Origin of the sequence: Victivallis lenta (assembly GCF_009695545.1) — a bacterium.
Lineage (GTDB): Bacteria > Verrucomicrobiota > Lentisphaeria > Victivallales > Victivallaceae > Victivallis > Victivallis lenta.
This window is the reverse complement of the sequence record NZ_VUNS01000031.1, coordinates 1-57,671: the sequence shown is the minus strand read 5'-3', so window position 1 is coordinate 57,671 and position 57,671 is coordinate 1. Positions and strand designations below refer to the sequence as shown.

The window sequence follows — 57,671 nt, the reverse complement described above, 5'->3', positions numbered from 1 at the left end:
CTTTTTGGTTGCGCAGTTTATTCATCAAGTCGTTTTTGATTACATATTCGATATCGCTATTAGGACCGTATTTCAAATATTCCACAATTGCGGCACGATCTTTTGCGGAAAGTGTATCCGGCAACGCATGTACCAGTCGCAATCGTATTGCGGTCGTTTTATCATCTTCTGGATTCACAATTTGAAAAACATCCTTGCTTTCTGCTTCAATTATCCGCATCCCATATGAAGATGTAATTTGGGGAAATCCGGCGGCAACCGGTCTTTCCGGTTCTGAAATGCGGACTTCTTTTTCTTGTTTCTTCGATTTCTCGTCTGGAACACGAAAACAGATGATTCCAAAAGCCAAGACTATTCCGATGCCTGTAATACTTCCCAATATCAAGAGCCGTCTGTTCATCGCGGTCTCACTCCTATATATTCACCATTCTGATAAGCTGACATGTGATGGCAAACCGAGGTATTCACTTCCGTTGATCGAATAAAACGTACTTTGGCAATTCCGACGTCATTGAAGTCTGAAACATCTAATACTTTGCTCACTGTACCATCATCAAAGACTACCCCGGCTACAAAAATATTCAACCGCAATTCCACATCTGCCCGTACCGGAGAACAGACCACAGTCATCTCATGAAGTTGCGAACCATCCTCATAAGTTTCCAGCATACGCATTCCTGTCTGGTAGGATGAATAAATACCCATACCGGAAATTTGCTGAACCGCCATAACAGGCCCTTCCTCGCCGAGACGTGCAGCAACACAGCGGACTTGATTGTCATCGATATACACTGAAAATGAATGATTATTTCCGGAAATTGAATATCGGGCATCGCGCAACCGCTTGTCAAACTGAAAAGTTACCGCTTCCGAAGGAGCAGAAACCTGCCATTGACGAACTCGACCAAGCCAACACACAATATCCTCTTGGGAGAACGCATAATCCACAACCTCCACAACAAGGCTTTTTTCCTGAGTCTCTCCCTCTGCCTGGAAACGTCCAGTCAACATATACTCTCCGGCTTGGTCGAAGCGTTGTACAACCGCTTGACGCGCAATTCCGGAAATTTCGACTGGACCGCCGGAAATTTGCCAAAAACCAGTATCGGCAAAAGCGGGAAAAGCTGTAAGTCTTAACGAATCGCCTTTACGGATTCGAATTCTCTCTTCCGTCTCAGTCAGAAGGTTAGTTTGCTTCCATTTCACCTTTCCTTCACGACGAAAGCCACCGTTCTCAAATGTTACTTCAAAAGTTGTTTGCTCGGTTTCCTGTAATGGTATATTTGCATACCAACCGTTGTCGGGAAGTTGTGTCCCGGCAACAGAATCCCCTATCTGTACCTTTGTCGGAAACAAGGCGGTTCCCTCCAAGCAATATGGAGATACCCGACTTTCTGCTGACAATTTCACCGAGTTACGTTTGGAAAGAACTTTTTCCACTAACTCTAATCGACCACTTTCCTCACCAGAAAGAGACTTCAGCCCGAGCATCCGAAATGTATCAAGCTGCAAAGAGCCGCTACTCCGATAATTATCCCAAGCCAGGCGTACACGATGAGATCCAACCGGAAGAAATGCGGTATGGAAGAGTGCCGTCGAAACTTCACTTGTAAGAGGTACTGTCTGCGTTCCACAAAACACATCATCCACATAGACATCCAGAACTGCTTCTGTCGGATTGACAGCTCCAAAATAGTTTCTGACGTCGAATTCCAATTTATATATATTGGCAGCCGAAACAGAAACTTCGCACTCAACTGATCCGCGTCGGTCTACAGCCCGGATTGAGTTGCCTTTAATTTCCCATTTACCAGAATAGGCATAAAATCGGGAGCCTGGGCGTTTTCTCACTTGTTCAAACCCGGCATTACTCAAATCGATAGGTGAATCTTCTCCTGCGAGAAAAACTTCATCATAATCATTAAGGCCGTTTCCGTTGGTGTCGGTCTTGGTCGGATCGGTGTGGTACTGGTAGATTTCGTCCCAATCCGAAAGGCCGTCACCGTCGCTGTCTTTGCTCTTCCAGTCGGTGCCGAGCTTCATCTCGTCCGCATCGACGATGCCGTCGCCGTCGGTGTCGCGCTGCCACTGCAGGTATTCAAGCGCCTCCTGGCCGAGACCGCCGGAGTAGTGCCAGACGTTATCGCCGTCGAAGGAACGGCGTTCAAAGCCGGCCCCTTCCCAGTTGATCTGCAGCTTGGCATTGCTCTCGTATTCCACATATTCAAGCCGGAACGAATGGATACCGGCCTTCAGCGGAACTTCCGCCAGGTATTCCTGCGGCGAACCGGGACGATTATTTTCGATCACCGTGACGCCGTCCACCTGCAGACGCGCCGCGTCGTCGTTGCTCATGAAGAATTTGTATTTTCCGGTCGCCGGAACTTCAAAGAAGCCGGTCACCACCGCGCCGACATGATCGCTCAGGCCGCTGGTCAGGATTTCGCCCGAAGTGGCGGCAAAACAGAAATTCTTCACGACATCGGATTTGAACGGCTTCTGTTTACCGAAATCGGGCAGATAGTTCCAATTTCCTTCATAGTAGGCGACTTCGGCTCCCGGCTGACGCTTGCTCTGCAACTCCTCCGGCAACGTTTCCGGCGGTGCTACAAGAGGATTCGATCCAAGCAGGAATTCCTGATAGTTGCTGAGTCCGTCGCCGTCGGGATCGTCGGTCGCCAGGGTCGGGGCGTCGCCGAAATAACGGTGTTTCCACTCGAAGTAGGCTTTTTCCTCCGCCGTGAAATCCGGGAGCACCTGAAGCGCCGGGCTGCGGCGCGTTTCAGCCCCGGAGGCGCTGACCGCCGTGACCGTGTACGCATAGGCCGCATCTTCCGCCACCACGCGCGGAATCCCGGCGAGCGTCTGCGTTGCGGAGGTCCCGACGACCGTGTCACCGCGGTAGACTTTGAAATGGTCGAGCGTGAATCTTTCCGGCGCCGCCCAGTCCCACGAAAGCGTCAGCGCATCCGGCAGCTTTTCCTCCCTCAGGTTGTAAGGTGCGAGCGGTTGTTCGAGCTTCAGCGCCAGCGTCGCTCCGGCGGTTCCGGCGGGAAGCGTTTCGCGGCTGATTCCCGCAAAGGAGTCGTAAACGACCTTTTCCCCGGCCGGGAAGAAGAGCGGGCCGATGACCCGCTTCCAATCCGGGCCGCCGTTCACAGGGGTAACCAGTTCGAGTTCGTACCAATGCCCGCCGTAGACCGGCAGACTCTGCGTCCCGGCCTGAAGCCGGACAGTGCGGATATCTTGAAAATCGTCGTCAACCAGCGGATAATTCAATCTTGTGCTGACGTTACGGAGTGTCAGAGTTCCTGAGGCAGCTCCGGCGGCTTCACTGGAAATCGTCAGCGGAACCAGATTCCAGGCCGCAACCTTTTTCAGCAGAGAAACCGTGGATATTTTCGTTTCAATCCCGGCCAGGGCATTCCGGATCTGCATGGCCGAATCAAAGATTTCATGATCGTAATTCTCATATGCCAGCATCACCGGGAAGTATCGGTAATACGCATTCAGAATGGAAATATAGGGATGAATCACAGTTCCGGATTCGTCATCCACGGTGTCGAAGAAGTCGAAGAAACGCAGCTGGATATCCCGCTGGCGGGTCAAAGCCCCCTTGATTTCCTCGCGGGAGCTTTCCGCATCCAGTGCCTGTCACTGCATTGCAGCAAGGCGGTACAGCGTTGAATAAACTGTCACCTGATGGTTCTTCATGAAACCCAGCGAAGCATCGTACAGAGCTTCGGCGGCTGTCCGGCTGCCGGTTTTGCTCCGATCGGCGAGATAAGCCGCCCAGTGTTCTTCCGCCAGTTCAGCGAGCTTGCTGTGGATATACATGTGTTCAAAAGAGTTGCCGCCGAAATCCTCGGCCATCATCTGCGACAGTTCGTTGCGCAGCGTCAGCCGCTCCGCCGCAGTCATGCTGCCGGTGCTCTCCCGAAGCAGCTCAAATTCCGCCGCAACCAGTTTCTCGAGCAGCGACTCGTCGACGACAGTGAACGTGATATTGGCGCCGGTTACGGCTTCCACGGCGCTTTTCACCGCGGAGATTAGGCTCGGGGCAGTATAATCCGCCAGTTCGATCGGGTTGAAAAGGTCCACGACCTGCTGGAGTTTGTCGCCGTAAGCGACGGTTTCCGGCTTCTGAGTTTTCAACTGCAGCGGAGCGCTCCAGTCGGTCCCGGAACCGTTGGCGAACTCCCCGCGGATCGTGTACCGGTATTCCATGCCCGGAATCAGGCCGCTGTCGGTAAAGGAGGCGGTCAGGGAAGTGCCGACTTCCGTTCCATCCCGGCGGATCGTCCAGACCGCGCCTTCGCTCAATTCCGGCGCGCATTCCCAGTTCAGGGTAATTTTCGTGTAGGTGACCTGCTTGTCCGACGGAGTCGGCGCCGGGGCGCAGGTCGGATCGGTGCCGTTCAGAAATTCGTGATAATTGTCCACGCCGTCTCCGTCGGAATCATCCGTGGAAAGAACCGGCTGATCACCGAAATGCTGCCGCAACCACTCAAAAAATTCCGCATGGGCGCTCTGATCCCCCGGCTCGACCGTGACCGGCACGCTGAAGCGGGAGAGTTGGCCGTTCGCATCGAACGCGGCGACCGTATAGGTGTAATTGCCGTCCGGCGCAGCCAGCCGGATATTCGCCGCGCTGTTTCCGGTGACGGCGGCAACCAGCGTATTCCCATTGAAAACCTTGAAGCCCGCAGCCTTAAAGTCCGCCGTGTCAACCCAGTCCCAACTCAGCGTAAACACGTCGATATCACGCTCAAACCTGAGGTTATAGGGGAAATCGGAATCGGCCACGACGATTTCGGCCGTCGGCCCATTCGTCGCTGGAGACTGTACCGGATTGCCGTGCGTGTCATAGACGATCTGCCGGTCGTCCTGCTGCGGAAAAGAAGGCAGATTCAGCACCAGGTCGCTGCCGCCGGAAATCGCGATCCGGGCCGTGATTTCGTAGACGTGCCCGGCATAAACCGGAATTTCCGCCTCGCCGTCGATTGCAAATGTGCGTTCTTCATAGTAAGGTTCGTCCGGGAAAAGCTCCGGTTTCGTATCCGCCGTTACGTTGGCTACCTTGATCGAACCGCGGCGCGGATTGCCTGCCGCGTCATGGAGTTTGACCTTGACCCGGATCAGCTGCCAGGCTTCGATTTGTTCGAGCCGGTTGTTGCCCGGCACTTTCCCGAACAGTTCCTGCTGTTTGACTGCGCAGGAACGGGCTGCAAGGAATGCCTGTTCCCGATAATCATCATAAGGGAGCAGCTTCGGGAAATGCCTGAAATACTGTCCGGCCAGATAGCTGTAAATAAATCTCGCTTCATTTCCTTTCGAGTCGGGAAAGAAATCAAAAAAACGAAGTCTTTCGGACGCAGACGCCGCAAGTGCGGCCTCAACTTCATCAGCGCCGCTTTCCGCAGTCAGATGAGCAACTTTGAAAACAGAAAGACGATTCAGGGTGCTCGAAACACAATTCTCCTGATCGCTGAGAAATTTCAATGAAAATTCATACAGGATGGCTGCCGCCTGCTTGTTTCCTTTCTCCCAATGGGCTTCGGCAAGCGTCGTCAGGCGTTCATAGATATAGACTTGCTCCATGGAATGGCCGCCGAAGCTTTCCTTCAGGCACGCGTCCAGCTCTGCCTGGGCGGCGATCCGTTCCGCATCGGTCCAGTCCGGCACCGCCGTTTTGATCACCTCCAGTTCCTCGGAAATCATTTGACTGATCAGTTCGGTGTCGAACGTATTCATCGCCAGGCTACTGCCGGTCAGACTTTCAAAACCGGCTTTGATTGCGGAAAGCAGAGAAAGCGCGGTCAGATTTTTCGCCGGCATATCGTGCAGCGAATCGACAACGCTTTCCACTTGTTCATGCTGAGCAAAATCAACGGAATCAAACGTCTTGACTTTCAAAGGTGCCGACAGATCGGAGGATTTGCCGCCTGTGGTGACGGCATCCACGCTGTATTCGTAATATTTGCCGGGGACAACACTGGTATCGGTGAAAACGGTTTCAGTTGAACGGGAAATTTCTTTTCCATCCCGATAAATACGATAGCCGGCAATCTGGGTCCCGTCGGCGGGATATTCCCACTTGATTGTAATTTTGCGATAGGTTGCCCGCTCAAGTTCCAATTTCTGCGGAGCGTCGATCAGATTCTCCGCGGCCAGTACTCCCGTCACTGCAAAAGCGGCAGCCAGACACAAATTACGCCAGATCATTTACAATTCTTTCTTGAAAATAGTATTTTATATGATGATTGTTAAATACTCAATTCTGCGATAATTAAATTTTAATCCTGAGCAGAGTCCGCAACAACAGTTTCTGCGCCGCTATATCTGGAATTTTTGAGAGAACAGATGAACTCCCGGCCTGGCCGTTGAGCGCTCAAAAAACACCGCCAAGATAATGCGATAAAAAAACGATATAGCGTCACAAAAATATCCATTATTTTCTCAACACAACAATCACATCACGCCATTGAAAACACGATCATAAAATTTATGAATATATTATAATAATCCTATTTATACCATTAATCAACAATAAATAAAGAAAAAACATATACAATATTAATATATCTCAATATAAATATTATGTTTAATTTCGTATTATCGCAAAAAACAAAATTATAAATGAATTAAGTTATCAATCTCATTTTCCGCTTCTCAAATGAAGAGGAATCGGAGTCCGACGATTCCCATTTCGCTCTCGAACCGGTAAGTTGATCCGCTGCCGTTCCGTTTGAGCTTTTCCGGAGGCGTGATGCTGCTGTTCCTCCCCTCCTCTGATTACGCAATTCACACTTTTCGAATCCTCCGCCGCCGAAAACATGGGACACGCCATCGATACAATCCAGCCGGTGTGTGCTGCCGTTCCGGCGCATGGAAAAGCTGCCGGAAGAGGACATCCACGGAGTTCCCTCAAAAGAAAAGAGAACCGGAATTCCGGACGGACGGCGCAGCGAACAGAAGTGCCATGCAGAAGCATCCGTCAGCCAGGTGATATAAAGCAGAAAAGGTCCCGAAACCGCTTTCTGAACAGCGCCGATATTTTCCTGCCATCCCGCCCGTTCGAGCCATGGATAAATGGAATCGGCCCAGTTCCGCGGCATAAGGATTCCCCCAGCGGAAACCACGGTTCCGACAATCAGAGACGCGCAGGCTCCCGCCGTATTGCCGAAACGGAAATACACTGGTTATACACTCCGTAAAAAAAGGAAACAGACTGATTAAATATTTGATTCCAGAGCAATTGGGTCTATGGTATAATGCAGGCACGAAAGATATGCGGGAGGAAAAGGACTTGAGTAGGGAACACCTGACCATGCCCGAAGTAAATTCCGACAGCAGTGATTCCGAACAAGAGGGATGGCCGGACCTGTTGTTATCGATGAATATACGTGTCCGGCGGCAGTTGCAGCCTTAATGGTTCAGAAGAACGGGTGATTGACAGAATTATGATTGATAGAATAAAAGTCCGTGGAGCGCGGGTACACAATCTGAAAAATATCGATGTGGACATCCCGCTGAATAAAATTGTCGGAGTTGCCGGAGTGTCCGGTTCCGGAAAATCGTCGCTGGCGCTGGGAGTGCTGTATGCGGAAGGCTCCCGGCGGTATCTGGAAGCGCTTTCCACTTATACCCGCCGCAAAATGACCGGAGCGGCCAAGGCGCAGGTGGATGACGTTCTGTATGTTCCGGCCGCGCTGGCACTGCATCAGCGTCCCGGAATTCCCGGCATACGCAGTACCTTCGGCACGGGGACCGAACTCCTGAACGTTCTGCGTCTGATGTTTTCGCGGCTGGCAAATCATCGCTGTCCCTGCGGACATGAGCTGGAACCTTCTTTGGCAGTTGCGGCCGGCCGGGAACTGGTTTGTCCGGAATGCGGCGTAAAATTCTATGCACCGTCGGCCGAAGAACTGGCATTCAACAGCCAGGGCGCCTGCCGGACCTGCGACGGAACGGGTACGGTGCGGACCGTTGACCGGACAACGCTCGTTCCGGATGAGTCGCGCACGATCGACGACGGCGCGGTGGCTCCATGGAATTCGCTGATGTGGTCGCTTATGACGGATGTCTGCCGCGCAATGGGAGTCCGCACCGATGTGCCGTTTCGCGAGCTGACGGATGCCGAAAAGGAGATCGTTTACAACGGTCCTGCGGAAAAGAAGCATATTTTCTATCACTCCAAAAACACCAATCAGGCGGGTGAACTCGATTTTACCTATTACAATGCCGTCTATACCGTGGAAAACGCGCTGGCGAAAGTCAAGGACGAACAGGGGATGAAGCGCGTGGAACGCTTTTTGAAGCAGGAAACCTGTCCGGATTGCGGCGGAACGCGCTTATCGGAACGGGCAAGAACGCCGAGGCTGCGGGAGATTACCCTGGACCGGGCTTGCATGATGACGCTTGCCGAACTCGTTCACTGGGTGGACGGCGTTCCTGCTTCCCTGCCGGAAGCGATGCGCCCCATGGCGACAAGCATCTGCGAATCGTTCCAGGCAGCTGCAAGACGACTGATGGATCTCGGACTGGGATACCTGGCACTCGACCGCGCAGCTTCCACTCTTTCTACCGGTGAAAGGCAGCGAATGCAGCTTGCCCGCGCGGTCCGCAACCGCACCTCAGGCGTTCTGTATGTTCTGGATGAACCGTCCATCGGACTGCATCCGTCCAATATCGTCGGCTTGATCGGCGTCATGCGCGATCTGATCGCCGATGGCAATTCCGTCCTGCTGGTTGATCACGATACACAGATTCTGGCGGAAGCTGACTGGCTTGTAGAGATGGGACCGGGAGCCGGAGCGGAAGGCGGATCTGTCGTTGCGGAAGGAACTGTCGCGGATATTGAAAAAAACGGCCGTTCCATGATCGGTCCTTTTCTCGCCGGAACCGCAGACACGAAAGTGAGAAAACGTGCCGGAAAAGACGATCTGTTCTCTCAGGGCCGCATTCATCTCTCCACAGCGAAGATTCATACGGTGAAGCCGCTCGAAATCGATATCCCGAAGGGGAAACTGACCGTCGTAACCGGAGTGTCCGGCTCCGGCAAGACGACGCTGATCCTTGAAAGTCTGATTCCCGGGCTGGAAGCCGCCATCGCCGGGAAAAAAACGCCGGCACATATTGTCGCCGTCGAAGCAGGGGGAATCAGGCAGGTAAAATTGATCGATGCGACTCCGATCGGAATCAATGTGCGTTCCACCGTGGCGACATATGCCAACGTGCATGACGAACTGCGCAAGATTTACGCCAGGACGCCCGATGCAAAGCGGCTCGGCTTCAAGGCCGGTGATTTTTCCTACAACACCGGGAAGCTGCGCTGTCCGGTCTGTGACGGGACCGGAGAAATCAGTCTGGACGTGCAATTTCTGCCTGATGTGGATATTCCATGCACGGAATGCCGGGGAACCCGTTATGCGAAGGAAGCCGCCGGCGTGAAGCTGCCGGACGGCTGCTCGTTGCCGGAGTTGATGGCGATGGATATCAACAATGCGATCAGGATTTGCGAGAAAATGAAAAGCGTATATTCCAGATTGCTGACTTTGCAAAATCTGGGGCTTGGTTACCTGACGCTCGGCGAGGAGACGCCGAATCTTTCCGGCGGCGAAGCGCAACGCCTGAAATTGGCAGGCGAGATGGGTAAAACGCAATCGGATTCCCTCTTCGTCTTTGATGAACCGACCATCGGACTGCATCCTCTGGATGTACGGACACTTCTCAAAGTATTTCAGGCTCTCATCGACAATGGAGCGACAGTCGTCGTGATTGAACACGATCTGGATGTGATTGGCAATGCCGACTATATCATCGACATGGGACCGGGTGGCGGCAAGGACGGCGGCAGGATCGTCGCGTCCGGCACTCCGGAAGATATCAGAAATGTGCCGGAGAGCCGTACCGGAAAATATTTGTAACGGAGGTGGATGCGCACAATTTTTCTAAATCAGTCAGGAGTATGGTAGAAAACGTGACCGATTTCATCAATTATGTCAAGCGGCGCAAGCCTCTTTATTCCAGAATGCGAGGCCCACAGATCCGGATCAGGAAGCATAGTTTAAAACGCTGTAACGCTGTTGAGAAAAACAGCGACGACATGTAAAATGTTTCCGGGAGTACCGGTGTCGTGCCATGATTGACACCGGCGCTCTCCCGGTTTTTTCGTGGGATGTGAAGCTTGTTTTTATGATTATCATGGGTATCTCATTGTTTATTGAGTTTGTCCGATTGCAAGTTGCTGATCCCGCTTATACCGGAAGCCGTCAACCTTGGCATGGGTATTTTTCCATTGTTTCCACGGCAGGCTCTCCATATCATCACCCAGTTCCTGTTCCGGGCAAGAAATAATTGGGTTTGGATAATTGGTATGAATGGCGGCAATTGCCGCGGCAATCTCATCGGGAACCATCTGGATCGGTAATATTGCCGTCGTTCGCGTGTTACGGCTGCAGCCTGCATGGGTTCCTGCAATCTTTTTATAATCCCTGCCGCATGATTTTCAGGCCGGAGTCTGCCGTTCCGTGAATGATCCGGCTCATCCCGGTTCCCGGAAGAGATTTTTCTGATTGCAAAGTACAATTTTCAGATTCTTCAAAATTGCACTTTGCAAATGCGTCTGGAACTTCATTCGGCTCTCCTCCCGGCGTTTATGCAAGACAAACGGCGGTATCGGCATTGGCATTATTTTTGCTGATAAAGAATTTCAAGCTCTCATCTTTCAACGACAGAAGGAGACCAAAGATATGCGATTGGGATTGATCAGGCCGGATTTTCCGGGAGAAAGGCGGGTCGCCTTGCTCCCGCAGGATATGCGAACATCTGAGAATCATCTCGTAATCGATGAAAAATTCGGTGATACCCTGGGCATTCCCCCCGATGAATATCGACGACGAGGAGCTCAAATTGCCACACGGCAGGAAGTGTTTTCCAGTTGCGATGCGATTTTTTCGTTGAAACTGATCCAGCCGGAGGACTACCGCCATCTTCGCAAAGGACAGCTGATTATCGGCTGGACCCATCCCCATGAGGCCCCTTCCGCAGAATTCATGCAGATTGCAAAGGAACTTGCACTCACGGTTGTGGATATCGACAATATCTCTCCGACCGTCACTTTCAACGGACAGACCTGTAAGATCCCCTTCATCCCCCGTGATTTTCTCTGGAAAAACAGTTTTTACGCGGGAGTGGCTTCCGTGCAGCATGCACTGCTTTCGTGGGGGAAGCTGCCGGAACCGGCCACCCGGGTTGCCGTGCTCTCCTCCGGTAATGTTGCCCAGGGCGGCTATTGGGCAATCAGCAAATTCACTTCCGATATCCGCATGTTCTACCGCAAAACGATAAGCGAATTCCTCGAAGAATTGCCCTCATTTGATATTGTAATCAATGGTATCGAGACTTTTCCGCACAGCAATCATGTAATTTCCCGTGACGAACTGAAGCGCGCCAAGCCGGGCTGTTTGTTTATCGACGCTTCCGCGGATGCCGGCGGCACGATCGAAGGAACCCATTACACTTCGCTGCTGAATCCGGTGTACTGGGAGAATGGGCATTGCTTTTATGAAGTGCCGAATTCGCCGTCTTTCTATTTTCAGACGGTAAGCAGTTATCTGAGTCCGATTCTGAGTCATTACTTTTTCATGCCGGATGTCCGGCGTTTTCTTGATCTTCGTGACTGGTATTGCCGAACCAGTTTCAAACCGATGAAAATTGCCCGGCACAAGATGCGACGGAATTCCGGGCGACCGGTTGAAATACTGGAAAATGTCTCATTGGCTTAACGAACCACTGTCTTTTATGGAGGTTGAATTCATGATCACGATTGCGGAAATCAAGCACCAGGAAAAATTGGTGGGACGGCATTATGGAGCCATCCGCCGCCTTTCAAAGCCCGACAGTGACAAGGTTCTGCGGCAGAAAGCGGCACGCGCTTTTCAGGAGGCGTTCCGTTTTTTCGATTATTTCAACGGGAGCGCGCCCGCACATACGCCTTCTCTATATCAGCGGATTCAGGCCGGAGAACTGGACGCGATCGAAGAAGCCGTGCGTTTTCTGGAAGCAGATCCCTGTTGCGTGGAGGCCGGATACATCAAGCTGAAAATCTGCAAAGCACTGCGCAGCGCGGTATTGCCGGAATCCCACAGGGAACGTCTGCGGCAGGTCATCCTGCGCAATGCCCGCCTGGACCGCCCGATGGCTGAGTTTTTCCGCTACGCGCAGTTGGCGGAAGCTTTGTACAGCCCGGAATTTGCCGCGGCCGTCTGCGCCCTGCCGGCGACGAAGGAACACTGGCGGCAGAGGCGGCAGCGCCTGATCTCCGCCCTGTCGCCCCGGACGCCGGTTCCCGTACATTGTGTGACGAACAACTGGCGGGGCGTTCCTCCCGGGATTTTCTCTCTTTACTGATTCTGTAAAAGGCTTTGCCGGAACAGTTTTTCTTGACTTACCAAATTTTTACGGATTATGACTTTGCTTTCCAAGAATGCCGAACTGGTCGGTTTCCGGCTGGCCTTGCTGGCGATTGTATGCTGGAGCAGTGCGTTCCTTGTTGCGCGCTTTCTGCTCGGCGGCGACGCCAGAGTCGATCCGGTTTCCCTGGTGTTTTACCGCTTTCTGATCGGTTCGGCGGCTATTCTCGGATATGCCGCGTGGCGGAAGGAGTCGCTGCGGTTTCGTTCGCTCCGTGAATTCATGCAGATGCTTGCGGTGGCTTTTTTCATGCTGTTCCTGATGAGCCTGCTTTTTTTCATCGGCCAGCAGACCGCGAGCGCAATCACAGCCGCACTGTTTCTGGAATCCGGTCCGGCGATTATCGCAATCGTGTGGAAACTGATCCGTCGCCATCCCACGGAACGCCGTGAAATTCTGGCTGTGGGATGCGGACTGCTGGGATGCATGTTTGTCCTTAATATGATTTCCATGCGCGGATTCCATTACGGTTTCGCCAGCTGGCTGGGGCAGCTTGCCTTGATCGGTTCCGCCGTGTCGTGGGTGATCGGCTCCGCAATCGGCCGGAAACTGATGGCGGCCCCGAATCGCGTTGTCCTGATGGGGTATTGCGAGCTGGCGTCTGCTGTCATGGTAATTCCGTTTCTTCTTATTTTCCATTCACAGCTCATCATTCCGGCCGGCTGGGACGCATGGGGAGCGATTGTTCTTCTGGGTCTGGTTCCCACGGCAGCGGCTTTTATCGCCTGGTCGGAGGCGATGCCCCGGGTGTCGCTCTGGAAACTGGGGTTGCTGCAGAATCTCTCTCCGGTATTCACGCTGCTCGGCGCCTGGCTTTTTCTGGGGGAACACTTGTCGTTCTATAACATTCTCGGAATTATTCTTGTGCTGGCCGGATTGCGGATGGCTTCCCCTCCAAAGGGGCGGCGGTCCGCCGGACGGCATCCCCAATAAAAGATCGCAGAAATCACATTGCAAAATGCAATTTTTAAAATCAGAATATTGCATTTTGAATTATCGAATTGCAAAAACTCTTTCCGCTCTCTGCTTTTTCCGCCGATTTCGGTATTGGCATGTATTTTGCTTCTGCTGTTACGAACAATTTGATATGGAATCGGTAAGTTAATGCAGCCGTCAGGGAGGACTTATGATGGATCAGTTGGATAAAACGGAAGATCTGGTCAGGATAGAAGGGCTGACCAAAATCTTCGGGCGGCATCACAGGAAAGCCGCCGAACTGTTCAAAGCGGGCAAGACCCGGGAAGAAGTATATAAAGCAACCCAGTGCAGTGTCGGTGTTCACGACATCAATTTTACCATCCGCCGCGGCGAACTTTTTGTGGTGATGGGACTTTCCGGCAGCGGCAAAAGCACGCTGATCCGCACCATCAACCGGCTGATCGAGCCGTCGGACGGAAAGATTTTCATCGACGACACGGAAGTTACCGCACTCAGCAGAAGGCAGTTGCGTGACTTGCGCCGCCGCCGGATCGGAATGGTGTTCCAGCAGTTCGCACTCTACCCGCATTTGACGGTGCTGGACAATGCAGCCTATGCGCTGAAGATCGCCGGAGTACCGCGTGAAACCCGGCGCGCCAGAGCGCGCGAAGTGCTGGCGCTCGTCGGGCTGGCCGATTACGCGGACCGTTATCCGGACCAGCTCTCCGGCGGGATGCGCCAGCGCGTCGGCATCGCCCGCGCACTGGCGGCGGACCCGGAGATCATCATCATGGACGAGGCGCTTTCGGCGCTCGATCCGCTGATCCGGCGCGAAATGCAGAATGAGATCCGGGCGCTTCAGAAAAAGCTCGGCAAGACCGTGATCTTCATCACCCACGACCTCGACGAAGCGATCCGGCTCGCAGACCGCGTGCTGATCATGAAGGATGGCGAGATCGCCCAGCTCGGGACGATGGAGGAGATTCTGAGCCATCCGGCCAACGATTATGTCGCGAAGTTTGTGAACGCGGCGGACAAAACCAAGGTCATCACCGCCGGTTCGATCATGAAGCCGGTCTACGATTATCTGCACCTGAGCGACGGCCCGCAGACCATGCTGCATAAAATCCGCGAAAGCGGCCTGTCGTCGCTGTTCGCGACCAACGACCAGGGGGTGATCTACGGCCTGGTCTGGGCGCGGAAAGTGCGCGAGCACATGGGTGAACCCAATGTGACCGCGCAATCGATGATGGATATGAACATCAAGACCATCAACCGTTCCGCTCCGCTGAAAGAGGTGGTTATGCAGATGGGCGAATCGACCGCGCCGATCGCGGTCGTGGACGATGAACGCCGTTTTCTCGGCGTCATCACCAGCGGCGCGCTGCTGGCCTGCCTTGCTTCCTACAACGGTACAACTGGAGAATCCAAATGATCAGACTACCGATCGGACAATATTTTGAACGTTTCCTCGACTGGGCGGTTGTCCATTGCGCAGATTTCACGCGCTGGTGTTCACGCAGTATCGATTCTGTTGTGGACGGGCTTAAAAACATACTCTGCGCTCCGCCGGAGTGGGCGATGCTGCTGATTTTCTGCGCAGTGATCTTCGTCGTCAGCGGCCGGCGCAAGCTGCTGACGTTCGGCTCCGCCTGCGGCATGATGCTGGTCATCATGCTCGGCCTCTGGGAGTCGGCGATGGAAACGATGGCGCTGGTGATCATCTGCACGGCGGCCGCAGTCGCAATCGGCCTGCCGCTGGCGGTATTGATGACGTTCAGCAAATGGCTCAAGAAAATCGTGCTGCCGCTGCTGGACATCATGCAGACGATGCCGGCCTATGTCTATCTGGTGCCGGCGATCGCGTTCTTTTCGATCAGCAACACCTCCGGCGTTTTTGCGACCGTGGTGTTCGCTCTGCCGCCGATCGTGCGCATGACCGTGCTCGGCATCGAAAACACGCCGAAGGATCTGCTGGAGTGTTCCGAAGCATTCGGGGCGACGCCGATGAACCGGCTGTTCGACCTTGAGCTGCCGACTGCGCTCACGTCGATCCGGGCGGGCCTGAACCAGACGGTCATGCTCGCGCTGTCGATGGTCGTCATCGCTTCGCTGGTCGGTGCGCAGGGCGTCGGCAGCGTGGTGTGGGGCGCAATTTGCAATGGAGAGAAGGGAGTCGCTTTTGAAGGCGGTATTGTGATTGTCGTGATCGCCATCATTCTGGACCGGACGCTGCAGGCGACGGGAACAGCCTTCAAACAGGAGGATGAAAAATGAAATGGACGAGAAAAAGAATTGAAAATACGATCATATTGGCGGTCTGCGCGGCTTTCCTGATTTTTTTCAATCTGAAAAACGGAAAGGATTCGGCCGGCGGCAAGGGATTCCGAGTCATCACCTCGACAACTCCCGCCATGATCGAAGAGATGGCTTATGCGATTAAAAATGATCGGTATGCCGCCATTACCGCGTGGAGTCCTCACTGGATGAATGCCGAGCTGCCGATCAAATACCTGAAAGACCCGGAAAAAGTATTTGGAGAGGCGGAGAACGTCCATACAATTGTCAGGAAAGGGTTTGATAAGGATTATCCGGAACTTGCGAAATTTTTCCGGCAATTCAAATGGAAAACGACTGACCTTGACTCCCTGTCGCTGATCTGTTATGAAAGCGACGGCGACTACGGCAAAGGCGCCCGGGAGTGGCTGAAACGAAACCCGGAATTGCAGGCAGCATTCCTGAAAGGCGTGCGCCCGCAGCCCGGAGCGAAGATCAAAATGGTCGATATCGGCTTTCATAACGAACTGGCGACCAATGCAATGCTGAAAATCCTGCTGGAAGAACACCTGAAATGCGAAGTCTCCAACGTTTCGACCACAATTCCGATTGCGTTCGAAGCGCTGGCCAACGGGACTCAGGATGTTATGGTGACGGTGTGGCTGCCGAACTACCATAAAAACGAGTTTGCCCGGATCCGCGACAGAGTTGTCGATCTCGGCGTGAATCTGCCGGGAGCGATGATGGGAATTGCAGTCCCCGAATATGCGCCGGTGGAAACCATTGCGGATTTGAAAAAATACCGGAATGAATTTGAGGGGAAGATTATCGGCAATGAACCGGGCCAGGGAATTCTGCTGCTGGCGGAAAAGGCGATTGAGGTTTATGGCCTGGCGGGAGAAGACAAATAGAAGGATAACGGCGAAAATGTTGAACATCCTTGTGATCGATGATGAAGCCAACATCCGGAAGTCCCTGACGCTCTGGCTGAAATCGCATGGCCAGCAGGTCCGGCAGGCCGGTTCCGCCCGGGAAGGGTTTGCGGAGAACCGGCTTCACAAGTTCGATCTTGCTTTCCTTGATTTGCGGCTCGGGCCGGAGAGCGGGCTGGAACTGCTGCCGAAATTACTCGCAGATTCCCCCTGGCTGAAAATTGTGGTCATGACGGCCTACTCCTCTGTGGATACCGCCGTGGAGGCGATGAAGCGCGGTGCCTTCGATTACATCGAAAAGCCGTTTGCATTGGAAAAGCTCGGGCTTGTTCTTGAAAAGGTGGAAAAGGCGCTCTGCATCGAGCGCCGCCTGGACCGCCTGGAGGAAGACCTGAAAAGCCTGCGTCCCGACGGAGTGTTCGTCTCCAGCAACCTGAAAATGCAGCGGACGCTGGAGATGGCCCGCCACGTGGCGGCGAGCGAAGCCGCCGTCCTGATCCGGGGCGAGAGCGGAACCGGCAAAACCATTCTGGCGAAAGCAATCCACGGCTGGAGCCCGCGGGCAGCCCAGCCGCTCGGAATCGTTTCGTGTCCGACGCTGCAGCCGGAACTGCTGGCCAGCGAGCTTTTCGGTCACGCGCGCGGAGCCTTTACCGGAGCCGTCCGTGAGAATCCCGGCCGCATTGCCGGCTGCGACCACGGAACGCTCTTTCTGGATGAAATCGGCGACCTGACGGCTTCGATTCAGCCGCAGCTTCTGCGCTTCCTGCAGGATCATGAGTATGAGCGGGTCGGTGATCCCACGCCGCGGCAGGCCGATGTCCGGCTGATTGCCGCGACCAACCGCAATCTGGAAGAAGCAGTCAAAACCGGAGCTTTTCGCGAAGATCTCTTTTATCGCCTGAACGTGTTTCAATTGGAAATTCCGCCATTGCGGGAACGGCCGGAGGATCTTGAAATGCTGGCGGAGAATATGCTGAGATTCTTCGCGGCGGCGAACCGCAAATTGATCCGGGGATTTTCTCCTGAGGCATCGGAGGCGATTAAAGCCTATCCGTGGCCGGGAAATTTGCGGGAATTGCGCAATGCAGTCGAGCGGGGCGTCATTCTTACTGACAGTGATACCGTGCTGTTACACCATCTGCCGGATGCCCTGCAACATTTAAAAGGCGAGGTGTCGCCGAACGGCAGGCTTACGTTGGAACAACTCGAAGAAAATTATATCCGTGAGGTTCTGACAACCTCCTCTTCTCTCGTGGAAGCAGCTTCGATCCTTGGAATCAATCAGGCAACTTTATGGAGGAAACGCAAGGCTTATGGAATCAATAATTGACATTGCATTTTATTATTTTCAGCACGTGTTCTTTTGCAAAATGCAATACGAGTTTGCTTATGTCCGGAATGATTTGAGCGTACAAGAGCCATCGGGCAGTTGGCATGCGTCTTGCTTATACAAGTGATATTTTTGCAACCAAAGGCGTGAATATGTTGGATATCAAACGTAAATTTCTGGTCAGTTTGCTTGGCCTGCTGGCGTTGATCTTTGTGATCGGCGCCGTTATGATCGTGCAAGTCAGGAAACTGGGCAATTCCATCGATGTCATTCTGCGTGAAAATTATCAGAGTGTCATTCTTTGCCAGCGTTTTAACGAGACTCTGGAGAAAATCAACGAGGGTTTTCTGCGCCGGTTCGCCGGGGATTCTGCCGTGACATCCGCCTTTTTTGACGGACAGCTTGCGAATCTGAATAAAATCTGGAAAGCGGAATTAAATAACATCACTGTTGCGGGTGAGCGCGAGCTGGCCGACAGGACTGCCGCGCTTCTGGTAAACTACTCCGACAGTATTCGCAAAGTTTCCGCTCCGGGACTTGCTCCGGCGGAGTGTCAAAAGCTGTACGGCACGGAAATCTATCCGCTGGCGGTTCAATTGCGGCAGCTCTCCGGAGAAGTGCTGGAACTGAACCAGAAGAACATGATTGCCGCCAATAATCATGCGCGCGAAGAGGCTGCCCGATTTTACAACCGGGTATTGCTGATTCTGTTCGGCTGCGCTGTTTTCGCGGTGCTGCAGATGCTGCTGCTGCGGCACTGGATTGAAAAACCGATCCGGAAGCTGACTGAGCTGACAACGGAAATCGCCGGCGGCAACCTCGACATCGTACTGGAAACGAATTCCAATGACGAAATCGGACAGCTTTCGCGCGCATTCAACTCAATGACGACCGCACTGCGCGAAACCCGTCGCTCCGAACGGATGCGGCTGGAGCGTTCCGAACGGACCAATCAGGACGTTTTCAAAGAGCTTCCCACCCCGATTGCCGTGATCGATGCGCGGAGCGGCAAGGTGGAGATCACGACGCAGAGCGCCGACCGCTGTTTCGGGCTGAAAGCAGGTGTAAAGCTCAGCGATCTGCGGATTGCGTGGCTTTCCGAGCTTTACAGTCACGTTTTGCAGACCGGGCTGGTTTCGACGCCGCAGGACAGGAAAGAGGTCCAGTTCTTCATCGAGAACCGGGAATATTTCTTTCAGCCTGTGGCGTTGCCGATCCCGGCCGGCGCTCCGCCCGAACAGCTCTCCGGGGTTGCGATTATCCTGAAGGATGTTACGCTGGCCCATGAACAGCAGGAGCTGAAGCGCAGCGTATTGGCGACGGTTTCCCACCAGTTGAAAACGCCGCTGACCTCACTGCAGATGTCGATTTATCTTCTGCTGGAGGAGAAGATCGGCAAACTCTCTGCCGAACAGCTTGATCTGGTCATGTCGATGCGCGAGGACAGCGAACGGCTGACGGCGATCATCGACGACCTGCTCGATCTCAATCGGGCCTCCAGTCAGAAGCATTTCAAGCTTGAACCGCGCCGGCCGGAAATTTTATTGCAGGATGCAAAGGAGCGTTTCCGCTCCGTCTGCCTCGACAAGGATATCAAAATGGAGATTGAGGCGGCACCCGGCCTTCCGGAGGTGACGGTTCCGGTCAACCGGATCAATTACGTGTTCGACAACCTGATCGACAATGCCGTCCGCTTTACGCCGGCGGGCGGAACCATCACCCTGAAAGCGGAAGCCCGGGGAAATCTCATGAGGTTTGCGGTTCAGGATACCGGCAGCGGCATGCCGGAAGAGGTCAGAAGCCATCTTTTCGAACAATTTTACCGGGCCCCCGGACAGGAAGCATCCTCCGGCGTCGGTCTCGGTTTATCGATCGTAAAAGAAATTATCACTGCTTTGGGAGGAACGGTCGAGGTGGAAAGCTCCGAAGGCAATGGAAGCACGTTCCATTTCACTTTGCCGCTGAAGCAGGACAATCAACCGGAAAGGAGTTCTGTTGTATGGTAATCGGGTGTTTTATCCTCGGACTGCTGTTTTTCGCCGGCATGTTCGCCCTGACCCAATTCTGCGATTCTTTAAAGTGAAAAACGAACAACCCAAGGTGCGTTTATGATTTATCTGGCTTCCGCCGCAACGGCGTTCTGCACGGTGTATCTGTGCTATGTTCTTTTGAAACCTGAAAAGTTTTAAGGTGAGATATGATTTACTCTTTTCTGCTTGCAATTGCCGTTCTCGGGCTGTCGATCCTGATTTCGCTGCCGCTCGGGAAATGGATGTTCAAGATGATGTGCCCGGCCCCCGGCCTCATGGGGCCCACGCATAAGAAAGTCGAGGGCTTCTTCCACAAAGTGATCGGGCGCGCCGCCGAAGCCGACCAGAACTGGAAACAGTATACGGTCAGCCTTCTGATCTTCAACACGATCATGTTCGTGGTCGTGACCGGCGTGCTGGCGTTCCAGCAGTTCCTGCCGCTGAACCCGGACGGGCAGAAGGCGATCGAGGGCAGCCTGATCTTCAACACCGTCACCTCGTTCGTGACCAACACCAATCTGCAGCACTACTCCGGCGAAAGCACGCTGTCGTACTTCTCGCAGCTCTTCGGCATCATGTGGCTGCAGTTCGTGTCGGCGGCGACCGGGCTGGCGGCGGTGACCGCCGCTTCCCGCTGGCTCGGCGGCTCCCGGGAACGGAACAACTTCTATCTGGATATGTGCCGCGCCACGTTTCTGGTGATCCTGCCGGTCGCCGCGATCGGCGCGACGCTGCTGGTCCTCTGCGGGCTGCCGATGACCTTCGACGGCGCGGCGGTGGTCCATACGCTGGAAGGCGCGGTGCAGACCATCGCCCGCGGCCCGGTGGCGGTCGAAGTGATCATCAAGCAGCTCGGCACCAACGGCGGCGGCTTCTTCGGGCCGAACTCGACCCATCCGCTCGAAAACGTCGGCTTTTACAGCAACATCATCGAGTGCATCAGCCTGGTGATCATCCCGATGGGCTGCGTCTGGATGTTCGGCATGATCACGAAGCACAGAAAGCACGCGCTGGTGATCTTCGCGGTGATGACGGTGCTCTGCCTCGTAAAGCTCGGCTGCGCGATCACCTTTGAAAGCGAACCGGCCGTCGCGCTGCATGACCTGCCGGTCGCCGAAGCCTCCAACCTCGAAGGCAAGGAGCTGCGTCTCGGCGCGGGCGCAAGCCCGCTGTGGGCGGTGTTCACGACTTGCACCAGCAACGGTTCGGTGAACTCGATGCACTGCAGCCTGAATCCGCTGACCGGGCTGATCCCGCTGGCAGGCATGTGGTTCAACATCACTTTCGGCGGCATCGGCGTCGGCTTCCTCGGACTCTTCACCTACATCATCATCGGCGTATTCATCTGCGGCATGATGGTCGGGCGGACGCCGGAATACCTCGGCAAGAAGGTCGAGACCCGCGAGATGAAGTACGCGCTCCCGGCGCTGCTGATGCACCCGCTGTGCATCCTCGGCGGCATGGCGATCTTCTGCCTGATCCCGTCGTGGGGACGCGACACCGTGCTGAATCCGGGCTTCCACGGCTTCACCGAGATGCTCTATGAATTCACCTCGTCTTCGGCCAACAACGGCTCCGGCTTCGAGGGGCTGGGCGACAACACCGTGCCGTGGAACATCGCCTGCGGGCTGGTGATGCTGATCGGCCGGTTCATCCCGATCATCTTCCAGCTGGCGATCTGCGGCTCGCTCTTTGCGAAGAAGGAGGTCCCCGAAACGGTGGGAACGCTCAAGACCGATACCGCGCTCTTCGGCGTGGTGATCGGCGGCACCGTGGTCTTCGTCGGCGCTCTGCTCTTTCTGCCGGTGGCGGTCCTCGGGCCGATCGCCGAATATCTCACCACCCTTGTACACTGATTCTCAGGAGTTAAGATCATGAATCACATGAACAGAAAAGAAAGCCGGAAGGCGACGCTCTTCGACAAAGGGCTGGTCAAAACCGCCCTGATCCAGTCGTTCGCGATGCTGAATCCCCGGACGATGGCGCGCAATCCGGTGATGTTCGTCACCGAAATCGGCGCGGCGCTGACCACGCTGGTCTGGATCATCGACATCTGCGGCGGCCATGCCAATATCCTCTATACAACCCTGGTGACAGCCGTGCTCTGGCTGACCGTCCTCTTCGCGAATTTCGCGGAGGCGCTCGCCGAAGCGCGCGGCAAGGCGCAGGCCGACAGCCTGAAAAACACTCGCAGACAGACGATGGCCAATCGTCTGGGCGGTTCAGGCAGGATTGAAGCGGTCAGCTCCTCGCTGCTGAAAACCGGCGATATCGTCGTGGTCAGCGCGGGCGAGATTATTCCGAGCGACGGCGAAGTGATCGAAGGCGTCGCCAGCATCGACGAATCCGCGATCACCGGCGAATCCGCGCCGGTGGTGCGCGAGGCCGGCGGCGACCGCTCCGGCGTGACCGGCGGCACCCGCGTGCTCTCCGACCGGATCAAGGTGAAGATCACCGCCGGAGCCGGGGAATCCTTCCTCGACCGGATGATCGCGCTGGTCGAGGGCGCGGTCCGCCAGAAGACTCCGAACGAGCTGGCGCTGACCGTCACGCTGGCCGGGCTGACGCTGGGCTTCCTGCTGGTCACGGCCACGCTCTACCCGATGGCGAAATATTTCGACGTGACCATTCCGCTGCCGACCCTGATTTCGCTGCTGGTCTGCCTGATCCCGACCACGATCGGCGCGCTGCTCGCCGCGATCGGCATCGCGGGCATGGACCGGGCGCTGGCGGCCAACGTGCTGGCCAAGAGCGGCAAGGCCGTGGAACTGGCCGGCGACATCGATACGCTGCTGCTGGACAAGACCGGCACGATCACCGTCGGCGACCGCCTCGCCTCGGAGTTTTATCCGGTGAAGGGAGTCGATCGCGAAAAGCTGATCGACGCCGCGGTGCGTGCCTCGTTCGGCGATCAGACTCCGGAAGGCCGTTCGATCATCACTCTGGCGGAACGCGAACTCAACGGCAAGGTCGCCAAAGACGACGGAAGCTGCGACGTGATTGAGTTCACCGCCCAGACCCGCATGAGCGGAACCGATGCGACGGATGGAACTCACTATCGCAAAGGTGCTTCCGATGCCGTGATTCAGGCCGCGAAGAAGGCGAAAACCAAAGTTCCGGCCGATATTGAGGAGATGGTGACGAAAGTCGCCCGGAAAGGCTGCACACCGATCGTTGTTTCGGTTAACGACCGGATTCTCGGCGTGGTGGCGTTGTCCGATATCCTTAAAACCGGCATCAGGGACCGCTTCGAACGTCTGCGGGCGATGGGGCTGCGCGTGGTGATGGTCACCGGCGACAACCCGCTGACCGCGAAGGCGATCGCCGAAGAAGCGGGCGTAGACGACTTCATCGCCGAAGCCAAACCGGAGGACAAGCTCGCCTATATCCGCCAGGAGCAGGCCAGAGGCCGCCTGGTCGCGATGATGGGCGACGGCACGAACGACGCTCCGGCGCTCGCGCAGGCCGATATCGGCATTGCGATGAACTCCGGCACGCAGGCGGCGAAGGAGGCCGGCAACATGGTCGATCTCGACAGCGACCCGACCAAGCTGATCGAAGTCATCGAGATCGGCAAGCAGCTGCTGATGACCCGCGGCGCACTGACCACTTTTTCGATTGCGAACGACGTGGCGAAATACTTCGCAATCATTCCGGCGATCTTCCTGCTGGCGATCCCGGAACTGGCGGTGCTGAACATCATGCACCTTGCGACCCCGTCGAGCGCGATCCTGTCGGCGCTGATCTTCAACGCGGTCATCATCCCGCTGCTGATCCCGATCGCGCTCAAAGGCGTGAAGTACCGGCCGATGGGCGCGGATGCGCTGCTGGCGCGCAATCTGTTCATCTACGGCCTCGGCGGGGTGATCGCCCCCTTCATCGGCATCAAACTGATCGATATGGTGCTGGCCGCAACCGGGCTGTTCTGATAAGCAAAGGAGAAAATCATGAAGCTGACAACCGATATTTTTGGAGCGATACGCACCGCCGTGCTGAGCATCCTGCTCTGCTGCGTGGTCTATACGCTGGTCATCTGGACCATTGCACAGGTCTTTGTACCGAACTCCGCCAATGGTTCTCTGGTGAAGAACGCCGCCGGCCAGTATGTCGGCAGCCGCCAGGTGGCGCAGGAGTTCACCCGGGATAACTACTTCCACAGCCGTCCGTCGGCGGCGGACTACAACGGTGCCGGAGCGGTCGGCAGCAACCTGACCCCGACCTCGCCGAAGATCACCGAGCGGGCTCAGGAGCTCATAAAAAAGTATGGCGCCACCGCCGAAAATCCGATTCCCGCCGACATGGTGACCGCCTCCGGCAGCGGGCTCGACCCGCATATCACGCTGGCCGCCGCGAAGTTTCAGGCGCCCCGCGTCGCGAAAGCGCGCGGCATGAGCGAAGCCGAACTCATGAAGGTGGTGGAATCCAAGGTCGAATATCCCGGCGGCATCATGCGCAACGAACCGATCGTGAACGTCCTGATGCTGAATCTGGCGCTCGATGAAATGAAATAATGAAAAACGCCGTCTCCGGCGGGCCGTTCCCTCCCTTCCCGCGGAACATGGCCCGCCGGGGAACGGCTCTTCCGTCATGAATACACGTGCAGACAACTTTCTCGAAATGATCCGCAGCTCCCGGCGCGGAAAGCTCAAGATCTATCTCGGGTATTGCGCCGGAGTCGGCAAAACCACCCAGATGCTCAAGGAGGCATGCCGCCTCAGAGATATTGAGCATATGGATGTTGTGATCGGATTGTTGGAGACCCACGGCCGGAAGGAGACCGCCGAATGCATCGGGAACCTGGAGATGATTCCGCGGCGCGAAATCGTGCATCGCGGAATCAAGATCACCGAGATGGATGTTCCTGCCATCATCAGGCGGAATCCGCAGGCCGTATTGGTTGACGAACTTGCTCATACCAATGCGCCGGGCTCCAGAAACGCCAAACGTTACCAGGATGTCGAGGATATTCTCGATGCAGGAATCCATGTGATTTCGACCCTGAACGTCCAGCATCTCGAAAGCCTCTACGAAATCGTCGAGAAGTCGACCGGAGTCAAAGTCAAGGAGCGGATTCCCGACAGGGTCGTGACCGGTGCGGATGAGGTGGTCAATGTCGACGTTTCGGTTGCGGATCTGCAGCAGCGCATCCGCACCGGCCGGGTCTATCCGGAAGAGCGGATCGATTCGGCTCTGGCGAACTTTTTCAAAGACAGCAACTTGCAGCAGCTAAGAGAGCTGACGCTGCGCGAACTGGCGGCGCAGCTCGATACGCGCTTCCGGGAGAAAACGGTCCCCGAAGGCAAAGAAGAGGCGGTCAGCCCGGATCAGGTCATGGTGTGCATGAGCTCCCGCAGTCCGAACGCCGATGCATTGCTGCGTTACGCTTCCCGCATCGCCGGCAGGCTCAGCCGGAACTGGTATGTGCTTTACGTCCAGACTTCCCGGGAGAGTGCGGTCCGCATCGATGCGGCCACCCAGCGCCATTTGAACAATACGCTGGAACTCGCGCGCCAGCTCGGGGCCACGATTTTCACTTATAAAAGCGATGATATCGTTCAGACGATTCTGCAGTTTGCAAAGGAACACCGGGTCGGACATATCATCATGGGGCCCTCCGGCCGTCCCGTTCCGTTCCTGCAGCGGCTTTGCGGAAAGCGCAGCCTGCTCGAACGGCTGACCGAACAGAATTACGACTTCAAAATCGTCGTAATGGAACACCAATCCCCTGACCACGGTTCATCCCTCGGGCTTCCTGCCTGACCTCCCTGCCCCGGCTTTCCCGGATTATGATCCTTCGCATTTCATATCATTTACAGGTGAATTGCGCCCTGTCCGCGTAGTCGGACCGTCATCGGGCGCAGTAAAAACATAGAAGTAAGGAAAACAGTATGTATCACAAACTCATCGCCAGAACGACAATGCTGGGGCTCGGAGTCGCCGCCTTCGCTGCGGCGCTGCCCCTGACGGGAGACGACGGCAAGCAGAGAACCATCGTCTTCAACGAGGATCGCGCGCAGCATTACATGACCAGCAAGGTCTATGAGCTGAAACATGTCAGTGCCCATGACCTGCTGCCGTTCATCAAAGGCGCGGTCAAGCGATTCGACGCGCAATCCACGGTGCAGAGCCTCGACTACAAAGCAGGCGGCAAGCAGTTTCTCGTGGTTTCGACCGGCAAGACCATGCTGCCGTATGTGGACCAGATGATCGCCGCGCTCGATTATCCTTCGAAAAAAGTCGATGAGAACGGAACCGCCGTCAGCGGCGACGGGATCACCCGTTACAGCTATTGCGCCGATTACCGCGGTTCCGATGAGATGCTTGCCATGCTCGACCAGACTTTCGCGCCGGCCGGATTCGGCGGCGGTTCTGCTTACTTCGACCGGGGAACCAATATGTTCATCTGGAAAAGCTCGAAGTCGCAGGCCGATGAATTCATGAAGTTCCTGAAAGCGGTCGACCGGCCGGTCCCCCAGCTTCAGCTTGAGCTGAAAGTCTATGTGGTTTCCGACAACAACTTCCGCGAACTCGGCATCGACTATGTGGCGTGGAAGAACGGCCCCGGCGCCGATATTCTTTCCGCCGGATTCGATTTTTCCAACTTCTATTCCAAGCAGGGAATCGAAAACTTCGCAAGCCTGATCTCCGACGGCCCCGTCCGGGACGCCACCGGGCTCGGCGCGATCATGGTCGCTCCGAATTTCGACGCGACATTTCTGCGGATGCTCGCCCAGAACGGCAAGGCGAATGTGGCGACCGGCATGACCATGACCGTCACCAACGATTTTACCGCCGTGAACTCCTGGGATGAGGCGAAATACCGTTTCCGCTTTACCCCGGAGTTCCAGCAGATTCAGAAGGACGCCGAAAATCAGAACACTTCTGTCACCGCAGTGGAAACCACCGAGTTTGAATTTTATATCAGCGCGCCTATGATCTGTTTCGGAGATGATCCGGCCGAGGGGGCTCAAACCCTGATGGGCAACTGGGTTCTGACTGTCAGCACTCCGGTCGAGACCGACAATCTCGGAACCGTCACGACCGACTCGAATACGTTCAATTCATCGTTGACCCTCAATGTCGGTACCGAAATGCTGGTCGCCGCTTTTGACAAGAGCGTTGAAGTCGAACAGTACAACGGCGTTCCGTTTCTTGGAGAAATTCCGGTTCTCCGTTATCTCTTCGGCGCGGAAAGCAAGGTGAAGAGCAAGTTCAAAGTCTTCGTAACACTGACGGCAACTCCGGCCGTCACGAAAAACAGTCCGGATGCCGCGATTGCCGCAGTCACGAAATAATGCAGGAATTGGAGTTGAATCATGAAATTTTCAAAATCCCTTTTTATCTCCCTTTGCGGAGCAGTCGGGACCGGTCTGTCTGCCGCTTCTGTTGATGTGCCGACGCCGGCGCCGATGGCAACTCAGGTGCAGCCGCAATTGAATGTTCAGATCGGCAGGGAGACCGAACAGATCACTTTCGTCAACACGAACAACGACCCTTATGTCTACACGAAGGTCTACAAGCTCAAGCATGCCGATCCGTATGAAATCCGTCCCTATGTGATGGCGGCAATCCGTTCGCGCCGGGTGGACACCAGCGTGACCAAGGTTGAGGCGGTCAAGTATCAGGACGGTACCGGAATGCTGCTGGTTTCGGCGGAAGAGTACCGCTTCTTTCCGGTCGAAAACGGTATGAGCCTCGACCAGATCATCGAAATGCTGGACCGCCCGAACCTCGCTTCGGAGGCCGGTCGCCGCTTTTTCCTCTATTACCCGAAATATTTCGATTCGGTCACGCTGGCCGGGCTGATCCGCAAAGTCGGCATGCAGCATGCCGGCGACAATGCCGAACTGCAGGGCGGCATCGACACGGTCGTGCCGGATACGAAGCTCAACACCCTGATGTTCTATGCCTCCCCGAATTCGGAGCCGCAGATTCTGAAGATGCTCAAGGAGTACGACACGCCCACCTCGCAGGCGCTGGTGAATTATACCATCTATGAGATTGAAAGCGAAAACGACGGCAATCTCGGCGTTGATTTCCAGGCGTGGAAAAACGGTCCCGGCGCGGATCTCTTCGCCGCCGGTTCCCGCTACCTGAACGGCTGGAATCTCCGGACCGGCAATATCAGCAACCTCGTGAAGAGCGCCCATGTTTCGTACATCAACTTCAATCCGAAATGGAATTCGCGTTATCTGGATTTCCTGGTGTCCAAAGGCAAGGCGAAAGTCGTCACGAGCGGTTCTCTCAACATCGGCAACGGCACCGCGGCTTCGATCGAAAGCGTCACCCGCATGCCGGTGATCGTCGCCGGCGAGGAAACCGCCGGAGGCGAAACGCAGATCGCCAAGTCCTATATCGCAACTGCAGTTAATCCGGCGGATACACTCTCCGGCCTCGGCGTCGATCAGGAGAAGTTTCAGACGGTCGAGTGGGTTCCCGGCAATGCCGCCGCGCAGTTCACGGCCACCCGGACGATCGTCAACGGCAAAGCCTATGATACACTGCGGATCAGCAGCGGACATTTCACCGCCGGAGGGCGCAATCTCGGCGACACCTGCGCCGTATTCAACGCCGAACCGACGCTAAACGACACGGCAATTGCATGGACCGAAGCGGGCGGCTATCCGATCGAAAAGGATAAGACCCGCGTCACGAACAGCGATACCGAATACGGCTTCAGCCTGACGATGCAGCCTTATATCTACAATAAGGCGACCTGTCTCGCGCTGGAAATGAGCAACACCAACCTGATCGGCTTCAGGAGCAACGGCATGCCGCGCACTTCAAGGAGCGAACTCAAAACCGAGGTTCAGCTCGCCAATGACGGCAATGTTTTCTACATTGGCGGACTTGACAAATCGGCGGTGGTGCGCAGCGTCAGCAAGGTCCCGTTCCTCGGCGACATCCCGTTTCTCGGCTTCCTCTTCTCCGCGGAGAACGAGACGCTGAAGAAAACGCAGCTGGCGGCGGTTCTGACCGTGATCCCGACTTCCCCGACCGCGGCCCTGCCGGAAAATTATAAACAGGCAGCGGACAAAATCGGTGAAAAAAGTCAAAAACTTCGGAGTGAGAACCAAATATTACGAGGAAAACGATTACGGCTTCGATCAACTCGGACTTGATCCGGAAAAGAAGTATTGAGTTTCCGCTTTTGCCGGGGGGGGGCAGAAACAGCCCGCCCCGGCGGCGGATTACCGGGATGGGGGCGGCAGCAGCGTTCCGTACCTGACGGGGTCCTTGCCGTTGCCGATGCCGTCGGCCCAGTGATGATAGCCGATTCGTCCGGAACCGTCGTTCTCATTGATCAGCAGGGAGAAACGGAGCTTCTCCGCCACGGCCGGAATCAATGGATACAGCTCTGACTGCTTCAGCCGGACCAGATAACGCCTGCCGCCGGGAATCTTCTCCACTTTGCGGAGGGCGGTTTCCCGCCCGACGAAACTGCCCGGCACCGTATAATCGCCCGGCAGGTCGCCTCCCAGCGGGGGCGCGCCCAACTTGAGCACGGGGATGCTTCCGTCGGCCAGTTCGCCCAGGGCGAACTCCACGCAATCGGCCGGATGGCCGGAGCCGGCGGTATCGAACGCGAATTGGAGAGAGTCGCCGAGCCACAGCCGGCGCGGGTCGGCGGCAGGAACCGGTCTCTCATCAGAGGTCTCCACCGCCAGCTGAAGCGTGCCGTCGGCAACGGCAAGCGCGAAACGCGACCGGCGATGGAACGGCTTTCCGTAGTGCCGCACGCCCCAGTTTCGCTCATTCCACACTGCGTCGGCGGGCAGGAAAACGCCGTCGGCATCGATGATCGGGCGGCTGCCGAATACTCCGGCCGGCCCCTGCAGCGCAAGCTGCGGACGTTCCGGCGAAAGCACGTCGATCCCTGCTGCCGGGAGCGGAAGTTTCTCCAGGCCGGAGAGATAGTAAAACTCCTCCGGCTGCAGCGCAAACTCTCCGGGCCGGATCTCCCGTCCCTCCCAGTCCGAGATCCGGGTCGTTTCGGAGAAGAGCTTTTTCAGCTCTTCCGGACATTCCAGAGCCTCCTTTTCATCGTGCCAGGCGATCAGGATCGGAACCGGGCCGCTGCGGAAGCGCGCGCCGCGGACCGCTCCGAAGCGAAACTCCCCGTCATAGTCGAGCGATGCGGGGAAGCGGGCGGCCAGCTCTTCCAGCACCAGCGCGCAGTGCCGGGGCATAATATAGGGGACCGACTCGAAGATGCCGATCGCCTGCGCGCGGTAATTGCCGTGGCTCAGGTGACGGCGCAGCCCCTCTTTCCTGATCCAGCCGATGAGCCCGAACGCCGTGACCTCCCGGACACCGCTCCGCTTCTGGCGCAGGAGATCCAGCAGCATCACCTTCGAAATTTCCCGTTCGGTCGATTCCGGGTTCGGCGGCAGCTTGTCGGCGGAGATCAGCACCGTGTGCCATTCGCTGGAGGTGTAGACAGGCGAAGCGACTCCATGCTTGCGGTCGAGGGAGCGGAACGTGTCGGCATTGTAATCCCGGCCGTGAAGCGGGACCGCGTCGAAGTATTTCCTCGCGCCGAGTTCCAGCAGCCGGTCGTAGAAGGGGAGATAGCGCTGGCCGATTCCGCCGAGCCATATTTCCGCACCGGCATCCTCCCCCCGGATGGCGGAAGCGGCATCCGCCAGCATCTCCGCGAAATGTTCGGGCGTATCGTTCCAGAAGCAGGAGAAACCCGGCAGGTGAGGCTCATTCCAGACTTCATAACGCCTGATTCCGAATTTGCGATAGTGATTGACAAGTGCGCTCCAGAATTCGCGGGTATACTCGTTTCTGGCCGGTTTCACGATTTTCCAGGTCGGATTATTGAGCTGCATATCGGTCCGTCCTGGCAGCGAAGAGGCCCAGCGCGGGGTCCCCCACACGTTCAGCACGGAACGGGCGCAAAGCTCCGGCCCGAGCTTCCGCATGGCATCGTCCAGAAAGAAATTGAATTTGCCGCGTTCCGGTTCGAGATCCGGCCAGATGCAGCCGTGAAAACGCACGAAGCTGCCGCCGAGCGCACGGATGATCGGCAGCTGCCGGTCCAGGGAGCCGTGCATCAGTCCCGACAAACTCCCGTCGATGGAAAATCCGAGCCATCCGGCCTGAAGGGAGTTCCGCGGCACCGAAGCGACGGCGACCGGCAGGTATCGCTGTTTCAAGGGGATGCGGTTGAGAACCCGGACACTGCGTTCGCTGAACTCCTCCGTTACCGGAATCTCCCGGCCGCCGGCCTTCACGCGGAAATCGAGCAGATAAAAGCCGGGTGTATCGGGCAGGAAAAACCATCCCCGAAGCCGGAACTCCTCCGCCGGAATGCATTTTCTTTGCAGCTCCCGTTCCTGCGAATCGCGGACGATGCCGATGACCTCCTCCACCTCCGGGGCACACACCTTCCCCGCCGGAGTCACCGTCACCGTCTCCCCGAGATGGTACCAGCCGCCGAAACGGTCGGCGCGCGGCAGGAAGAAGCCCTGCTGACGCCCGAAGAAAACCATATCGAACCAGAGCTTGCCGCGCGGTTTTCCCTCCGTTGCGCGGCAGCCGAGAAACAGTTGAAAGAAAGCGGTTTCCGGCGGAACGTGCTCCGCGGTCACCCCCGTGGAGACACTGCTCCAGTTGTCGACTGACGGCACTGCCGGAAGCTCCGTCTCAACGACCTTCAGCAGCTCGCGGGTGCGGCTGAGGAAATGAATCCGCGCAACCGGGCGGGCCCCGGAAAAATCTCCGGAGCGCCGGAGCTGCAGCCGGAGCAGAAACGGATTGCCGGGAACCGTTTCAAGCGGGTTGCAGATCCAGCCGGAAAGTCCCGTTTCCGGCGCGTTGACTTCGAGGGCCTGGGGCGGCGTCCCGGGGGAAGTGAGCGGCGTAAGCCGGTCCGCCGCATTGATTTCCGCTCCTCCGAAGGCGACCCGGTCCCATCCCGACGGCTCAGTGTCGATCCTGTTGTTGCCCTGCCATTTCGGATAGGAGAAGCCTTCCCTGAGCAGCCAGACGCAGGGACGCCCGGCCAGTTTCCCGGCAGACGGGCGGACCGCAATCGCTTCGGGATCGGCCGGAACCGTCCGGGAACAGGAGAGATTGCGAAGCCGGAAGGAGCCGGTCCGCTGCCAGGCGAATAGATTGAGCCGGACGCTGTTCACATTCTCCCCGGCGGCGAAGGTGCCGGAGAAGCGCCGGAACTCCTCCGGCTTCGTTCCGGCCACGAACAAATTCCGGCGGTTTCTGCCGGGAAAGTTCTTCGACCAGGCCACACACTCCACAGGGACGTCGCCGGAGAGTTCGGCACTGACCGTGTAGACGGCCCCGGGTTCCACCGGGAGTGTCAGAGCAACTCCGCCCTTCGGCGGAACAACTCTGCAGGAGAGGATTCCCGCCTCCGTCTCCAGCGAAACGGCGTTGTCGCTTTCAAGTTTCGATACAGGAATGTCGGCCGCCGATGCGGCGAGAACGGCGCAGAAAAGAGTCATCCACAATGTTTTTCCGTACATGAAAAATTTCCTTAAATTGCTTCCGCCCAGGAGGTCGCCGCATCATCGAGGTAAAGCTTCTGAATGGCGGTCGTTCCGCTTCTCAGTTCCGCATGGTTCCGTGATTCGACATGGCCGTCTGCGTAACCCGTTGTGCAGCTCCTGTTGTGGCGCAGCACTGCGCCGACCGGCGATGCGGCACTGGCGACATTTTTGAGAAAGTACCACGCCCCGCCGCCCCAGGAAGGATGTAAGGAGTCGGCCAGCAGGAGCGTTCCGGACGGAACCTTCATCCGGGTTACCCGGTAGCCGATGAACTCATTCGATCCTCCGGTCCGGTAAAAGTATCCGCCCATCAGGCCCCGGGGGACAGTGGGATCGTAGGCGCTGACGGCGGCCAGTGTGTTGCTCCACACTCCGTAGACGCCTCTTTTGAACTCCCTGTTGACGTCGCCGCCGTTGATCTTCAACGTGTCGGAGGGACAGTGCAGGACCTTGTCCGTGGAGAGGTAAGCCGGACTTGCATCCCTGTTGTAATTGGCATCGTTGAGCAGGATCGCCGCATAGCTCACCGTGTAGGCCGCTCCCGGCCTGCCCCCCGCGATCCAGTCGTTGTAATCGGAGGAATATTGCAGGAAGGCGGAGAGGACCTGCCTCTGATTGTTCTGACAGCCGGTTGCCCGCGCCCGGCTTCGCGCGTTGTTCAGCGCCGGGAGCAGCATCGCGGCAAGAATTGTGATGATCGCAATCACAACCAGAAGTTCGATCAAGGTAAATTTCCGTTTTCTCATGCTTCATTCCCTTTCCGTTGATTCTTCCATGAAAAGCTGACCTGCTCTGAGATATCGCGGACCAGCAGGCAGCGGCCGTACGGCGTCTCCTCCCATTCGAACGGCAGATGCGTTCTTCCCCGGCGGACCTCCCAGCCGGAGGAGCCCGGAGGCACCAGACAGCGGACTTCGGCGTTGTGCAGGTTGCGGACCTCGATCGGCGGCGTCATTCCCGGCAGCAGAGGATACATGGTCTTCCCGGATATCACGCCCTCCGCCTCCTGGCGCACGAAAACGCGGATCTCGAACCGGAATGCCTTGGCTGTGTGCCAGATTCCGGCTCCCGACTTCAGCAGGAGCTCCTGCTCCGGCGGGACCGGGACCCCGAGCGGCGTGCGGATCTCCAGGGGGACGGTGGTGTCCGGCGTGTAGCCGCAGAAGAGGAAGGCATCGTCGCGCCGCGCGATGCAGAGCCGGGGCGGCATCTGCCGGGGAGCGGACGGAACGGCGCGCAGCTCCCAGCCGGCCTCCGCCAGACTCCAGCGGATCAGCCGCGCCGACGGGAACATCCGGTCCGGCGGCGCACAGTTCAGATGGCGCTTCCGGAACACGGTGGGATTCTCCGGCAGGTACTCCTCCTCCACAGGCAGCAGGGAACGGACGAACAGGATGGAGCCGTTCCGCCCCGCCAGCAGCCGCGTTCCTCCGGCAAAACGGGCCTGCGCCGCGATCCTCGTCTCCGACAGCGCCTCCTCCACCGCCGGACCGCCGGAAAACTGTTCGTGCAGGAAAAGACGGTCGGAGAAGGAGGTCCGGTCCCCCGGCAGAAACAATTCCGCCCGGGCGGCTCCCCGCTGCGGCGCGGCCCGGCGGAATCCGATCCGCTCCGCCAGCCGTTCCGGGATTCCGGCTCCGCTGCCGTAGACGAGGATGAAATTGCCGCGCCCGGCGAAGGAGAACAGGAGTTCGGCGATATCCTCCTCCAGCAGCGCCGTCACCGGGACGACCGGTATGGTTCCCGTCAGTTTCTCCGGATGCTTCGCAGCCACGCGCCGGAAGTTCCCGGTGCTGATAACCGTATTGAGCGGCAACCCATCCTGAATCGCCGCCGCGATGAACATATCCTCGTTGAAGGTGCGCGGCAGATCCCGCATCCGGCTGTATTCGGCGAAAGGGTAGACCCAGAGCAGCGGGCCGCTCCGGTCCGGCGTGGAGGAAAAAGCCTCGATCACATGGGGGATCACCTCGTCCGGAACCTGTTCCGGCATACCGCCGTAAGAGTCGTCGCAGGTGAGAAGAGCCAGCCGGGAGGGCGGTTCGACTTCCCCGGCTCCGTTCATGCGCGACACGGTCATCACCGGGTAGAGGTCCCACGGATTGCGGCCGTAGCGGTCGAGCCACGGGCTGTTCAGAAACCAGGGGTCGTGGATGTAGTAGCGGAACGCATAATCCCGGCCGGGCAGTTCGGCGATATGGCTCATCCAGCTTGCGATGGCGAGGCCGGTGTTGAAGTCGATCGCCGCCATCGGGGAGTTGACCGGCGGAGCGATGACTCCGGTTCCGTAGAGGAAGCCGAGCGGCGCGGCATCAGTGGCAATCTCCACACCCGCCGGAAAATTGCTGCCGCGGGTCTCCAGTACCGCACCCGGGAGCTCGGCGAGGAGCTCCTGCCAGAACTTCAGCATTCTGGCGGAGGCTTCCGGAATCTTCTCCGGATAGAAGGCGTGCTGGTCGAAGAGTGCTCCCGTGACTCCCCACGTCTCCGTGCCGAACCCCATTCCGTTGGAGAGCCAGAGGTAATCGAACCCGAAGTCGCGGGCAAGAGCGGCATACTGGCGGCCGAGAAAGGTTCCGATGCCGGTTCCTTCGGGGATTCCCTCCGGAAATCCCGCATAAGGTTTCGGGTCGGCGTGCAGCACGGAGTCGCAGGTGACGAAGCTGTTCGGATAGATCGAATGCGCCTGCGCGATTTCACGGTGGCGGCGGTATTTGAAATCGGACACGGAAAATTCCGGGCCGTTGTCGAAGGCGGCTCCGATGCGGATCGGTTTCCCGCCGCATTCGGTTGTGCCGACCTCCCGCAGAACCTGAATCAGCCGCTTCAGCCAGCCGTAAGTGCGCGGCGCGGCATCCTCGCGGTAGCGGAACGGGACGAAATTGTAGTTGTGGAAAGCCTCCGGCGACGGATTCTCCGGCATCGGCATCGGATTGGCGATCCCCTGCCAATAGCCCCACTCGAAGGTGTCGGCCGGGTTGCCGGTGTATTCGAGAATTTCGCTGCCGTCGGCAATCCACAGCAGGATGGATATCCGCCCGGACCGCCCGGCCAGCCGCCGCCATTGCCGGAACAGGGTCCGGGCCACCCGGCGCATCTCTTCTTCACTGTCGTTCAGAAACGGCTTGCCGCTGATCTCGAACGTGAGATCGCGCAACTGAAAATCTCCGTACATAAAAACGCTCCTTTTCATCGGCTGAAATTCCACTTGTACTTATTATGACAAAAAAAAGAGCGAAAGTCTTGGCTTTTTTGTTCGGATGCGATGGAATCCGGGAAAACAGTCGGAAAAGCGAAAACGCTTCACCGGCCTGCCGTCCGCCGGGGAGAGGTCCCGAATTCCCGGCGGAACCGGCGGTAGAAATAGCTGATGTCGCGGAAGCCGCAGCGGCGGCAGAGTTCCGGGATGGAAAACTCCTCCTCCCCGGCCAGCAGTTCCTTTGCCCGCTTCAGCCGGAGCCTCAGGTAGGCGGATGAGATGTTTTCCCCCGTCTCCCGGCGGAACAGGACTCCGAGCCGGGAGCGCGAGAGCCCGGTCAGGAGCGTGAGCTCTTCATAATCGACGCCGCTTTCCAGATGTTCCGCGAGATAGGCCAGCACGGTCCGGGCCGGCTCCGGGCCGCCGGAGCGCCGCCTGTTCCGGAGTCGGCAGGCGTTCCGTTCCAGAAGCAGCAGAAGTTCGATGAGCTGGGTACGGAGCATTTCCCGGCAGTTGTTCCGGCCGGAACGGTACTCCCGTTCCATTTTGCGGAAGAGCCCGGCGACGGAAGGCGGAGCGCTCTGGACGCAGAGATTCCGGACCGCCTCCGGCGGCGCGGAGGAACCGGGGCGGAGGATGGAGAAGAAACCGGAGGGATCCCGGAGTTTCTCCAGCCGGTCTTCGATCAGTTCCGGCAGAAAGCAGAGGTTGCATATCTCCAGCTTTGTTTCCGCCAGCCGGTAGCGGGTCTCCGACTCGGGATGAATGAACAGAACCGTGCCCGGCGACAGGAGATATTCATGTCCGTTGATTTCAATGCTTCCCTTTCCGGCAATCACGTAAACCAGTTTCCAGAAATTACGGCGGAAGAGAACCTCCGGGAGGTCGCCGGGCGCATGGGTCCAGCGGAAGATGGAAAAGGGGAATCCCAGTTCCATCGCTTCCCCCAACCGGTATTTGGAGATGACTTTTACATCCATGGCTCTCCCCCATTCCGGCGGCGTTCTGATCTCTCTTCCGCCGCCGCCGGATGACTGTTCAAAAGAATGTAGTATGGCCGGGCCGGGAATTCAAGCGGGAAAAGGAAACACGCCTGTTTTTTCTGAAATGCGGGGCCCCTCTGACCGCAGTCGGGTTCCGCCTGATTTGTCAACTGATCATTGGGCCGTTCAACATTGCCGCAGCCAAAGGAAACATGACAAATCATCATTTGAAGAAGGTACCGCTATCATCAGCAGTGCGCCGTCCGGCAGCTCGCGCCGGTGCCGCGCGAAATGATGCCGACGCTGATTTTCGGAAAGCCGTTCACCGTGACCGAATTCAATTACGTCTGCCCCAACCGTCACCGGGCCGAGGGCGGACCGCTGATCGGCGCTTACGCCTCCCTCCAGAATTGGGACGGTCTGTTCCGCTTTTCGCGGGCCCCGCATTCGGCTTTCGTGGTGAAACAGCAGCCCCTCGACGTCTTCGAAGCTGCCAACGATCCCCTTGCGCAGCTTTCGGAGCGGCTCACGGAACTGAAACAATCGGGAACCCTGCCGCTGCTCGTGCGGCGCACTTCCGTCATCATCCGGCTGCATGGTGCGGCGGGCTGTATTGTGACGGCGCTCTCTGCCTCGGAATCGACACCGTGATCATGACCCGGTGCGGTCTCAAACAGTGGCTGACCTATCCTTCGGAAGTATTGATGCGGCGTCAGAACTGTTACCGGCCCGCGGCGGATCTGGTCGAAATGTTTCTCGGGCTTTCGGACGAACTGAGCATGAAGTTCTTTTTCGGAACTTACGACTCCTGGAGCCACTGGCATGCGGCATTTCCACTCATCGGAGGCGCGCGGGGAAACGGGCTGACGGAACTCGCCCGGAGTGTTCAGCACAGAAAAATCCGGTCTGCCGCGATCCGGACCGTCGCGTCTCCATGCGGCCGCGATGGCGTCAGAATGGAAGAATCGGGTTTTCTCCTTGCAATCCCGTTTTCCGGATGTATCTTAAATCCGCATATCGACATGACGCGAACCAAGATAGAGGCAGGGAGAGGAAATGTACGCTTATCCGATTTATCCGGAACGGAATACGCAATCACTTGACGGGATCTGGGATTTTTCATTCCTCGGCTCCGACGCACCGAAGCTCGAATCGGTCAATCCGAAAGGCATCGCCTGCCGCGAACTCGCGGCCGTGCCCGGCTGTTTCGACGCGGCGCCGAAATATGCGGGCCGGCGCGGAGTCGGCGTCTACCGCCGCAGCGTGGAAGCTCCGGCCGGCGTCCGGCTCCGGCTCCGGATCGGCGCACTCGGGCTGCGCGGCCGCATCCTCTGGGACGGGCGCGAGATCGGGCTCAACGAACTGCCGTATTCGCTTCAGGAGTATGAATTCGACTCCGGCAGCAGCTCCCGGCATGAACTCGTCATCCTGATCGACAACCGGCTCGATTTCGCGGATACCCCCCTCTTCCACCATTTCTACGACTTCTACGGCTACGGCGGCATCTACCGCTCGGTCGAGCTCGAAACTCTGCCGGAAAAAGCACGCTTCGGGCGGGTCCGGGTCGAAACGCTCGACCTGTCGGGGCGCGTTCTGGTTTCCGGCACGCTCGGCGGCGGCTTCGCGGAGATTTCGGCCGGATTCGACGGCGCCGCGCCGAAGAAGGTCGATGCCGTTTTCAACGGGGAGGAGTTCTCGTTCGAAGCGAAGGTCCCCTCCCCCGCGCTCTGGAGTCCGGACAGCCCGAATCTGCACCTCATCACGCTGAAAACCGGAAGCGATACCGTCATCGAGCGTTTCGGCCTGCGCACCATCCGCTGCGAAAAGGGCGAACTGCTGCTGAACGGTCAGCCGCTCCGCCTGCGCGGCTACAACCGCCACGACGCGCATCCGCAATTCGGCCCGGCCATGCCGGACGAACTCTGGATCGAGGACCTGCAAATCCTGCGCGATCTCGGCTGCAACTTCATCCGCGGCTGCCACTATCCGCAGAGCCAGCGCTTTCTCGACCTCTGCGACCAGCTCGGTTTTCTGGTCTGGGAGGAGTCGCTCGGCTGGGGCGACAGCGTCGAAGTCCAGAGCGACCCGAAATTCCGCCGGCTCCAGGTCGAGCAGACGGTCAATATGGTCAAGGCGAGCATCAACCACCCGTCGGTCATCCTCTGGGGATTCATGAACGAGAGCGGCGACGACAAGGAGGTCGGCGCGTCGCTGCTGCGCGAACTCGCCGCCGCAGTCCGTGCCGTCGACCGCAGCCGCCCCGTCACCAGCGCCTCGATGCATATCCGGACGTCGATCGCGCTCGATGTGTTCGACGTCGTCAGTTTCAACCTCTATCCGGGCTGGTACGAGGGAGACAACACCGCCGACCCGCGTCCGCTCGACCGGATCGCCCCGACGCTCGACGAAGTGCTCGCCCGCCTCAATACGAAGGAGCTGCGCGACAAGCCGCTCATTCTGAGCGAAATCGGCGCCGGCGCGATCTACGGCTGGCGGGACCGGGTGGCCGGGATCTGGAGCGAAGAGTATCAGGCCGACTATCTTGATGCCGTCTGCGCCTATTTCAGGCGGAAGAAGCGGCTGACCGGCCTCGCGCTCTGGCAGTTCGCCGACGGGCGGACCTACGCGGCAGGCGGCGTGCTCGGGCGCCCGCGCGCCTTCAACAACAAAGGCACGCTCGACGAGTACCGGCGGCCGAAACTCGCCTACGATGTCGTGAAAAAACATTTCGGAGGCTCCGGTAAATGAAACTGATGCCGATTCTGGCCGTCATTCTGGCCGCCGCCTCCATCGCGGCGGCCGAGCTGCGCATCGCCGACGCGACCGGACACGGCGACATTCCGGTGCGGCAGCTCGCGTTGCGGCAGGCGCTGTCGGACCCGTCCGTACCGGTCAAATACGAACGCAGCGGCAAGGCGCAGGCGCTCGCTGGTCTCGCGGGCGGCCGGTTCGACCTCGTCATCATGGATGTCCCGGCCATTCCGGCCGATTTCAAGGGAACGCGCAAGGTCTACGGCGTCCGCGCTCTCGCCTTTTACGTGAATGTCGCCAATACGCTCGAGGGGGCCAAAAGCGACCAGCTGCGCGATATTTTCACCGACAAAAAGCCGCGCTGGCAGGATTACAGCTTCCTCGCGGCGGACATCAAACGCTACGGAATCCGGCCGGGCAAGCCCGGTGCGGAGCTGATGGCCGATTTCCTGCTGCGCGGCTCGAAACTGGCGGAGGAGACGACCCTGCTGAAATCGACCCCCGAAGTCGTGCTGATGACCGGCGCGGACCCGGCCGCGATCGGATTCGGAGTCTATCTGTCGAGCGCCCCGGTGCAGGTGAAGATGCTCGCCGTGGACGGCGTCGCACCGACCTTGAAAAGCGTCCGGGAAGCAACCTACCCGCTCGCCGTGAAACGCGCGGTGCTGGCCGCGAAAATTCCGGGCGAAACCGCCCGGAAATTCCTGGCGGAAATGGAGAAAGCGGACTTCCGCGACCTTGTGAAAGATGCCGGAATGGAGCCCGTGGAGAAATAGAGGAGGAGAGAAAAATCATGCCAGACGTCAGTTATTACCGCAGCAATTTCTGTGTGGAAATCCATCCGGCCCCGGGGTCGCTCGTCATCTTCGGCGCTTCGGGCGACCTTGCCAAGCGGAAACTTTTTCCGGCGCTCTACCACCTGTTCCGGCGCGGGCTGCTGCACGAGGATTCGCGCATCGTCGGCTGCGCGCGGACCTCTTACAGCGACGACGGCTTCCGTGACCACCTGCGCCCGTTCCTGACTGCCGGAACGGATGAACAGCGCAACGCGTTTCTCGCCAAGATCCACTACATCGCCGGCGACTACCCGGATCTCGATTTCTATCGCCGGCTCGACCGGTTCCTCGACAAGCTCGAGGCGAAAAGCGACCTCCCCGCCAACCGGACGTTCTATCTCGCGATGCCCGCCTCGCTTTACCCGGCGATCATCGACAAGCTCTCCGAAACCGGAATGCTGACGGAGGGCGACGGAGAGGATGCGCCGTGGCGGCACGTCGTCCTCGAAAAGCCGTTCGGCCGCGATTTCGAGTCCGCCGAGGCGCTCGACCGCGACCTGCACTCCCATATGCGGGAGGATCAGATCTACCGCATCGACCACTATCTCGGCAAGGACACGGTGCAGAACATCCTCATGCTGCGCTTTGCGAACCTGATCTTCGAGCCGATCTGGAACAGCCAGTACATCGACTCCGTCCAGCTCACCGTCTCGGAGACGCTCGGCGTCGAAGGGCGCGCCGGGTATTACGAACAGGCCGGGCTCCTGCGCGACATGTTCCAGAACCACATGCTGGAAATGCTCTCCCTGGCCGCCATGGAGATGCCCGCCAGCTTCTCCCCCGACGACGTGCGCGACGAAAAGGTCAAGCTCATCAAATCGATCCGCCCGTTCGACCTCTCGGAGCTCGACAGGGTCGTAGTCCGCGGCCAGTACGACGGTTACCGCGCCGAGCCCGGCGTCTCGCCGGAGTCGGAGACCGAAACCTACGTCGCCGCCAAACTCGAAATCGCGAACTGGCGCTGGGCCGGCGTGCCGTTCTACCTGCGCTCCGGCAAGAAACTCGGGGCGCGGAAGAGCGAAATCGCCATTGTCTTCAAGTCGATTCCGCACTCGATTTTCACCCCGATCCGCGCCCGCGACATGCAGCCGGACACTCTGGTGCTGAACGTACAGCCAGACGAAGGCATGGAGCTGACCATCCAGGCCAAGCAGCCGGGTCCGAAGCTCTGCATGGGGGGCCTCACGCTGAGCTTCCGTTACAGCGACCTCCCCGGCGGCGAGGGCTTCGACGCCTACGAGCGGCTCCTGCTCGACGCCATGCTCGGCGACCAGACGCTGTTCATCCGCAGCGACAGCATCGCCGAAAGCTGGCGGCTCTTCACCCCGCTCCTCGAAAACTGGTCGAAGCTGCCGCTCGAAACCTATGCGCCCGGCTCCGACGGCCCTGAACGCGCCGGCCGCCTGCTTTTCGCCGACAGCCGCGAATGGCGTCCGCTGTAAGGCACGGGGGAGACGAAGCAGATCACAGGGCTTCGCCGACAGCGCTTCGCCCTGGTCAGGGCGAAGCGCATAGCAGCGGGCCGGAAACCGGAATTACCGGCTGAAAGACCGGGCAAAACATTCGAAAATTATTTGAAGACCAATAAAAACACGTGCAAAACTTGCATTTTCATATTTTATCGAGTATAATATAAGTGAGCTTCTCTGACTCCAGAGAGATTATATAAAGGGCCAAAGGGTGCGCCAATCCCCTTTGGCTCCTTCTAATTTTCTCTCTTCAGTTTCCCGGCGTTGCACTTCCATCCCGACGGAGCACGGCATCGGCCGCAGGTCCGGGGGGGAATGGAAATGAAAATGCGGAGGAGGCTCGCCAATCGAATGCTCCCGGCGCTCCGGCCGGTATGGATACCTACTCCGTTTCGCCCGCGATCGTTTCGACCTGAAAACGGTGGTCGCGGCGCTTCAGGTCCAGCGCTTCCTCCGAAGTCAGGTGGGAGGAATCGACCCTCTTCAGGTAACTGCGGCAGAGCGCGAGCACTTCATCCATCTCGGCGTCGCCGGGACGGCGGTAAGGCTGGCCGGGCACGGGGATATACCCCATGATGTGAAACGGGATGTCGCAGCCGATACGGCTCAGGAACTTCATAAGCCCTTCGAACTCCGCAAGCCCGACCAGCCCCGGAACGAAAACCATGTTGGCCGCCATATCCAGCCCGGCATCGCAGGCGGCGGAAAAATTGTCGTAGATCAGCGCCTTTTCGCGCCCGGTAATCCGGCGGTGAAGATCATCGCTCCACGCCTTGAAGCCGACATTCGCGCCGTCGAGATCCGGCAGCGGCAGGCGGCTGCCGTTGGTATGCCCGAGCCGCGTCACGGCACCGAGCTCCCGCTTCGCAAACGCGAGCAGTTCCGGCAGCTCCTTCGCCGTGGTCGGCTCGCCGCCCATGAAATAGACCTTCTCCGGCGCGGCCTTCCGCAACGCCGCTTCGATCTCGGCGACGGAGAGAAAGCGCTTCGGAGGCGGGTACGAAAGTCCCGGCGCACCGTCCGCGCCGCTTCTCAGCCTATAGCTGCAGAAGCAGCAGCGAAACGTGCATCCGTAATTATGCAATGTTGTGAAATGCAGAGACTTATGACTTGTGATTCTATAAAAGGACATGATATGCTCGATGTTGTCTGGTTCACTCCCCGGGGATGCCGATTCCGGCGGCGTCGAACAAACGCGGCTCCGCGCCGGCAGCACGGAGATTTGCGGCGTGCCCGTCGCAGAAGAGCGCATTGAAACTTCCGCCCGGGTGGCGCGCGGAAAGATTGCTTCTGAAATCGCGGACGCTGCCGAAATAGTAGGTTCCGCCCGGCGTATCCGCCATGATGACCGTACGCGAGGCGTGCCGGATCAGCGAAGTCCTGATCGGGTTCCAGAAGCGGTACGGATACTTCGAATCGTACGGCTCTGAAAAATTGCAGGAGTTGACCCCGTAGCTGATGAGCACATCGCGCGCGCCGTACGCCTTCAGCTCCGGCTCGGACGGGCAGCGGTAGACCCGGGTATGATCCGGCAGATACCCCTTCAGCTGTTCGTACCAGTGCGCGCCGCTGCCGGAGAGGTACGCGCCCGGAAAATAGTCACAGTCGACCGCGTAGCTCTGCATGGCCGCACCGATCTGCCGCAGATTGCTGACGCAATTCGTCGAACTGGTCCGCGCCCGCACCCGCGCCAGCGCCGGCAGCAGCATCGAAACCAGAACCGCAATGACGGCGATCACCACCAGCAGTTCGACCAGTGTAAACTCTTTTTTCAAAATTCCTCCCGGATCACTTCCCATACATTACTCCGCCGGAAGCCGGAAATCAACCCGGTCCCGGAAAAAACCGGGAATCCGGCCCGTCTCCGGCCGCCTCCCCGCCTCCGCCGCCCGCGGTGTACGGCCGGACCTGACAAATTGTGCAAAAAGTTACGCACAGCTATTGTGCACACTGTGCAAATCCGGTAAAATATAATCGTAACCCCAAACGGAGAAACATCGGAATGAAACTCGAACCGCAAGTGGAAGAGCTTTACCGGACGCTGGACCGGGAACTCGACAACTTCCCGACCGGCGCCAAATTTTATTCGGTCCGGAAGCTGATGGACAAGTTCAAATGCCACCGCGGCGTGCTCGACGAAGTGCTTGAACGCCTCGAAGCGAACCGGCTGATCGACCGGGTGCCGCAGGTCGGAATCTTCAGCAGCGTGACCCGCCGCCCGAATGCGCGCAAAGTGCTGCTGGCCGTGCCGGACTGGCCGAGCGAACTGACCCAGGAGTGGAGCATGCGCGCCAGCCGCTACACGGAAACACACAAAAACTGGCAACTGTGCAAAATCATGCTGACGCCGGACCGCGACCCGGTTTCGTCGATCGACACCGCCGGGTACGACGCCGCCATCATCCAGATGCCGAGCACGACCGTGACGCTCGAGGACATGATGTGGCTCGGCTCCCTGCCGATTCCGGCCGTGCTGCTGAACGTCGACACCGGCAGCTTCGCAATCAGCAACGTCAGATCGGCCGACGGCGACGGCGCGATTCTCGGCTGCGACTACCTCTACCGGCACGGACACCGGCGGATCGCCCTCGTGCAGAGCGAGCCCCACACGCTCCCGGCCGAAAAACGCATCGCCACATTCCGCCGCATCGCCGATCTCTTCGGCATTCAACTGATTCATATCGACTGCATGACCGTCAGCGGCGAATTCGCACAGCACAAGGCCTACCTCGGCATGAAGCGTTATCTGGAGGAGAACGACGGACAGCCCGGCTTCACCGCCGTCTATGCGGTGGCCGGGGAAAGCGTGCCGGGCATCATGTCGGCCCTGCGGGAGTTCGGCTGTGAACTGCCGCGCGACATCAGTATCATGGCCCATTCGACCGAGCAGATCGGCCGTTATTATCACCCGGCCCTGACCGCCGTCTGCGCCGATCTCGAGGCGGAAGTCGAAGCGGCGTTCACCGGCCTCGCCGACGTCCTCGACAAAAAAACGCCGTTTTTCAAAACCGAAATCCCGATGCGCATCATCGAACGCGACTCCGTAAACCAAATCACTCCCGACGAAAGGATCTGACTCATGAAAACCAACCGTTTCACCCTGATCGAATTACTGGTGGTCATCGCGATCATCGCCATCCTGGCCGCGATGCTGCTGCCGGCGCTGAACAAAGCGCGCAGCCGGGCGCATGCGGTCAACTGCATCAGCAACCTGAAGCAGCACGGACAGACAATCGGGCTGTACGTACAGGACAACCGGGACTTCCTGCCGAACCGCGCGGAGATTCCGGACGCGGTCGCCGGCAGCAAAATCCTGAGCTGGCCGCTCCTTTTCAAGCCCTACACCGGCGGCTTCGCCTGCTGCGTCTGCCCGAGCGACATGGACAACCCGAGCATCGACGGCCGGCGCGAACCGTATCCGGCAAAGCTCGAAGACGCCTACTGGTACGACACGAGCTACCGGCTGCGCTGGCTGACCATGCGAAACAATGTGAACGCCATGCGCGGCACCATGCTCGGCCAGTATCGGCTGCCGTCCCGCCAGATGATCATGTACGACACGCGGGCGCGCCATGACGGGACCGATATCCAGGCGGCCAAAGAGGGGCAGCCGTATATCGCGCGCGTCCTGTTCAACTCGGTCTTCGCGGACCTGCATGCCGCCCCGCTGGTCGTCACCGGCGGCGGAACTTACGACCTGAACTGGTTCCCCTTCGGCAACTCGTTCGATCCGCGCATCGGTTATGATATTCAGTAATGTTCAGGCGGGAAAGAGATTTATCGTGAAATCTATTCTCAGACTGACCCTGATCGCGGCCGTCTCCGCCGCCGGCCTCTGCCTTCGCGGCGGCAGCGCGATCTTCGACCCGGCCGCCTCGGCCGCGAACTGGAGCTTCAACCCCGGAGCCGAATTCCCGGGAGCGAGCGGAGAAACCGCGGTCGATCCGGCCGCCGGCAAAGTGACGATCCGCGCCGAGTTCGCGGAGGACAGCCGGTACGCCGCCGGCGTCTACAAGCCCGAACTGCCGCCCGGAATCGAAAAACTCCGTTTCCGGGTCGTGCCGGACCGGGAGCTGGAAGCGCAAATCCGTGTGGTCGACGCTTCGGACCGGAGTTTCCAGACCGCCCGCACCCGGCTGGCGGCCGATACGCACGGAACCCTGACGCTCGACCTCGCAAACGGCGAGTGGCCGGAGAAGTGGGGCGGCAAGGAGCCGTCCGCCGCCGCTCCGCTCCTGCCGCTGAAAGAGATCCTGCTCATCGTGAACCGCGGCCCCGACCGCTCGGCCGCACTCCGGATCGACGCAGTAGAAGCCGAAGCGCCGTTCATCAACGGAAAGCCGTTCCGCGGCGAAGCGTTCCGGTTCTCCGCCTTCGGCTGCGACATCTCCGGCAACTGGACGAACGGCACGAACCCGAAACTCAAACTCGCCGTGACGGCGGCCGGAACGGTCCGTCCCGGCACGCGGCTGGCCGTCGCCTTCCCCGACATGTTCCGCGACAAGGTCGTCCGGTACGAGGTGAAGCCGGGGGAGAGCGCCGAATACGAATACGCGCCACCGCTCGTTCTCGGCGGAAATGCCTTCAACACCTACCGGATCGGCATCACGCTCGAGCAGGACGGCAGGACGGTCGCCGGCGGCGCGACGCTGCTGCGCGGCGCGGATTCGCCGGATTGGAGCCGCCGCCTGACCTCCGCCGAAGTCCGGCAGTCGATCATCGGCTGCGGTGTGCACTTCAACTTCGCGCCGCAGCCGGCCGGCGATTTCGCGGTCTGGCACGACTACGAACGGATCATGAAGCTGCTCTCCGAGGCCGGAATCAAATACATCCGCGACGATTTCCAGCCGCGCCGCCCGGACGGAACGCCCGGAGCCGCCCCCGAGCAGCTGGCCCGGCTGAAGGCGGCGAAGAAGCACGGCTTCCGCGTCATCGCGATCATCCCGACCATGGCCGACCAGACGCTTGATTCTTTTCTCGAAGGTGTGCGCGGACTCGTCAGCGACACCCGCGACGATGTCGCCGTCTACGAGATCGGCAACGAACCGCACAACTTCGGCGGCTGGATTCCCCGCTTCGGCGGCACCTGGAACGCCCGGCAGCCGGACAATTCGACCTCTCCCTGGCTGCTCGAACATGCGAAATACGCGAAAGCCGCGGCAGACCTGATCCACGAACTCGCGCCGCAGGCCGAAATCATCGGCGGCGGCTGCGTGACCGCGGCGAACATCCGCTATCTTCAGTCCGGGGTGTCGGAACACCTCGACGGCATCGCGGACCACCCGTACGCGAACATGCTCCCGCCGGAACGGCTGATGTTCGGGACTCCGTTCGAAGGACGCGACGGCGTTAAGGCGGGCGGTTCGGAGCTCACGCTGCCGGAAGTCGTCGCGGCCTACCGCGAACAGTTCGAAACGATGAACCGCCGCGATCTGTCGCTCTACTTCACCGAATTCGGGTATACGACCTACGTTTACGACGGGCGGCGCGAACGCGAGCAGTACGGCTTCGCGGCCTATACGGAGGAGGCGCAGGCGGCCTACATCGCGCGGCGTTTCCTGCAGTGCTTCACGCTGCCGGCGGTCAAAGCCGTCCTGCAGTACGACGGCGTCGACGACTTCGGAGGGAAACCGTTCGACCCCGAAGCGAATTTCGGGCTGCTGCGCGCGGACCTCTCCCCGAAAGCCGCCTATTTCGCGGTGCAGAACCTTGCGACGCTCTTTGACGGCGTCCGGTACCGGCCCGAACTCGACCGGCTGCTGAAGATCGAGGAACAGCCGCTCCAGCGCGCCGCGAAACGCGAGCATCTGCTCGACTGGGAAGGGAACGGCAGGGTCCTGCTCAAAGCCGACAATTCGCTGCATGCGCATCTTTTCGCCACGAACGGCGGGCTGCGCCTCGCGGTCTGGTCCGGTCAGCAGTATTCCGGCGAATTTGCGAACCGGACCGCCGAAATCCGCGTCCGGGGCAAGGCCGGCAGCGCGGGCAGAACCGTCGGCACCGACCTGGTCAGCGGCAAGTGCTTTGACGTGCCGTCCCGTCCGGACGGCGGCGACCTGCTGCTGACGCTCAGCGTCGGGAACAACCCGCTCGCCGTCACGTTCTTCTGAGCCCGGCGGCAGCACCGCACAACGGGCCGTTTCCCGGAAAACGTTCCGGAGAACGGCCCGCTTTGCGCCCGGAGTCGAAGAATCTGCCGGAAAAATCACATTCCCGTCCTTGACTATTCCCCGAGAGGGGCTAACTTTTTCAAAGGCGCCTTGCGCCGCTTGCGAAGGGAACCCTTATTCAACTCGAAAAAACAGGAAGCAGGTCATGGGCAAAAAGATCGCATTTATCGGGGCAGGCAGTTTCGGTTTCACCCGCGGACTGGTTCGGGACATCCTCTCTTTCCCGGCCTTCCGGGATGCGACGCTGGCGCTGATGGATATCGATGCCGAAAAGCTCGGCTTCGTCAGAACCGCCGTCGAACAGATCGTCGAAGCCGGCAAATATCCGGCGAAGATCGAAGCGACCTTCGACCGCCGCGAAGCGCTGAAGGATGCCGACGGGGTGATCATCACGATCCTGCAGGGCGGCTTTCCGGTCTTCCGCACCGACATTGAGATTCCGAAAAAGTACAACGTCGACATCAACGTCGGCGACACGCGCGGCCCCTCCGGCATTTTCCGGACGCTGCGCACGCTGCCGGTCATGCTGGACATCTGCAAAGACATCCGCGAGTGCTGCCCGAACGCGATCGTGCTGAACTACACGAACCCGATGGCGATGCTCTGCCGCGGCATGCAGAGCGCCTACCCCGAACTGCGCATTACCGGGCTCTGTCACTCCGTGCAGGGAACGGCCGGAATGCTGGCGAAGTGGATCGGCGCCCCGGTCGAAGAGATCACCTACACCTGCGCCGGAATCAACCATCAGGCCTTCTACCTCGAATACAAGTGGAACGGCAAGGACGCATATCCGCTGATCCGCGAGGCGATCACCGCCCGCAAGGAGGTCTACAACGAGGAGATCGTGCGCAACGAGATGTTCCTCGCGCTCGATTACTACGTGACCGAGTCGAGCGGACACAACTCCGAATACAACGCCTGGTTCCGCAAGCGCCCGGACCTGATCGAAAAGTACTGTACGCACGGGACCGGCTGGAATCCGGGCGAATACGCCTATATCGTCAAGAACTACGAAGAGCGCCAGGCCAGATGGAAGGAGCTGACGCAGGAGGAGCTGGCGAAACCGGTCGAGCTGGCGCGCGGCAACGAATATGCGAGCAACATTTTCAACGCGGTGTTCGGCGACAATACGCGGTACGAATTCAACGGGAATGTCCGCAACTTCAACCTGATCGACAATCTGCCGCACGGCTGCTGCGTGGAGGTTCCGGTGGCGGCTTCCCGCGACGAGCTGCGGATCTGCCGTGTCGGGGCGCTGCCGCCGCAGCTTGCGCTGCTCAACAACATCAGTGCGCGGTGTGAAGAGCTCGCCATCGAAGGTTTCTTTGCGAAGGACCCGCACATGATCTTCCAGGCGGTCATGTTCGATCCGCTGACCAGCGCGGTGCTTTCGCTGGCGGAGACCCGTGCCATGGTCAACGAGATGTTCGAAGCGAACCGGGACTACCTCGGTTACTTCAACTCTCTGAAGGCGTAGGAGGCGTATAAAAGCGGCCGGAGCCGACGTCGGCTCCGGCTCTCTGCCGGTCCGGGGCCCGGGATGACGCGCCCCGGCCGCCGGAGAGAAGCAGCGGAATGGAACCGGTTATTACCGCTTCCCTTACGATTGTCGCTCTTCTTCGGCCATGCCTCAGGCGCGCAGCTGCACCGACAAACGGCAGCCGGCGGAGGATACAGCACGAATTCCCGGGAACGGACAGGAAGCCCAAACGGCATGATCACCAGGACTTCTTTCCCTTCACATCCGCATTCATATCGCCATTTTCTTCTTTTGCGGGAAACGGCGGACACGACTTCTCCCGCCCATACGGACAATACGGCATGCTCGAAGAACAGGGCCGCCCGTCGCACCGGCCGGAGCCGGAAACGCGAAAGAAATCACACCGTTTCCGCACCGCTGCCAGAAATCGTTTCAACGGCGTACCTTCCATCAGAATCATAAAAAAACGATCGTCCGTCCCCGGCTCGCAGCCGGGCGAAGCATGCCGATCCGGTGATTGACGCGAAGTGATGCCAAAACGAATCCGATTGCCGAAATTTCGCATTTCGGATAACGATTCGCCTTGTCTCGAATCCCGTCAGTCCCGGACAGCTTCTTCTGCATCCTTTAAATTCCCGGCGACAAGCCATATTCATGACAATTTCAGATCGGCATACTCCCGCACAGTCCGTTCAATCCCTTCATCGAGCGTAATCTCTGGCTTCCATCCAAGTTTTCTCGCTTTGCTCGAATCCATGAGTTTGCGGTACATGCCGTCGGGTCTGGAGGCGTCCCACCTGATTTCTCCTCTGAATCCCGCCGCAGCGGCGATCTTTCCGGCCAGCTCCCTGATGGTGATGTCGCTGCCGCTGCCGATGTTGACGACCTCCGGGTCGTTGTGGTTCTGCAGGAAGAAGTAGACCGCGTTCGCCACGTCGTCCACGTGCAGGAACTCCCGCAGCGGCGAACCGGTTCCCCAGAGCACCTCTTCTGTCTTGTTTTCGCGCGCCGCCGTCACGAAACGCCGCACGAACGCCGGGAACACATGGCTGTTCTCCGGATCGTAGTTGTCGTTGGTTCCGTAGAGGTTGCACGGCATCAGGCTCACCGTGTTCCAGCCGTACTGCCGGCTCAAATAGAGGCAGAGCTTGTACCCGGCGATCTTGGCCAGCGCGTAACCTTCGTTGGTCGGCTCCAGCGGCCCGGTCAGCAGATACTCCTCTCTGATCGGCTGCGGCGCACGGCACGGATAGATGCAGCTCGAGCCGAGAAAGCAGAACTTCCTGACTCCGTGCAGGTAACTCTGCATGATCACATTGTTCTGGATCTCGAGGTTCTCAAGCAGGAATTCCGCGCAATGCGTCTTATTCGCCATGATTCCGCCGACCTTCGCCCCGGCCAGAATCACGTAATCCGGCTGTTCGGCATCGAAGAACTCCTTCACCGCAAGCTGATTGCGCAGGTCGAGTTCGGCGCGGGCGCGTTTCAGAATGTTCGAGTAGCCCTCTTTTTCAAACTTCCGCACGCAGGCGCTGCCGACCATGCCGCGGTGGCCGCAGATGAAAATTTTCGCGTTTTTGTCGATCATGTTCAGAACCCGATCTCGTAGCCGGGCTGGTTCAGCAGCCGTAAATCTCCGTCCACCATGATCTTGACCAGTTCCTCGAACTTCACCTCCGGCCTCCAGCCGAGCTTCTCCTTCGCCTTGGCAGGATTGCCGAGCAGCTGCTCGACTTCGGCCGGACGAAAGTAGCGCGGATCGATCCGGACCACCGTTTTTCCGGTCGTCGTGTCGATGCCGGTTTCGTCAACACCCTCGCCGCGCCACTCGAGCGGACGGCCGAGATATGCAAAACTTCTCTCGATAAATTCCCGGACCGTATGCATTTCGCCGGTCGCAACCACATAATCGTCAGAGGTTTCCTGCTGCAGCATCAGCCACATCGTCCGGACATAATCCGGAGCATACCCCCAGTCGCGGCAGGCATCGATATTGCCCATATAGAAGCACTCCTGCAATCCGCGGTGAATCCGCGCCGCCGCCATCGTGATCTTGCGCGTCACGAAGGTCTCGCCCCGCCGCGGAGACTCGTGATTGAACAGTATCCCGTTGCTGGCGTGAAGATTGTACGCTTCCCGGTAATTCTTCGTGATCCAGAAGCCGTACAGTTTCGCAACCGCATACGGACTGCGCGGATGAAACGGAGTCTCTTCCGTCTGCGGCACTTCCGCGACTTTTCCGTAAAGCTCCGAAGTAGACGCCTGATAGAAGCGGGCGGGCACCCCGGTTTCCCGGATCGCGTCCAGCAGCCGCAAAGTCCCCAATGCGTCAGTCTCCGCCGTGTACTCCGGAACCTCGAAGCTCACCCGCACGTGACTCTGCGCACCGAGATTGTACACCTCATCCGGAGCGATCTTTTCGACCAGCCGGTTCAGGTTCGACGAATCGGTCAGGTCTCCGTAGTGAAGGAACAGCCGTACTCCGTCCAGATGCGGATCGCGGTACAGATGGTCGATCCGCCCCGTGTTGAAGCTGCTCGCACGCCGGATGATGCCGTGCACCTCGTACCCCTTCTCCAGCAGCAGCTCGGTCAGATAGGAACCGTCCTGACCCGTTATGCCCGTAATCAATGCTCTTTTCACGTTTTTACCCCACAGTCACACTTCCGGCCGGATTGCGCGGCCGCTCGATCGCGCATCCGCGCTTCTCGACAATATAACATGCAAACTGCGGCAGTGCAACCGCCGTCGGCAGAAGCGCCTTTCTGATCTCCGCAGCCGAGTTGCCGCCGAAGACATCCGGCACCGGCGCGAAGAATGCTTTCCACCGTGTTTTTCTCACTGTCCCATGCAGAACGCACGATCACTTCTGAGCAATTCGTCAAAATATGCGATCGTCCTGCTCAATCCCTCCCGAAGCGGCGTGGACGGCTGCCAGCGGAGCAGTTCCCGCGCTCTGGCGATATCCGGTCTGCGCTGCCTGGGATCGTCGGCCGGAAGCGGCCGGCGAACGATTTCCGACTTCGAATCCGTGAGCTCGATTATGGTCTCCGCCAGCTGCAGAATCGTGAACTCCTCCGGATTGCCGATGTTGATCGGGCCGGCCACTTCGTCCGGAGTCGCCATCATCCGCATCATTCCGTCAATCAGGTCATCCCGATAACAGAAGCTCCGGGTCTGACTGCCGTCCCCGTAGATGGTGATGTCTTTCCCCTGCAGTGCCTGCAAAATGAAATTGCTCACCACGCGACCGTCGTTCGGATGCATCCGCGGACCGTAAGTATTGAAAATCCGGATCAATTTCGTCCTCAAACCGCACTGCATCCGATAACAGTTGAAAAGCGTCTCCGCACAGCGCTTCCCTTCATCATAGCACGAGCGAATCCCGATCGGATTTACATTTCCCCAATAACTTTCCTCCTGCGGATGCACGGCGGGATCGCCGTAAACCTCGCTGGTTGAAGCCTGAAGAATCCCCGCGTTGAGCCGCTTGGCCAGTCCCAGCATGTTGATTGCGCCGTGTACGCACGTCTTTACGGTCTGCACCGGGTCGCGCTGATAATGAATCGGCGATGCCGGACAGGCCAGATTGTAGATTTCATCGCACTCCACATACAGCGGAAACGTCACATCATGCCGGATCATCTCGAATCTGGAATCATCCAGCAGATGATAGATATTGCGTTTCGCACCGGTATAAAAGTTATCGACGCAAATCACCTCGTTGCCCTGTTCCAAAAGTTTTTCACAAAGAAAGCTGCCCAAAAAGCCGCTGCCGCCGGTTACCAGAACTCGTTTCATTCTCTTTCCTGCCGTATTGTCAATGAACCAATAGATTTGTCATGTTGCGAATCGTTTTTTCCCGGGAGAATTCATCGCGGGACAACGCCAGCGCATGTTCACGCCAGTCCGCGAATCTGGCGGCCGGAGCCTCGCACATCGCGTCGAACGCACGGCCGATCGCCGCTTCATCCGCCGGGTCTGCGACCAGACCAAGATCATGCTGCCGGATCAGGTCAGCCGTATCGCCGCGGACCAGCCCCAGAATCGGCCGGCCGGCCGCGATGTAAGCTTGAAACTTGGCCGGAATCGTCAGATCAAATTCCGGCTTCAGCGAGATGATCAGCACATCGGATTCCGCAAAATATTCCGGCATCTCCTCACTGGGACGCCGCCCGGTGAAAACGATGTTGCGAAAGCCGTTGTCAACCGCCTGTTTCTGCAGGCGGTCCAGATAAATTCCGCCGCCGACGATGCGCAGTTCGGCATCGGCGCGGTTCCGCTTTCCGAAAGCGTCAATGACCTTGTCCAGATTCTGGACTGAACCGATGTTGCCGGCAAACGTGAAGATTTTCTTCCCGTCGGCACGGCGCGGCGGCAGCGGCGTGTCATGGGTCGTCCACTGCGGAAGGAATACAACTTTCTTCCGGGTATAGGGTTTCAGCTTTCCGACGAATCCCGGGCACGACACCGTGATTGTCCGGAATGCCGTGTAAATGCTCCGGACCACGAGATTCAGGAACAACCGCATCGGCAGCGTCGGCCTGATGCCGTAGCTGTAGACTGTGTCCGGCCAGACATCCTGCGTCCAGATCATGCACTTCCGCCACCAGACAAAGCGGAATATCATCCCCGCGCTGGCCATGGATAGCGGCCCGGTATGATAAGCGAACACCCGGTCGCAGCGCCAGCCGTTCGCCAGCGCCCACAACGAGGTCCAGAAGGCGAAACTCAGGTAATTGACGATCTTGCGCTTCACGCCCCCGGTATTGTATCCGAGCACGGTCCGCACCCGGTGTACCGGGATCTCGTGAAATTCCCGGGTCGTCTGGAACAACCGATTGCGGTAGCCGCTGAAAATCCGGTCCCCGGGATAACTCGGAACCTGAGTCAGCACCTCCACTTCATGGCCGGCGCTCCGCCACTCCGCCGCCAGATCATTGATCAGAAACTCTTCCGGGAAGAAGCGTTCCGTCAGAATCAGAATCTTCATAGACGACTCAATGCTTTAATTCGACGCCTTCCCAGCGATTAGCCAGTTTAGCCGTGCCGAGAATCAATTTCAAAACCCGCCATGAGGTGTTCGACACCTGGTATTCCGGACAGATTTTATCGTATTTGCCGCCGTTTTCCCGAAATTCCGCCAGCACGACGTCAATGGAATTCAATACGGTTTCCGGGTCCAGTCCGGTCAGAATGATGGTTCCCGCATCCAGCGCCTCGGGGCGCTCCAGCGCCTGCCGGATCGTGATCGCAGGAAAATTCATCATGCTTGATTCCTCGCTGATTGTGCCGGAATCGGAAATCGCGCATTTGGCATTGAGCTGCAATGCGTTGTAATCGAAGAACCCGAACGGCTTCAGCCATTGAATCCGCGAGTCGATCCTGACATCGCCCAGAGCTTCGATCCGCTTGCGGGTACGCGGATGAGTCGAGACGACCACCGGCATGTCGTATTTCTCCGCAATCATATTCAGAAACAGGATGATCTTGCGCAGATTGCCGGGATAATCGACGTTTTCTTCCCGATGGCAGCTGACAATGAAGTAACGGTTCTTTTCCAGCCCCAAGGTCTGAAGAATCTTCGACTGCTGAATTTTATTCCGATACTGATTCAGCACCTCGTACATCGGACTGCCGGTGACGTAGATCTGGCGCTGCGGCAGCCCTTCGGCCAGAAGATGCCGGCGGGAATTCTCGGTGTAGACCAGGTTGAAATCCGCGATATGATCGATGATCCGCCGGTTGATTTCCTCGGGAACATTAAAATCATACGACCGGTTTCCGGCCTCCATGTGGTAGATCGGAATTTTCATCCGCCGGGCCATGATTCCCGCAACGGCGGCGTTGGTATCGCCCAGAATCAGTACGGCATCCGGTTTTTCCTCATGGAAGATTGCCTCGACTTTGATCAGGGTCTCGCCCAGGACATGCCCCAGGCTGGAGGTGTCCACCCCCAGATAATAGTCGGGCCTGCGCAGGCCCAGATCATCGAAAAAAACCTGGTTGAGTTCGTAATCGTAGTTCTGGCCAGTGTGAATCATTTTGTGATTCACATGCCTGTCCAGCAGCTTGACAACCGCCGCCAGGCGGATGATTTCGGGACGGGTTCCGACAATCGTCATGACTTTCAATTTGGACTCGGTCATTTTCATACCCTCTCAAAGTAAGTATCGGGATCGTCAGAATCATAAAACTCATTGATCCAGAAAATCGTATAAAGTTCGTCTGTTCCAATGTTGGTGATGTTGTGCGTGTACCATACCGGCATATCCACGAATGCCGGATGCTCTCCGTCGAGTTCAAACGCAAGCTTTTCGGCGGTTCCGACCCGGCGCAGTTCAATCCGCGCTTTCCCGCGGATGACGGCGAACCGCTCGATCTTACGCGTGTGATAGTGATTTCCCCGGGTGACTCCGGGACGTGTGGTTGAAAATGAAACCTGCCCGCCGATGCGGTCCAGCTTCACGGTTTCGACAAACATTCCCCGTTCGTCGCTGTTCTTTTTCAGGGCGAACGGATAAAACCGGGCATAATCGATGTAGCCGCAGAACGTGTTGAACAGCTGGATATCAAATCGGGTGGGGAGTTCCGGAATCACCCCCTGTTCGCAGTAGAGGCTCCGAAAGCGCTGAAAGGTCGCCAGCAGTTCGGAAACCCTGCGCTCATCCCGCCACGGAACCGGATACGGATTGACTCCCGCTCCCGAGCGGATGCATTTGAGAAATTCACGGCAGAGATCTCCGACATAAATCAGCTTGATTGAATTGTCGACCTGAATTTCCGGCTCCTCTCCGCGGATCAGTTTATGACAGAACGTCGCCGCGACTGAATTGTAATGGGGGCGGCCGTAAGGACCGAAAACATTGGGGATTATGCACCCCGTAAATTGCCCTCCGGTACGCTCCGCCCACTCCTGGAAAAGCCGGCGGCCCTCCTTTTTGCTGTCGCCGTAGGGGTTGTTGCGTTCCTCCTGAATCGAGCTGGAAAACAGCACGTGCGGCGTGACCTTTTCCGCCTCCATCGCATCAATCAGCTGCCTGACCAGACGGACATTCGTGTCATAAATCACTCCCGGGTCCGGATGGCGGTTCATTGCCGCCAGATGTACAATCGCATCACAGCTGCGCACAAATTCACGCAGGCCGGCGGGATCGGCGAAAAAAGCGTCTTCCCAGGGAATCCGCTCAAACTCCTCAGGCATGGTTCCCAGCAGATTATAAAGATGGGACCCCACAAAACCGGGCTGACCGGTAATACCGACTCGAATCATTTTACGGCGCTCCAATCGAACCAGTAGTCAGCAGGATAACGCCAGCTGTCCGCCTGGGCTTCGCTCAAGATTTTTCCGGAAAACACCAGCAGCACCGAGTCCGGCTGTTCGGCCCTGATGCAGTTGGCATAGCCTTCGGGGACGCAGATGATTTCGCTCTTCTGCTCGCTCAGGTGATATAATTCCGGCCTGAGCCCGCGTGACGGCGTCTCCCAGTCGTCGATTTCCACCAGGCCGAGCGTGAATGCACCTTTGACGCAGTAAAACCATTTTTTTTCAAACCGGTGCCCATGCCAGCCGCGGATTATCGTGATATCAGGATGATGAATGAAATAAAAACGTTCCACGCCGGGAAACCGAAAGTCGTTCAGACTGGAAATCCGGCCCCGCGCATCGCGGAAAATTTCACCTTCCACTATTTTAACAGCCGCCATCGCCCAACCCCAGATCCTGCCGGATCAGTTTCATTTTTTTCAACAGTTCCTTCATGCCCGCGACATCCAGACGCCGCGTGTTGTGGGAATGGTAGGTTTCGACCTCGTTGATTTTTTCCGATCCGACCTCGAAATATCTGTCATAATTCAAATCCCGGGTATCGCACGGAATCCGGAAGTAATCTCCCATATCCTCGGATTTTGCCATCTCCTCGCGCGTGACCAGCGTCTCATATAATTTTTCCCCGTGCCGGGTGCCGATAATCCGCACTTCGGAATCGGATTGATAGAGCTCCTTAAGCGCCTGCGCCAGCGTGGCCAACGTCGCGGCCGGGGCTTTCTGCACGAAGAGATCTCCGTTATCGCCGTGCCGCCAGGCGTAGATGACCAGATTGACGGCATCATCCAGCGTCATCATAAAACGGGTCATTTCGGGATTGGTAATAGTGATCGGCCTGCCGGATTTAGAGCTTATCCCTAAATAGGAGTTGAAAATTAAAAATAATATGCCATATTATCCTATCAGATAATGGAGGCGAGTATGGCAACGACAAAAGCATGGGAAGTATCGGACGGCTTCTGGTCCAAAGT

44 protein-coding genes and 1 pseudogene (1 of these 45 running past the window's edge) are annotated in these 57,671 nt (G+C 58.0%); 25 read left to right on the top strand and 20 right to left on the bottom strand.

Annotation, left to right across the window (positions count from 1 at the left end; all coding sequences use genetic code 11):
- The 3 genes in view from FYJ85_RS19645 to FYJ85_RS19635 are tightly spaced (at most 45 nt apart) and all read right to left on the bottom strand, a layout consistent with a single transcriptional unit that may run on beyond the window.
- Window positions 1-400 carry the beginning of a HEAT repeat domain-containing protein gene (locus FYJ85_RS19645; protein WP_154420395.1) on the bottom strand. Its footprint begins 524 nt before the window's first position, so only the first 400 of its 924 coding nucleotides appear in the window; it begins with the start codon at window positions 398-400; the stop codon falls past the left edge of the window.
- Window positions 397-3,609, bottom strand: a complete 3,213-nt coding sequence (locus FYJ85_RS19640; protein ID WP_154420393.1) for a PA14 domain-containing protein — start codon at window positions 3,607-3,609, stop codon at window positions 397-399. The genes FYJ85_RS19645 and FYJ85_RS19640 overlap by 4 nt, the downstream gene beginning before the upstream one ends.
- 45 nt (window positions 3,610-3,654) lie before the next feature.
- Window positions 3,655-6,225: a fibronectin type III domain-containing protein gene (locus tag FYJ85_RS19635; RefSeq protein ID WP_154420391.1), complete on the bottom strand. Its 2,571-nt coding sequence runs from the start codon at window positions 6,223-6,225 to the stop codon at window positions 3,655-3,657.
- Window positions 6,226-7,463: 1,238 nt separating this feature from the next.
- On the opposite strand from FYJ85_RS19635, the gene FYJ85_RS19630 reads away from it, so the two are divergent.
- The gene (locus tag FYJ85_RS19630; protein ID WP_154420389.1) at window positions 7,464-9,929 is read left to right on the top strand and encodes an excinuclease ABC subunit UvrA; all 2,466 of its coding nucleotides are present in this window, start codon (window positions 7,464-7,466) and stop codon (window positions 9,927-9,929) included.
- A gap of 293 nt (window positions 9,930-10,222) precedes the next feature.
- Here FYJ85_RS19630 and FYJ85_RS19625 read toward each other — a convergent pair whose 3' ends face one another.
- Window positions 10,223-10,420 carry a hypothetical protein gene (locus FYJ85_RS19625; protein WP_154420387.1) on the bottom strand — a complete coding sequence of 66 codons (198 nt, stop codon included), beginning with the start codon at window positions 10,418-10,420 and terminating at the stop codon, window positions 10,223-10,225.
- Between the two features lie 157 nt (window positions 10,421-10,577).
- On the opposite strand from FYJ85_RS19625, the gene FYJ85_RS19620 reads away from it, so the two are divergent.
- The 15 genes from FYJ85_RS19620 to FYJ85_RS19550 all read left to right on the top strand — a co-directional run bounded on the left by FYJ85_RS19620 (window position 10,578) and on the right by FYJ85_RS19550 (window position 29,089).
- The gene (locus FYJ85_RS19620; RefSeq protein WP_154420385.1) at window positions 10,578-11,789 is read left to right on the top strand and encodes a Rossmann-fold NAD(P)-binding domain-containing protein; all 1,212 of its coding nucleotides are present in this window, start codon (window positions 10,578-10,580) and stop codon (window positions 11,787-11,789) included.
- Window positions 11,790-11,820: 31 nt separating this feature from the next.
- Entirely contained in the window at window positions 11,821-12,414 is a 594-nt protein-coding gene (locus FYJ85_RS19615; RefSeq protein ID WP_154420383.1) for a PALP domain-containing protein, read from the top strand.
- Between the two features lie 63 nt (window positions 12,415-12,477).
- Window positions 12,478-13,410, top strand: coding sequence for a DMT family transporter (locus FYJ85_RS19610; RefSeq protein WP_158704272.1), 933 nt, complete (start codon window positions 12,478-12,480; stop codon window positions 13,408-13,410).
- Window positions 13,411-13,603: 193 nt separating this feature from the next.
- Complete coding sequence (locus FYJ85_RS19605) at window positions 13,604-14,830, top strand: quaternary amine ABC transporter ATP-binding protein (protein WP_154420381.1); 1,227 nt, start codon at window positions 13,604-13,606, stop codon at window positions 14,828-14,830.
- Window positions 14,827-15,672: an ABC transporter permease gene (locus tag FYJ85_RS19600; RefSeq protein WP_154420379.1), complete on the top strand. Its 846-nt coding sequence runs from the start codon at window positions 14,827-14,829 to the stop codon at window positions 15,670-15,672. Before FYJ85_RS19605 ends, FYJ85_RS19600 begins: the two co-directional genes overlap by 4 nt.
- Complete coding sequence (locus FYJ85_RS19595) at window positions 15,669-16,583, top strand: glycine betaine ABC transporter substrate-binding protein (RefSeq protein ID WP_106055089.1); 915 nt, start codon at window positions 15,669-15,671, stop codon at window positions 16,581-16,583. The genes FYJ85_RS19600 and FYJ85_RS19595 overlap by 4 nt, the downstream gene beginning before the upstream one ends.
- Before the next feature lie 16 nt (window positions 16,584-16,599).
- Window positions 16,600-17,937 carry a sigma-54-dependent transcriptional regulator gene (locus FYJ85_RS19590; protein WP_206213338.1) on the top strand — a complete coding sequence of 446 codons (1,338 nt, stop codon included), beginning with the start codon at window positions 16,600-16,602 and terminating at the stop codon, window positions 17,935-17,937.
- Between the two features lie 152 nt (window positions 17,938-18,089).
- On the top strand, window positions 18,090-19,943 hold the full coding sequence (locus FYJ85_RS19585) for an ATP-binding protein (protein ID WP_206213337.1): 1,854 nt from the start codon (window positions 18,090-18,092) through the stop codon (window positions 19,941-19,943).
- A 102-nt stretch (window positions 19,944-20,045) separates the two neighbouring features.
- Window positions 20,046-20,126 carry a potassium-transporting ATPase subunit F gene (locus tag FYJ85_RS24495; RefSeq protein ID WP_106055086.1) on the top strand — a complete coding sequence of 27 codons (81 nt, stop codon included), beginning with the start codon at window positions 20,046-20,048 and terminating at the stop codon, window positions 20,124-20,126.
- A gap of 8 nt (window positions 20,127-20,134) precedes the next feature.
- Window positions 20,135-21,823 (top strand): potassium-transporting ATPase subunit KdpA, encoded by a 1,689-nt coding sequence (gene kdpA, locus FYJ85_RS19575; protein WP_154420375.1) that lies wholly within the window; start codon window positions 20,135-20,137, stop codon window positions 21,821-21,823.
- A gap of 18 nt (window positions 21,824-21,841) precedes the next feature.
- Complete coding sequence (gene kdpB / locus FYJ85_RS19570) at window positions 21,842-23,896, top strand: potassium-transporting ATPase subunit KdpB (RefSeq protein ID WP_106055084.1); 2,055 nt, start codon at window positions 21,842-21,844, stop codon at window positions 23,894-23,896.
- A gap of 18 nt (window positions 23,897-23,914) precedes the next feature.
- Complete coding sequence (kdpC, locus tag FYJ85_RS19565; protein WP_106055083.1) at window positions 23,915-24,478, top strand: potassium-transporting ATPase subunit KdpC; 564 nt, start codon at window positions 23,915-23,917, stop codon at window positions 24,476-24,478.
- Between the two features lie 76 nt (window positions 24,479-24,554).
- Window positions 24,555-25,727, top strand: a complete 1,173-nt coding sequence (locus FYJ85_RS19560) for a histidine kinase (RefSeq protein WP_154420373.1) — start codon at window positions 24,555-24,557, stop codon at window positions 25,725-25,727.
- A 128-nt stretch (window positions 25,728-25,855) separates the two neighbouring features.
- Window positions 25,856-27,262, top strand: a complete 1,407-nt coding sequence (locus FYJ85_RS19555) for a type II secretion system protein GspD (RefSeq protein WP_154420371.1) — start codon at window positions 25,856-25,858, stop codon at window positions 27,260-27,262.
- Between the two features lie 21 nt (window positions 27,263-27,283).
- Window positions 27,284-29,089 carry a type II secretion system protein GspD gene (locus tag FYJ85_RS19550; protein WP_154420369.1) on the top strand — a complete coding sequence of 602 codons (1,806 nt, stop codon included), beginning with the start codon at window positions 27,284-27,286 and terminating at the stop codon, window positions 29,087-29,089.
- Between the two features lie 69 nt (window positions 29,090-29,158).
- Here the strand turns inward: FYJ85_RS19550 and FYJ85_RS19545 are convergent, their stop codons facing one another.
- From FYJ85_RS19545 to FYJ85_RS19530, 4 genes are all read right to left on the bottom strand, one after another.
- A complete protein-coding gene (locus FYJ85_RS19545; protein ID WP_154420367.1) occupies window positions 29,159-32,461 on the bottom strand; it encodes a DOMON domain-containing protein in 3,303 nt (1,100 codons plus the stop codon).
- A gap of 11 nt (window positions 32,462-32,472) precedes the next feature.
- Window positions 32,473-33,231 carry a type II secretion system protein gene (locus FYJ85_RS23350; protein ID WP_177995716.1) on the bottom strand — a complete coding sequence of 253 codons (759 nt, stop codon included), beginning with the start codon at window positions 33,229-33,231 and terminating at the stop codon, window positions 32,473-32,475.
- Complete coding sequence (locus tag FYJ85_RS19535) at window positions 33,228-35,660, bottom strand: hypothetical protein (RefSeq protein WP_154420365.1); 2,433 nt, start codon at window positions 35,658-35,660, stop codon at window positions 33,228-33,230. Before FYJ85_RS19535 ends, FYJ85_RS23350 begins: the two co-directional genes overlap by 4 nt.
- Before the next feature lie 128 nt (window positions 35,661-35,788).
- Complete coding sequence (locus FYJ85_RS19530; RefSeq protein ID WP_154420363.1) at window positions 35,789-36,664, bottom strand: AraC family transcriptional regulator; 876 nt, start codon at window positions 36,662-36,664, stop codon at window positions 35,789-35,791.
- Between the two features lie 294 nt (window positions 36,665-36,958).
- Here FYJ85_RS19530 and FYJ85_RS19525 point away from each other — a divergent pair, with 294 nt between their 5' ends.
- The 5 genes from FYJ85_RS19525 to zwf are packed head-to-tail and all read left to right on the top strand — an operon-like array spanning window position 36,959 to window position 41,696.
- On the top strand, window positions 36,959-37,318 hold the full coding sequence (locus tag FYJ85_RS19525) for a hypothetical protein (RefSeq protein ID WP_154420361.1): 360 nt from the start codon (window positions 36,959-36,961) through the stop codon (window positions 37,316-37,318).
- A gap of 2 nt (window positions 37,319-37,320) precedes the next feature.
- Entirely contained in the window at window positions 37,321-37,770 is a 450-nt protein-coding gene (locus tag FYJ85_RS24490) for an alpha-amylase family protein (protein WP_154420360.1), read from the top strand.
- Window positions 37,724-39,415: a glycoside hydrolase family 2 protein gene (locus tag FYJ85_RS19515; protein WP_106055078.1), complete on the top strand. Its 1,692-nt coding sequence runs from the start codon at window positions 37,724-37,726 to the stop codon at window positions 39,413-39,415. The genes FYJ85_RS24490 and FYJ85_RS19515 overlap by 47 nt, the downstream gene beginning before the upstream one ends.
- Window positions 39,412-40,194: a substrate-binding domain-containing protein gene (locus tag FYJ85_RS19510; protein ID WP_154420359.1), complete on the top strand. Its 783-nt coding sequence runs from the start codon at window positions 39,412-39,414 to the stop codon at window positions 40,192-40,194. Before FYJ85_RS19515 ends, FYJ85_RS19510 begins: the two co-directional genes overlap by 4 nt.
- A gap of 17 nt (window positions 40,195-40,211) precedes the next feature.
- On the top strand, window positions 40,212-41,696 hold the full coding sequence (zwf, locus tag FYJ85_RS19505) for a glucose-6-phosphate dehydrogenase (RefSeq protein ID WP_106055076.1): 1,485 nt from the start codon (window positions 40,212-40,214) through the stop codon (window positions 41,694-41,696).
- Between the two features lie 409 nt (window positions 41,697-42,105).
- Here the strand turns inward: zwf and FYJ85_RS19500 are convergent, their stop codons facing one another.
- Both FYJ85_RS19500 and FYJ85_RS19495 read right to left on the bottom strand, forming a co-directional pair.
- Complete coding sequence (locus FYJ85_RS19500) at window positions 42,106-42,807, bottom strand: radical SAM protein (protein ID WP_158704269.1); 702 nt, start codon at window positions 42,805-42,807, stop codon at window positions 42,106-42,108.
- A gap of 70 nt (window positions 42,808-42,877) precedes the next feature.
- Entirely contained in the window at window positions 42,878-43,498 is a 621-nt protein-coding gene (locus FYJ85_RS19495; RefSeq protein WP_206213336.1) for a prepilin-type N-terminal cleavage/methylation domain-containing protein, read from the bottom strand.
- Between the two features lie 227 nt (window positions 43,499-43,725).
- On the opposite strand from FYJ85_RS19495, the gene FYJ85_RS19485 reads away from it, so the two are divergent.
- From FYJ85_RS19485 to melA, 4 genes are all read left to right on the top strand, one after another.
- Window positions 43,726-44,799, top strand: a complete 1,074-nt coding sequence (locus FYJ85_RS19485) for a substrate-binding domain-containing protein (RefSeq protein WP_154420357.1) — start codon at window positions 43,726-43,728, stop codon at window positions 44,797-44,799.
- A gap of 3 nt (window positions 44,800-44,802) precedes the next feature.
- Window positions 44,803-45,480: a prepilin-type N-terminal cleavage/methylation domain-containing protein gene (locus FYJ85_RS19480; protein WP_106055073.1), complete on the top strand. Its 678-nt coding sequence runs from the start codon at window positions 44,803-44,805 to the stop codon at window positions 45,478-45,480.
- A 25-nt stretch (window positions 45,481-45,505) separates the two neighbouring features.
- Window positions 45,506-47,833, top strand: coding sequence for a hypothetical protein (locus tag FYJ85_RS19475; RefSeq protein ID WP_154420356.1), 2,328 nt, complete (start codon window positions 45,506-45,508; stop codon window positions 47,831-47,833).
- 205 nt (window positions 47,834-48,038) lie between these two features.
- Window positions 48,039-49,370: an alpha-galactosidase gene (melA, locus tag FYJ85_RS19470; RefSeq protein WP_154420355.1), complete on the top strand. Its 1,332-nt coding sequence runs from the start codon at window positions 48,039-48,041 to the stop codon at window positions 49,368-49,370.
- Window positions 49,371-49,829: 459 nt separating this feature from the next.
- On the opposite strand, the gene FYJ85_RS19465 is transcribed toward melA, so the two are convergent.
- The 10 genes and pseudogenes from FYJ85_RS19465 to FYJ85_RS24340 form a co-directional block, all read right to left on the bottom strand.
- Complete coding sequence (locus FYJ85_RS19465) at window positions 49,830-49,997, bottom strand: hypothetical protein (protein ID WP_154420354.1); 168 nt, start codon at window positions 49,995-49,997, stop codon at window positions 49,830-49,832.
- A gap of 28 nt (window positions 49,998-50,025) precedes the next feature.
- Window positions 50,026-50,958 (bottom strand): GDP-L-fucose synthase family protein, encoded by a 933-nt coding sequence (locus FYJ85_RS19460; RefSeq protein ID WP_420856504.1) that lies wholly within the window; start codon window positions 50,956-50,958, stop codon window positions 50,026-50,028.
- Between the two features lie 5 nt (window positions 50,959-50,963).
- Window positions 50,964-52,016, bottom strand: coding sequence for a GDP-mannose 4,6-dehydratase (gmd, locus tag FYJ85_RS19455; protein ID WP_177994640.1), 1,053 nt, complete (start codon window positions 52,014-52,016; stop codon window positions 50,964-50,966).
- A 4-nt stretch (window positions 52,017-52,020) separates the two neighbouring features.
- Window positions 52,021-52,215 (bottom strand): hypothetical protein, encoded by a 195-nt coding sequence (locus tag FYJ85_RS19450; RefSeq protein WP_106055069.1) that lies wholly within the window; start codon window positions 52,213-52,215, stop codon window positions 52,021-52,023.
- Window positions 52,212-53,174 carry a UDP-glucuronic acid decarboxylase family protein gene (locus tag FYJ85_RS19445; protein WP_106055068.1) on the bottom strand — a complete coding sequence of 321 codons (963 nt, stop codon included), beginning with the start codon at window positions 53,172-53,174 and terminating at the stop codon, window positions 52,212-52,214. The genes FYJ85_RS19450 and FYJ85_RS19445 overlap by 4 nt, the downstream gene beginning before the upstream one ends.
- Window positions 53,175-53,193: 19 nt before the next feature.
- Entirely contained in the window at window positions 53,194-54,366 is a 1,173-nt protein-coding gene (locus FYJ85_RS19440) for a glycosyltransferase family 4 protein (protein ID WP_154420351.1), read from the bottom strand.
- 7 nt (window positions 54,367-54,373) lie between these two features.
- On the bottom strand, window positions 54,374-55,522 hold the full coding sequence (gene wecB / locus FYJ85_RS19435) for a non-hydrolyzing UDP-N-acetylglucosamine 2-epimerase (RefSeq protein WP_154420350.1): 1,149 nt from the start codon (window positions 55,520-55,522) through the stop codon (window positions 54,374-54,376).
- A gap of 2 nt (window positions 55,523-55,524) precedes the next feature.
- Entirely contained in the window at window positions 55,525-56,646 is a 1,122-nt protein-coding gene (locus tag FYJ85_RS19430; protein WP_106055065.1) for a polysaccharide biosynthesis C-terminal domain-containing protein, read from the bottom strand.
- Window positions 56,643-57,080 (bottom strand): WxcM-like domain-containing protein, encoded by a 438-nt coding sequence (locus FYJ85_RS19425; RefSeq protein WP_154420348.1) that lies wholly within the window; start codon window positions 57,078-57,080, stop codon window positions 56,643-56,645. Before FYJ85_RS19425 ends, FYJ85_RS19430 begins: the two co-directional genes overlap by 4 nt.
- A pseudogene (locus FYJ85_RS24340) lies at window positions 57,067-57,546 on the bottom strand (polysaccharide biosynthesis protein); the annotation flags it as partial. The pseudogene FYJ85_RS24340 and the gene FYJ85_RS19425, both read right to left, overlap by 14 nt.
- Window positions 57,547-57,671: the final 125 nt, after the last annotated feature.

Excerpts from the sequence above, each read along its gene's own strand:
- FYJ85_RS19530 (WP_154420363.1), bottom strand. The coding sequence starts at position 36,664 with ATGGATGTAAAAGTCATCTCCAAATACCGGTTGGGGGAAGCGATGGAA.
- FYJ85_RS19445 (WP_106055068.1), bottom strand. The coding sequence starts at position 53,174 with ATGAAACGAGTTCTGGTAACCGGCGGCAGCGGCTTTTTGGGCAGCTTT.
- kdpB (WP_106055084.1), top strand. The coding sequence starts at position 21,842 with ATGAATCACATGAACAGAAAAGAAAGCCGGAAGGCGACGCTCTTCGAC.
- FYJ85_RS19595 (WP_106055089.1), top strand. The coding sequence starts at position 15,669 with ATGAAATGGACGAGAAAAAGAATTGAAAATACGATCATATTGGCGGTC.
- FYJ85_RS19550 (WP_154420369.1), top strand. The coding sequence starts at position 27,284 with ATGAAATTTTCAAAATCCCTTTTTATCTCCCTTTGCGGAGCAGTCGGG.
- FYJ85_RS19605 (WP_154420381.1), top strand. The coding sequence starts at position 13,604 with ATGATGGATCAGTTGGATAAAACGGAAGATCTGGTCAGGATAGAAGGG.
- melA (WP_154420355.1), top strand. The coding sequence starts at position 48,039 with ATGGGCAAAAAGATCGCATTTATCGGGGCAGGCAGTTTCGGTTTCACC.
- FYJ85_RS19585 (WP_206213337.1), top strand. The coding sequence starts at position 18,090 with ATGTTGGATATCAAACGTAAATTTCTGGTCAGTTTGCTTGGCCTGCTG.
- FYJ85_RS19600 (WP_154420379.1), top strand. The coding sequence starts at position 14,827 with ATGATCAGACTACCGATCGGACAATATTTTGAACGTTTCCTCGACTGG.
- FYJ85_RS19485 (WP_154420357.1), top strand. The coding sequence starts at position 43,726 with ATGAAACTCGAACCGCAAGTGGAAGAGCTTTACCGGACGCTGGACCGG.
- FYJ85_RS19515 (WP_106055078.1), top strand. The coding sequence starts at position 37,724 with ATGTACGCTTATCCGATTTATCCGGAACGGAATACGCAATCACTTGAC.
- FYJ85_RS19635 (WP_154420391.1), bottom strand. The coding sequence starts at position 6,225 with ATGATCTGGCGTAATTTGTGTCTGGCTGCCGCTTTTGCAGTGACGGGA.
- FYJ85_RS19545 (WP_154420367.1), bottom strand. The coding sequence starts at position 32,461 with ATGTACGGAAAAACATTGTGGATGACTCTTTTCTGCGCCGTTCTCGCC.
- FYJ85_RS19555 (WP_154420371.1), top strand. The coding sequence starts at position 25,856 with ATGTATCACAAACTCATCGCCAGAACGACAATGCTGGGGCTCGGAGTC.
- FYJ85_RS19560 (WP_154420373.1), top strand. The coding sequence starts at position 24,555 with ATGAATACACGTGCAGACAACTTTCTCGAAATGATCCGCAGCTCCCGG.
- FYJ85_RS19630 (WP_154420389.1), top strand. The coding sequence starts at position 7,464 with ATGATTGATAGAATAAAAGTCCGTGGAGCGCGGGTACACAATCTGAAA.
- kdpC (WP_106055083.1), top strand. The coding sequence starts at position 23,915 with ATGAAGCTGACAACCGATATTTTTGGAGCGATACGCACCGCCGTGCTG.
- FYJ85_RS19425 (WP_154420348.1), bottom strand. The coding sequence starts at position 57,080 with ATGGCGGCTGTTAAAATAGTGGAAGGTGAAATTTTCCGCGATGCGCGG.
- FYJ85_RS19590 (WP_206213338.1), top strand. The coding sequence starts at position 16,600 with ATGTTGAACATCCTTGTGATCGATGATGAAGCCAACATCCGGAAGTCC.
- kdpA (WP_154420375.1), top strand. The coding sequence starts at position 20,135 with ATGATTTACTCTTTTCTGCTTGCAATTGCCGTTCTCGGGCTGTCGATC.
- FYJ85_RS24495 (WP_106055086.1), top strand. The coding sequence starts at position 20,046 with ATGATTTATCTGGCTTCCGCCGCAACGGCGTTCTGCACGGTGTATCTG.
- FYJ85_RS23350 (WP_177995716.1), bottom strand. The coding sequence starts at position 33,231 with ATGAGAAAACGGAAATTTACCTTGATCGAACTTCTGGTTGTGATTGCG.
- FYJ85_RS19440 (WP_154420351.1), bottom strand. The coding sequence starts at position 54,366 with ATGAAGATTCTGATTCTGACGGAACGCTTCTTCCCGGAAGAGTTTCTG.
- FYJ85_RS19510 (WP_154420359.1), top strand. The coding sequence starts at position 39,412 with ATGAAACTGATGCCGATTCTGGCCGTCATTCTGGCCGCCGCCTCCATC.
- FYJ85_RS19525 (WP_154420361.1), top strand. The coding sequence starts at position 36,959 with ATGATGCCGACGCTGATTTTCGGAAAGCCGTTCACCGTGACCGAATTC.
- FYJ85_RS19615 (WP_154420383.1), top strand. The coding sequence starts at position 11,821 with ATGATCACGATTGCGGAAATCAAGCACCAGGAAAAATTGGTGGGACGG.
- FYJ85_RS19430 (WP_106055065.1), bottom strand. The coding sequence starts at position 56,646 with ATGATTCGAGTCGGTATTACCGGTCAGCCCGGTTTTGTGGGGTCCCAT.
- wecB (WP_154420350.1), bottom strand. The coding sequence starts at position 55,522 with ATGACCGAGTCCAAATTGAAAGTCATGACGATTGTCGGAACCCGTCCC.
- FYJ85_RS19480 (WP_106055073.1), top strand. The coding sequence starts at position 44,803 with ATGAAAACCAACCGTTTCACCCTGATCGAATTACTGGTGGTCATCGCG.
- FYJ85_RS19465 (WP_154420354.1), bottom strand. The coding sequence starts at position 49,997 with ATGCAGAAGAAGCTGTCCGGGACTGACGGGATTCGAGACAAGGCGAAT.
- FYJ85_RS19535 (WP_154420365.1), bottom strand. The coding sequence starts at position 35,660 with ATGTACGGAGATTTTCAGTTGCGCGATCTCACGTTCGAGATCAGCGGC.
- FYJ85_RS19625 (WP_154420387.1), bottom strand. The coding sequence starts at position 10,420 with ATGGTTCCCGATGAGATTGCCGCGGCAATTGCCGCCATTCATACCAAT.
- FYJ85_RS24490 (WP_154420360.1), top strand. The coding sequence starts at position 37,321 with ATGACCCGGTGCGGTCTCAAACAGTGGCTGACCTATCCTTCGGAAGTA.
- zwf (WP_106055076.1), top strand. The coding sequence starts at position 40,212 with ATGCCAGACGTCAGTTATTACCGCAGCAATTTCTGTGTGGAAATCCAT.